We start from the raw sequence: 57,671 nt of genomic DNA, 5'->3' as shown, positions 1-57,671 counted from the left end.
GTGTCATAGAGCAGGCGGCCCACGAAGGTGGACTTGCCGTCATCGACGGAACCGGCGGTGCACAGGCGCAGGGTATCGCGCTGCTTGAGCGCGCCGACATTCGGCGCAAGGGTGGTGGTCGTCATCAGAAGTAGCCTTCCTTCTTGCGGTCCTCCATGGCGGACTCGGACAATTTGTCATCGGCGCGGGTGGCACCGCGCTCGGACAGGGTGGAAATGGAGATTTCCGCGAGCACCTCATCAGGCGAGGCGGCGGTGGATTCCACGGCACCGGTGCAGGACATATCGCCCACGGTGCGGTAGCGCACGGTGCGAGTCTCCAGCGGCTCATCCTCGCGCGGGCCGCCCCATTCGCCCGGGGTCAGCCACATGCCGTTGCGGTTAAATACCTCGCGCTGGTGCGAATAGTAGATGGAGGGAAGCTGCAGGTTGCGCGCGCCGATGTATTCCCAAATATCGGACTCAGTCCAGTTAGAAATGGGGAAGACGCGAACGTTTTCGCCGGCCATCTTGCCGCCGTTGTAGAGGTCCCACAGCTCCGGGCGCTGGCGGCGCGGGTCCCAGCCGCCGAAGGAATCGCGGATGGAGAAGATGCGCTCCTTGGCGCGGGCGCGTTCCTCGTCGCGACGCGCGCCGCCCAGGACGGCGTCGTAACCGCGCTCGGCGATGGTCTCCACCAGCGGCACGGACTGCAGCGGGTTGCGGGTACCGTCGGGGCGCTCTTGGAGGTCGCCGCGGTCGATCCAATCCTGGACGTGGGCGACGTGCAGGCGCGCGCCGGTCTCGGCGACGAGTTGATCGCGGAAGTCGATGACCTCGGGGAAGTTGTGGCCGGTATCCACGTGGATGAGCTCGAAGGGCACGGTAGCGGGCGCAAAGGCGCGGCGGGCGAGCTCGAAGACGACGACGGAGTCCTTGCCGCCGGAAAAGAGCAGGCCTACCTTGTCGAATTGCCCGGCGACTTCGCGCAGGATGTGGAGGGATTCGTTCTCTAAATCTTTAAGGTGTGGTGAAAGAGTCATTATTCGTGTAACCCGCATTCTGTCTTGCCGTCAGCGAAAATACGCCCGGAGCGCGCATCCTCACCCTCGCCTACCGGGAAGGTCAACGGCGCGCAGCCGATGGAGCGGTAACCCTGCAGGGTGAGGGGGTGGATGATGAGATCGTGAGCCTTGATATAAGCGTCGGTGTCGTCGAGGTCCCAGGTAATAATCGGGGAAATCTTCAGCCGGCCCGTGCGGTCCAGGCTCAGTGCCGGGGCACTCGCGCGGTGCTCGGAATCAGCACGGCGCAGGCCGGTAACCCACCCGACGTACGGGTCCATGGCCATGTTGAGCGGCTCCACCTTGCGCATGCGGTTATACGCCGCAACGTCGCGCGCATACAGGCGCGGGCCATAAATCTTGTCCTGCTCCTCGGGGCTCAGCAGCGGGCGCACGGTCACCAGCGGCAGATCCGCATAGCGCTTGGCGACGTCCCCCGCTACCTCCAACGTCTCCGGAAAGTGCCAGCCGGTATCGATAAAGAGCAGGTCGGCGTCGAGGTGCGCTTGGTGCGCAAGCTCGGCCAGCACGGTGTTTTCCATGGACATCGTGACGGCGAGGCGGCCGGGTGCGTGCTCGGCGGCCCAGGCGGTAATCGTGTCGGCGGAGGCATCGTGGAGCTTATCGGCCCACTCGTCGACGAGTTCCTGGTTGCGCTGGGCCACGGCAGGTTCCAGCGGCGCGGTGTCGCGGGTGCCTTCGGGGCTAATGCTGGGGTCGCGGTAGTCGCCGCGGTCCAGCAGGTTGATCGGTTCGGTCATGACTCCTCACATTAAAGGGAGCTGGGCGTGCGTGCAGCCCCACAGAGGGGTGCGAGGGCTGTGAGCTTGGGTACTAGGAAGAATAAAAATTAGCCAGAATGAACCGAGCGGACTAGATTTACAGACTAGACAGTCTACTTCTAACGAACTGAAGGGGTTCTCATGCAGCGTGTTGCCATCGTCGGGGACGGCCCCGCAGCGCTCTCCACCGCCGAACGGCTCATCAGGGCCGGGCTGTGCGTGGACCTCTACTGCGAGCGCCCCGCGCCGTTTGGTTTGCTGCGCCGTTTCGCGGGACTGTCCGGCGCGGAATCCGCCGCCTCGCCGTGCCCGAAGGGGACAACGCCGCGCCTGCGGCTCATCGGCAACGTGAGCGTGGGCTCTGGCCCGGACGCGGACATCAACCACACGGACCTCAACCAGCTCTCCGCCTCCGGCGACCGCCACCTAGTTTTGCTGGAGCTCATGGCCCGCGGCGTGGCCATCACCACGTGGGAAGGCCTCTGCCAGCTCACCGACGACGTCGAGGATTGGGCCGCCGTCACGGCACAGGCGCAGCGCGCGCCGGTCTGCTTCTAGCGCGCGGGCGCGCGAGCGCGCGAGCTAGTCGCTCGCGCAGCCATAAGGGAAGCCTGCTGCCGATACCCACGCTAGACGCGCTCGCGTCTAGCGGGATAGACTTGCGCGGTCAATGCTCTCCAGCGGCCCGGCGCGGCCGCCAACACGCACGAAACGCTGGCACATGGAACTCGTTCGCATCCTTTTATCCCGCTCCAAGCCGTACACCGGCTACGTCATCGCGGTGCTGCTCCTCCAGGCGCTATCCACCGCGGCAACGCTTTACCTGCCTTCGCTCAACGCGAAGATCATCGACCGGGGCGTGGCCCAAGTAGACATCGACTACATCTGGCGCACCGGCGGCATCATGCTCATCGTGGCCTTCGTCCAAGTCCTCACCGCCATCGCCGCCATCTGGTTCGGCTCCCGCACCGCCATGGGCCTCGGCCGCGACCTGCGCTCCGACATCTTCCGCCGCGTCACCCGCTATTCCGCCGAGGACATGAGCAACTTCGGCACCGCCACCCTCATCACCCGCGGCACCAACGACGTCCAGCAGATCCAGATGGTCTACATGATGATGCTCAACTTCATGGTCACCGCGCCGATCATGTCCATCGGCGGCGTCATCATGGCCATCCGCGAAGACGCCGGGATGTCCTGGCTCGTCGCGGTTTCCGTCATCGTGCTGCTGGCCGCCATCTCCCTCATCATCGTCCGGCTCATGCCGCTCTTCCGCGCCTGGCAAGGCAAGCTCGACGTCATGAACGGCACCCTGCGCGAACAAATCGCCGGCATCCGCGTCGTCCGCGCCTTCACCCGCGAGGAGCACGAATCCGAGCGCTTCCGCACCGCCAACCGCGACCTGACCAATCTCTCCCTCAAGGTCGGCCAGCTGTTCATCCTCATGTTCCCCATCATCACCGTCATTCTCAACGTGGCCACCGGCGCGGTTCTCTGGTTCGGCGGCCACCGCGTGGACGAAGGCCTCGTGGAGGTCGGCTCACTGACCGCCTTCCTGCAGTACCTTCTGCAGATCCTCGCCGCGGTCATGATGGGCACCTTCATGGCGATGATCCTCCCACGCGCCGTCATCTGTGCGCGCCGCATCACCGACGTCCTCGAGCACGAGCCCTCCATCACCGAGCCGACCCACCCCCGCACCCCGGAGCGCTCCGCGGGCGTCGTCGAGTTCGACGACGTCACCTTCCAGTACGCCGGCGCCGAAGCGCCCGTGCTTCACGACGTCTCCTTCACCGCCACCCCCGGCACCACCACCGCGCTCATCGGCGCGACCGGTTCCGGCAAGACCACCGCGCTCTCCCTCATCCCGCGCCTCTACCTCCCGACGAAGGGACGCGTGCTTCTCGACGGCACCGATATCGCCGACATGGCGCGGAAGGACGTCGTCAAGCGTGTAGGACTCGTCCCGCAGAAGCCCTACCTGTTTAGCGGCACCGTGGCCTCCAACCTGCGCCTGGGTGCGCCGGAGGCCACCGACGAAGAGCTGTGGAACGCACTGCGCGTGGCGCAAGCTGACTTCGTTGAGGACCTCGACATGCACATCGCGCAGGGCGGCACCAACGTCTCGGGTGGTCAGCGCCAGCGCCTGTCCATCGCGCGCATGCTCGTCGCCCGCCCGTTGGTGTATCTCTTTGATGATTCCTTCTCCGCACTCGACGTGCTGACGGATGCCGCCGTGCGCTCCGGAATGCGCGAGTACACCGCGGAGGCGACGACCATCATCGTGGCGCAGCGCGTGAGCTCGATTGTGGATGCCGACCAGATTGTGGTCATGGACGCTGGGCGCGTCGTGGCCCGCGGCACGCACGAGGAGTTGCTCGAGTCCTCCGAGACGTACCGCGAGATTGTGGAATCCCAGAAGACCTCGGAGGTGGCATAAATGGCTGAGCAGGACAACGCTACGTTGAGTGAAGACACCACAATCGAGGAAAAGACCGGCGAGAACGCCCCGCGCAAGGCCAAGAATTTCTGGCCGTCTGCCAAGCGCCTCTTTGGTCTGCTCGCGCCGTTTAAGGTGCAGCTTTTTGCGATTGCGGCGATGAACATCATCTGCGTGTTCCTCGCCGTGGCCGCGCCGAAGGTGATGGGCAAGGCCACCGACGTCATCTTCTCCGGAGTCATCTCCCGCCAGCTGCCGGCTGGGGTGACCAAGGAGCAGGCCATCGCGGCGCTGCGCGCGGGCGGGCAGGATAAATTCGCCGACATGGCTTCCGCCATGGACTTGAACCCTGGCTTCGGCATCGACTTCTCCACGTTGGGCACGATTATCGGCATCGTAATTGCGATGTACGTGGTGTCTTCGCTCTTCCAGTGGTGGCAGGGCTACTTGCTCAACTCCATGGTCATGAAGATCGTCTTCGACCTGCGCGAGAGCATCGAGGCCAAGCTCAATGCGCTGCCGCTGAACTACTTCGATACGCAGTCGCGCGGCGACCTCCTCTCGCGCACCACCAACGACGCCGACAACATCCAGTCCGCCCTGCAGCAGGCCATTTCGCAGCTGTTCTACAACCTGCTCATGGTCATCGGGATCACGGTCATGATGTTCACCGTGTCCTGGCAGCTGGCCCTCGTCGCGCTGCTGGCGCTGCCGCTGACGGCGGTGGTCATCGCGGTGATTGGCTCGCGCGCGCAGAAGCAATTCAAGGCGCAGTGGAAGGCCACCGGTGACCTCAACGGGCAGGTGGAGGAAGCCTTCTCGGGCCACGACCTGGCGACCGTCTTCGGGCGCATCGATTCCATGACGGAGGACTTTGATAAGCGCAACGAGGAGCTGTTCCGTTCCGCCTCGCTGGCGCAGTTCCTGGCTGGAATGATGATGCCGATCATGCAGTTCATCTCCTACCTGTCCTACGTGGTCATCGCGGTGCTGGGTGCGTTGAAGGTGGCCTCCGGCTCGCTGACGTTGGGCGGCGCGCAGGCCTTCATCCAGTACTCGCGCGAATTCAACCAGCCGCTGGGCCAGCTCGGCGGCATGATGCAGCAGGTGCAGTCGGGCGTGGCCTCGGCAGAGCGCGTCTTTGAGTTCCTCGACGCCGAGGAAGAACCCGCCGAGGAATCCACCTCCCGCTTGGGTGGGCGCGCGAAGGGGCTCGTGGAGTTCGACGACGTCGACTTCTCCTATGACCCCGACAAGCCGCTCATCCAGGACCTCAACCTGCGCGTGGAGCCCGGCCAGACCGCGGCCATCGTCGGCCCCACGGGCGCTGGCAAGACCACGCTGGTCAACCTCATCATGCGTTTCTACGACATCGATTCGGGCAGCATCCGCCTCGATGGCGTCGACACCGCGCAGATCTCACGCCGCGAACTGCGCTCCCAGGTAGGTATGGTGCTGCAGGACGCCATGGTCTTCGACGGCACCATCATGGACAACATTCGCTACGGCCGCCTCGACGCCACCGACGAAGAGGTCATCGCTGCGGCGAAGGCCACCTACGTCGACCGCTTCGTCCATTCCCTCCCCGAGGGCTATGACACCAAGATTGACCAGGATGGCGGCGCGATTTCCGCCGGCGAGCGCCAGCTCATCACCATCGCGCGCGCCTTCCTCGCGCAGCCGGCGCTGCTCATCCTCGATGAAGCCACCTCGTCAGTGGATACCCGCACCGAGGTGCTCGTTCAGCAGGCCATGAATGCGCTGCGCGCGGACCGCACGTCCTTCATCATCGCGCACCGCCTGTCCACGATTCGCGACGCCGACCTCATCATCGTCATGGAAGAGGGCCGCATCGTCGAACAAGGCACCCACGCCGAGCTTCTCGACGCCCACGGCGCCTACTGGCGCCTCCACCAGTCCCAGTTCCGCGAGGACTAACGCTAGTCGACCGTCACGGACATTATCGGGGCCGAGAACGTGTCACCCGTGAGGTTTGCTAACTCGAGGGTGACGTCGGTGAGGGAGAGGTGTTCCATGAGGGCGTCGGGAAGCTCGGCGTCTGGGACAGGATTCGGCTGGGGTATACCGAGCTGGTCGAGGACGGCATTAATGTCACCGCCGGTGAGGTCTGCCGTGACGGGCACGGTGCGCGCGCCTTCGACGGTGGGCGTGGCGGTCAGCGAGGTCGCCACGATGCGCGCGGGCTCCACCGTCGTTATGGCCCCGCCGGTGGTGAGCAGCCCATCACCGGCGTTGCCCGGCAGCGTGATGGCAAGGTTGCGCACGGCAAGGCGCTCGCCGGTGAGCTCGATAACGCGCACCTCGCCGTCGCGGGTGGGCATCGTACCCAATGTGGCTTTCACGTTCCCCATCAGAGTCACCTCGTCCGCTCGCACGGTGGAAAAATAAGGCTGCGCTGGGGCAACCTGCGCCCCGACTGGTCCCGCGCTGCTCACCAGGATCTGCGCGCTGAGCACGGCTACCCCGACCTTCACGCGCGCCGGTCGGGCAGCTTCGCGCCTCGAAGCGTTAACCATCGCTGGGCTCCCAGGCCAAGGTCAGCGCGCCGCCGATGATGCCGAGTAGCGAACCGATGAGAAAGCCTCCCAAGTTGGAGGTGGGAAGCGCGATGACCGCCACGATGATGCCCAGTACCCCCAGATACGTCGCAGTGGTGGGACGGAACCACGCGCCAAGGCCAAACATGACCAGCAACGCCCCGATAAGCAGGGTGGACACACCCGACACGGTAGAAATCATGACGAGCAGGTCCGAGATCTGCACCGTGAAGTAGGCCGGCATAGCGATGACGATGCCCGAAAGAATGAGCAGCAGCCCCGGAATAAACGGCCGCCCGGCGCGCCACGTCTTAAACCGCCCCCACGCCCCGCCTGTGGCTGCCGCGGGAGCTACAGCCTGGTCAACATCGAGAGAATCCGGCGCTTCTGCTCCATGCAGTGCTGCGTCGGAATCCCTAGCGTGATCAGCAGACATTGCCGCGGCCCCGCTCCACAGATACGCCCACATTCTTTGCGGATAGCGTCTTCGCGCCTATGGAGGTGGCGCGCACGTCGTCGGCAGTCAGCGAAACCTGCTTGGCATAGAGGCCCCACGTTCCCGGGTCGGCGGACTGGGACAGCTGGCTGGCGTCGATGCCCACGTTCGCGTCCTGCATGACCAGCGAGCCCTCGATATTCGACGCACCAACGAGGAGACCAGTGGCCTCCACACTGTTATCGCCCTTCGCCTTGAGCGCGAGCGTGGACTCCCCCACCGCAGGCAGGTCAGTGGTGACATAAAGACACAAATCCGAGGCCACGGCGTGTTCCATCTTCAGCCGCGCGGTGGGAACATCCTCCTCGCCCTTCTTGTCGCTATCCACAAACAAGGAAAAGCCATCGCCTTCCAAGTGACGAATGTTGACGTTGAAGAACGTACCCGAGAGCGCCAGATTCGCCGTCAGACCGCCCTGCGCAACCGCAACTCCGGCCACTCCGAATGCTGCGAAGCCCGCAACGAGGCCCACCGCGGCCTTCGGAACATTGATTCTGCCCACAACGCCTCCTGAATTCTTAGCCCTCAAGATGATAGCTGAATGCTGACTCACTGATTTGGGGCCGGGGGATTTAAGGTAGGAGGCACGCACAGCAGCAATTAAAGGAGCGCGCATGTTCGGCTGGGTTGCCATCGCCGCATCGATCCCGGTGTGGCTGTACTTTTTCTACCGCCTCACGGCGCTGTTTCGGTTCATCCGCTCCGGCGGGCCCACGCAGCTGAACCGTACCGACCGGCCCCTGGCGCGCCTTGGCCGCGTGCTCATCGAAGTCTTCGGCCATACCCACTTCAAAGGCCGGCCGCTGGTCAACGCCGCGCACTGGCTCGTCATGGTGGGCTTCCTCTTCGGCGCCATCGTGTGGTTCGAGGCCTATATCCAAACCTTCGCGCCCGATAAGGGCTGGCCGTGGCTCAGCGACTGGCCGGTGTACCACTTCATCGAAGAGGTCCTCGCCATCGGCACCGTGCTCGGCATCTGCTTCCTCATTGGCGTGCGCCTGAAGCTCGGCCACACCGATCGCGGCAGCCGCTTTTACAACTCACAAGTCTTCCCCGCACGCCTGGTGGAGGCCATCGTCTTCCTCGAAGGCCTCGGTATGCTCGCCGTCAAGGCCGCCGCCATCGCCACCTACGGCGGTGGGTCGCCGTGGGCTGATTTCTTGACGATGCATGTGGCGGGGATGATGCAGGCGTCGCCAAGCATGGTGCAATTCTTTGCCCTGGTGAAGCTGCTGACGGGCCTGGTGTTCATCGCGTGCATCGCCCACTACTTCCAATGGGGCGTGATGTGGCACCGCTTCCTGGCGTTCTTCAACATCTTCTTCCAACGCAACGCGGACGGTGAGAAGGCGCTCGGCGCGCTACCCACGCCGGACTTGGAGGACCTCGAGCCGGGGAGCTGGAAAATGCTTCTCGACGCCTCCTCCTGCACCGAATGCGGCCGCTGCCAAGACCTGTGCCCCGCGTGGAACACCGAGAAGCCGCTGAGCCCGAAGAAGCTCATGATGGACCTGCGCCAGGGCGCGCTGGATAATTACAACCCGCATGAGGGGCTCAACGTGCTGGCGATGGCGGGCACGATTGATGATGACGTCCTGTGGTCCTGCACCAACTGCGGTGCTTGCGTTGACCAGTGCCCGGTGGATATCGAACACATCGACCACGTGGCGGACCTGCGTCGCTTCAAGGTGCTGGCGGAGTCCGACTTCCCGTCGGAGCTGACCGGGCTGTTTAAGAACATGGAGACGAAGGGCAACCCGTGGGGGCGCAACGCTTCGGAGCGCCGCGCGTGGATCGATGAGGCGCGTTCCGACGGCATCGAGGTGCCGATCATCGGCGAGGACGCTGCGGATTTTTCGGACCTGGAGTACCTGTTCTGGGTCGGTTGCGCGGGTGCCTACGACGACAAGGGCCGCGCCACAACGCGCGCGGTGGTGGACATGCTGCACACTGCGGGCGTGAAGTTCGGTGTGTTGGCTACGGGCGAGACCTGTACCGGTGACCCGGCGCGCCGTGCCGGCAATGAGTTCCTGTTCCAGGTGATGGCGGAGCAGAACGTTGCCACGCTTAACGACGCCTTCGCCGGCGTCCCCAAAGGCCAACGCAAAATCATCACGACGTGCCCGCACTGCTTCAACACGATTCGCAACGAGTACCCGGACTTCGACGGCCATTTCGATGTGCTGCACCACACGCAGCTGCTCAACCGTTTGGTGCGGGAGAAGCTGCTCGTGCCCGTGCCACGGTCGCCGGAGAACCGCCGACCCGTTACGTATCACGACCCGTGCTTCCTGGGCCGCCACAACAAGGTCTTCGACCCGCCGCGTGAACTCGTCGAGGCGACCGGCGCAACGCTGGCGGAGATGGACCACAACCGCGACGAGGCCTTCTGCTGCGGTGCCGGTGGCGCGCGCATGTTCATGGAAGAAAACCAGGGCAAGCGAGTTAACGAGTTCCGCTCGGAGCAGGCCGTGGCGACCGGTGCCGAGCAGATTGCGACGGGCTGCCCGTTCTGCAATGTCATGCTGACGGGTGGCGTGAAGTCCATCGCGCCGCAGACACAGGTCAGCGATGTGGCGCTCATGCTTCGCGACGCCATTGCCCCCTCCGGCGACCTTCCCGCCCCGCGCGAGAAGGCCTTCCTCGACACTCCCCGCCGCCTGCCCGTGGAAGATTCCACCGCGCCTTCCCCGGAAACACTCGCTGCGGAATCTGCCCCAACAAGCTCTCCGCAGGCCCCCACCGCTGCACCAAGTACGTCTGCGGCGCCGACACCTCCGACTGCCCCCAGCGCGCCCGCAGCTCCGTCTGCGCCGAGCGCACCGCAAGCGCCCGCCGCGCCCAGCGCACCACAGGCAATGCCAACGCCTCCTGCCGCGCCGAGCGCACCTACGGCGCCATCCGCTGCACCGCAGGCACCATCAACGCCGGCTGCCCCCAGCGCGCCGAACACGCCTGCAGCACCCTCGACTCCATCTGCGCCACAAGCGCCCTCTGCTCCCAGTGCACCACAGAGTCCATCTGCTCCAACGGTGCCCAGTGCACCGCAGGCACCAGCTGCGCCGCATGTCGCAGGAGCTCCAACCGCTCCTACAGCGCCGAGTGCTCCCAAAGCACCTACGGCACCGTCCGCGCCAGACGCACCCGCAGCTCCATCTGCACACACTCCGGCACCGAACGCAGCCTCTGTACCGCAGGCACCAGCCGCGCCCCAGGCGCCCGGTGCACCATCGTCGCCAAACGCTGCAGCTGTACCGACTGCACCGGCGGCACCCAAGGCTGCAACAACGCCAAGCGCTCCCGGTGCACCGGCGGCCCCAGCGTCAAACGTTCTCGGTGCTCCCGCTGCACCAAACGCACCGCAAGCGCCCGCAGCACCAAGCGTTCCCGCCGCCCCGAGCACGCCAACGACGCCTCAGGCACCAGCCGCCCCTTCAGCACCGCCTACGCCCAGCGCTCCAGCGGCGCCGAGTGCGCCAAACACGGGGTCCGTACCGCAGGCCCCGTCCGCGCCAACTACCCCGCCGAAGGCTCCGGGGGCGTCGGAAAGCGAGGACTAGTGCGACGTCCGCCACACCACCGCCGCGCAGGGTAGGCGAGCTTTATATCGCACAGGTACGCTCTACTCCATGCAATCTGACGTGACCTACGTCCTCGCCTCGGGCGAGACCAACTACACCAACTCGCTGGTGTCCTTCGCATGGATTATGGCGGTGGCGCTGCTGGCGCCGTTGGTGTCTCATGCCCTGGGCAAGAAGATGCCGGCCGTGGCGCTGCTGATTTTCTTCGGCATGCTCATCGGCCCATCGATGTTGGACCTAGCAAATGAGGACCCCGGCATCGGGATGCTCAAGGAACTCGGCGTTGGCGCGCTGTTCCTGCTTGCGGGCTTTGAAATTGACCTCGCCACCCTGAAGTCGAAAGAAGCCGCGACGGGGCTCTCCACCTGGCTCATCTGCATGGTGGTGTGTGGTGTTGGTGCCTACTTCCTCATGGACGACATCCCCGGCGCCATCGTCATGGCAATTGCTTTGACGTCGACGGCCCTGGGCACCATCACGCCGATGCTCAAACAGGACAAGCTGCTTGGCACGCGGGTAGGCGATTCCGTGGTCATCCACGGCGCCATCGGTGAGGTCGCGCCGATTACCGCGATGGCGCTCCTTTTGGGAACGCGCTCCACCTGGGCAACGATGCTGATTCTTCTCGCTTTCATCGCGATTGCCGTGGCTGTCGCTGTCATGCCTTTTGCCATAACCACCCTCATGCCGTGGTTCAAGGAAGCATTCATCTCCGGGGCGGGCTCCACTAACCAAACCATCATGCGCCTCATCATTTTGATTCTGGCGATTCTCATGGCGGTCACGGCGGTCTTTGAGCTCGATATCGTGCTGGGTGCCTTCGCGGCGGGCATCATCTTGAACCGCATCGTGCCCGACGAGTTTCATAAGGGCTTGGAGAACCGCCTCGACGTGGTGTTTTATTCCATGCTCATCCCCGTCTTCTTCGTGGTCTCTGGCATGGCGATTGACTGGAAAGTCATCGTGGACGAACCCCTCAAGGTCCTCGGCATTCCGCTGCTCATCTTGGTCACCCGCGGCCTGCCGGTGTTCCTGCGCGAGAACATCCACCAGACCGGCTCCGACGTCGAAACCACCCGCGAGCGCATCCAGGTGGCCCTTTACGCGGCGACCGGCCTGCCCATCATCGTGGCGGTGATGACGCTTGCGGTGGGTTCGGGCATCGTCGATACAGAAATGGCCTCGATCTTCATCGCCGGCGGTGCCCTCACCGTCGCAATCTTCCCGTTCCTCTCCGGCCTCGTGCGCGAAAAGGCGGAAGAAAAGGGCTGATAGAATATAGGGCGTGACTAATCCCTTCAGCATGCGGCTTTCCGACGCCGAACGGACCGACGCCGTCAACGACCTCGCCCAGGCGCTGGGTGAAGGCCGTCTGACCATGGATGAGTTTGAGGACCGCACCGACGCCGTCATGCGCGCCACCACCCGCCGCGAGCTGGCAGAAGTCTTCATGGACATTCCCACCAAGGCCAGCAGCGAGCTGAAGATTTACTCCCAGGGCGACGTCGCGCGCGCCTACCAGTCAACCCGGAAACCCCGCTTGGCCACCGCATTGGTTGGCTCCCTCGGGCTACTGTTCGGAGCGATCGCATCCTTCGCCACCCTGTCCGGGGCCACCGCCGCACTCACCGGCACCGGCCTGCTTTTCCTCATCCCCGCGTTGTGGATCATGCTGTACGTGGCCAAGGTGGGCCCGGAATCCTGGCATCGCCCGTCGCCGCGCCAGATCGAGCGCCAGCGCATGCGCGAGCTCAAGGCCGCGGGCGCGGAGGAACGCGCGCAGATGCGGGCGTTGGAGCAGGCGCAGTGGGCGGAGAGGCGTCGTCAAGCAAGCGAAATCACCGGCGATGCGATGAATCTGGCCAAACGCAAGCTGGAGCAGTGGAACCAGAAGTAACATATCCGGCATGACACACAACCGGATTTTTGATCAATCCACCAAACTACAAGGCGTTGCCTACGATATTCGCGGCGAGGTTTCCACGGAAGCCGAGCGCATGGAGCTCGACGGGCACAGCATTCTGAAGCTCAACACCGGCAACCCGGCGGTGTTTGGTTTCGATGCGCCGGATGTCATCATGCGCGACATGATTGCGGCGCTGCCGACCTCGCAGGGCTACTCCACGTCGAAGGGTATTATCCCGGCGCGGCGCGCGATTGTGACCCGCTATGAGCTGGAGGATTTCCCCAGCTTCGACGTCAATGACGTGTACTTGGGCAACGGCGTCTCCGAGCTGATTTCGATGGTGACACAGGCGCTGCTTGACGACGGCGACGAGGTTCTCATCCCCGCCCCTGACTACCCCCTATGGACGGCGGCGACGTCGCTGGCGGGTGGCACACCTGTGCACTATTTGTGTGATGAGGAGGATGATTGGAATCCGTCCATTGAAGATATTCGCGCGAAAGTAACGGAGAAGACCAAGGCCATTGTGGTCATTAATCCGAATAACCCGACGGGTGCTGTGTACTCGCGTGAAACGCTGCAGAAAATCGTTGAGGTAGCACGCGAATACAATCTGCTGATTCTGGCGGATGAGATTTATGACCGCATTCTTTATGACGGCGCGAAGCACATTTCGATTGCCTCCCTGGCGCCGGACTTGCTGACGATCACGTTTAATGGCCTGTCGAAGGCCTACCGCGTGGCCGGCTACCGCGCCGGCTGGATGGTGCTGACGGGCCCGAAGTCCCATGCCCGCGGTTTCATTGAGGGTCTGGATTTGCTGGCGGGCACGCGCCTATGCCCGAATGTGCCGGCGCAGCACGCAATTCAGGTCGCGCTTGGTGGGCGGCAGTCGATTTATGAGCTCACCGGTGAGGGCGGGCGCTTGCTCAAGCAGCGCAACATTGCCTACGAGAAGCTCAATGAGATTCCGGGCGTGTCCGTAACGAAGCCGATGGGCGCGCTGTATTGCTTCCCGCGCCTGGACCCGGAGGTGTATGAGATTCACGATGACGCGAAGCTCATGCTCGACATCCTGCGCGCCGAGAAGATCCTCATGGTGCAGGGCACCGGCTTCAACTGGCCTACGCCGGATCACTTCCGCGTGGTCACGCTGCCGTGGGCTTCGCAGCTGGAGAACGCGATTGAGCGGCTCGGCAACTTCCTGGTGAGCTACCGCCAGTAGCACTGCACACTACTGACAACTAGGCTTCCCACAATCGGGCAGGAGCAAAGAGGCGCGCTCGGTTCAAAAGCGTGCGCGCCCCCTTGCCTCAAGCACTAGCGGTCGGGCGGAGCGGGGCTTCCCGGCTCGGAACGTGTCGGCGGCGTGGCGGGTTTGCGGGGAGGGGCGAATCCATGGCCCGTGCCGGCTGTCTCGTGTTCGCGGATGCGCTGGGCGCGCGGCGCGCGATGCGGGTGGGCCGGTTCCCGCGGATCGCGGGGGCCGGCCGGTACCCATTTAATCTTGCCGTTTTCGCGCACAATGCGGCCGCGACCCGGCAAGCCGTTGATGGCGTTGTGGTATTTGCACAGCGGAGTGAGGTTCTCGGGGTTCGTTTCGCCGCCGTGTCTCCATTCTGTGATGTGGTGTATCTGGGAATAATCGGCGCCGCACAGGCAGCGATCCCAGGCGCAGGTGGGTTGCTCACCGCAGGCCATGATGCGCTGCTTCTCCGAGGCGACGCGCTGGGTGCGGTGGAGTTCCACGGGGCCTTTGACGCGGTCAACAATCATGACGAGGCCTTCTTCGGCGAGCTCGCGCTCGATGAGCTCTTTGCCCGTGATCTTGGCGCCGTTGGATAGCTGAATCACTATATCCCCGAGGTCTGGGGCTGCGTTGTCCTGAGACTCGTCGGCGCAGCTACTGATAGTGGGCTGGTCCGAAGGAGAATTTGGGGCTATTGGAGCGGCGGAAGCAGGATCCGCGGAATCGGGGCGCGGGGTGGACGGGTCGCCCAAGCGTCCCAAGATTGTGGCGTACTCGGGAAGCTCCATGACGGCGAGGGTCTGGGCAACGGGGCGGGCGAGGCGGCCCTCGCGAAACGCGGCCGTGAAGGAACCCACAGGATCCTCCTCATCGATATTGGGCCGCAGGTCCTCGATGAGTGCAGCCGGAGCCGTGAGCGTGAGCTTGGATAGCTCCTTTCCCCGGCGAATTGTCACTCCCGGCTTCGGCGCGGGCGGCGGGCTGAGCTCGCGAATGCGCTTGCGCGCATAGCGGGCCACGGCCTTCTCATCGCCAGCGATTCCGCACAGCTCAATGCGCAGATCCCACGCCTGGTGCTGTTTCTTCAGCCTTCCTGCGAAGCGCTCAATGAGCAACAGCGTGGGCAGGTCGTGCCCATTGGCACGGGCGGCCGAAACGGCACGCGCCTGTTTGCGGGTGAAGGAGGTGGAGGCAAAGTAGACGTCGAAAAGCGCCAGCAGAGAGCGTGCCGCAGACTCCGGACCCCACACCCGAAGCTGCTCGAAGCTGAGCCCCGCAACGCCGGCGACGAGCTCGATGCCCGCCGCCTGGCTGCGAAGATGCGCTTCCACAAGGTTCATGCCAGCAACGCTAAACGCCCCACCCGCACCGCACAACGGCGCCGCCGCCAGCCTGTGGATAACTTGTTGATCGTGTCATCATTAGTTTTCTTTTTAATGAAACTCATTCACAATGATAGGCATGACTAACCTGAATCCGTGGCGTACTGGGCTCATCAGTTTTCTTAGCCTCTCCGCCCTGATAACGCTTGCGGGTTTGTTTCTACTACGCCCCACCACCCCGCCATCCGAGCACACCAGCGCCGATTTCTTCGCTACCTATGCGCTCAATCAGCCACAGGTGACCGGAACCGTCGACCGCATCGATCATCATCTTTGCAGCGATCCCCATGCCGGCCGGGCTTTCGACGAAGCCCCGCTCATCCCCGCCGAGGGCGACGACACCTCCTGCTCCCGCGCCCTCATTGACCTGACCTCCGGCGCAGACGCAGGCCGCAAGACGCAGCTCGTATTCTATGGCGTGGCCAGTGACCCGACCCTCCACCCCGGTGACGAGGTAATTCTGACAGTTTCCAGCGACGGCACCTATGCCTTCGCTGATTTTCAGCGCAATGGAAACCTTGCGTTGTGGGCTATCATCGCGGCCCTTGTCATCGTCGGCTTCGCCGCTTGGCACGGACTGCGCGCATTGGTGGGTCTTGTAATCAGCTTGGCAATCGTCTTCTTCTACCTCATCCCCTCTCTCATTGAGGGCCATTCGGCGCTGCCACTAGCGCTCGTGACCTGCGCGGCCATCCTTTTCCTCGCCGTTCCTCTCGTGCACGGCGTGAACTGGAAATCAGCCTCCGCCCTGGGAGGCGCATTGGTGGCGCTAGCGTTGTCGGGGGCGTTGGGGTGGGCGTCGATAAGCAGCACGGCGCTAACAGGCTCGAGCTCGGAAGATAACCTCAAGTTACTGCTCTACATGCCAGGGGTTTCCGTCGTGGGAGTGTTGCTGTGCGGGTTCATCATTGGTGCGCTCGGCAGCCTCAACGATATCGCGGTGGCGCAGGCCTCCACCGTGCGCGAGCTCCACGCCGCCGACCCCGCAGCCGGGCCCGGCGCGCTTTTCATGTCAGCCATGAAGGTGGGCCGCGACCATATCGCTTCCATGGTGTATACCATCGTGCTGACCTATACCGGCGCGGCCCTGCCCCTGCTCATGCTCATCACGGCGGCGCAGCGCCCAGCCCTGCAGATCCTCTCCAGTGACCTCGTCGCCACGGAGGTTCTGCGCTCCCTGCTGGGCGCGATGGCCTTGACACTTGCGGTACCGCTGACCACCGCGATTGCGGCGTTTACTGTGCCGGAAGGACGCGACCAAGCGCCTCGACGGTCCAGCCAGCCTCGCGCCAAGCATCGACGCTGAGCACGTTGCGCCCATCGATGATGTGGCGGCGGGCCACGAGCTCGCCGGCCTCAGCCGGGTCGAGGTCGCGGAATTCCTGCCACTCAGTAGCGAGGATGACCAGCTCGGTGTCCTTGAGCGCCTCGCTTGCCGACGCCACGTAGTTCAACGTCGGGAACACCTTCTTAGCGTTCTCCATACCTTGCGGGTCATAGACCGTCACGGCGGCTCCTGCTAGGGAAAGCGAACCGGCCACGGAGAGTGCTGGCGAATCGCGGACGTCGTCCGAGTTGGGCTTGAAAGCGCAGCCCAACACGGTAACGCGGTGGCCCAAAAGGGAACCATCGAAAGCCTGCTTGGCCAGGTCCACCACCCGGTCGCGGCGGCGCATATTGATGGCGTCGACCTCGCGCAGGAAGGTCAGGGCCTGGTCCGCACCCAGCTCGCCGGCACGCGCCATGAAGGCGCGGATATCCTTGGGCAGGCAACCACCGCCGAAGCCCAGGCCAGCGCCGAGGAACTTGCGGCCGATGCGCTCGTCGTAGCCGATGGCGTCGGCAAGCTTGACCACGTCCGCCCCTGCAATCTCGCAGATTTCAGACACGGCGTTGATGAAGGAAATCTTGGTGGCCAAAAAGGCGTTAGCGGAGACCTTGACCAGCTCGGCGGTCTGCAAGTCGGTCACGATGAACGGGGTGTTCTGTGCCAGCGGCTGGGCATAGACCTCGCGGGCGATTTCTTCGGCTCGACTTTCGGCGAGTTCGCCAACGCCGAGGACGATGCGGTCCGGGGTGATGGTGTCCTTGACGGCGTAGCCCTCACGCAAGAACTCCGGGTTCCAGGCAATCTCCACGCTGGTGCCCTCTGGGGCCAGTTCATCGGCCATCTCCTGCAACCGCGCCGCGGTGCCTACCGGGACGGTGGATTTGCCGAAGATGATGTGCTCGCCCTTGAGACGCGGCACGAGCTCCGTGATGACGGACTCCACGTAGGTGAGATCCGCGGCATAGGAGCCGTGGGCCTGCGGGGTGCCGACACCGAGGAAATGCACGTTGGCGAATTCCGCGGCGTCATCATAGCTGGTGGAAAAATCCAAACGGCCGGCCTCGATGTTGCGCTCGAGTACCTCCGGCAGGCCAGGCTCGTAGAACGGCACGCGGCCGCCCTTTAAGGCTTCAATTTTCTTTTCATCAACATCTACACCGAGTACCTCGTGGCCGAGCTCCGCCATACAGGCGGCGTGTGTCGCACCTAGGTAGCCGGTACCAATAACAGTCATACGCATAACCGGCTATTTTAGGCGCTCCTGTGCCGGCTTGCCCGACGAGGTGCAGAATGTTTAGCGGAAGTTCAGATAGGACTTCGACGGTGTTGGCCCGCGCTGGCCTTGGTACTTCGAGCCCAGAGCGCCGGAGCCGTACGGCGCCTCCGCCGGCGAGGACATCTTAAAGATTGCCAACTGGCCCACCTTCATCCCCGGCCACAGTGAAATGGGCAGGTTCGCGGTGTTAGACAGCTCGAGCGTGATGTGCCCGGAGAAGCCCGGATCGATGAAGCCCGCCGTGGAGTGCGTCAGCAGACCCAGGCGCCCCAGGGAAGACTTGCCCTCCAAGCGGCCTGCGAGGTTGGCCGGCAAAGTGAACTTCTCCAGCGTGGCACCCAGCACGAACTCGCCTGGGTGCAGGACGAAGGCATCGCCCTCGGCCACCTCCACCTCGCTGGTGAGGTCCGGCATTTCCCGCTTGGGGTCGATATGCGTGTAGCGCGAGTTATTGAACACGCGGAAGAACTTGTCCAAGCGCACATCGATGGAGGAAGGCTGGACCATCTCGGCGTCGAAAGGCTCGATGCTCAAACGCTCGGGAGCATCAGCGGCGATGGCGGCACGGATATCACGATCAGAAAGAAGCACGGCTCATAGTCTACCTCCCCACTGGGCCTTTTATGGCCTCGGACGGCGGCGGTGCTAAGCTTTACAGCGATGCACAATCTGCATTGCGCCGACGTAGTTTAATGGTAGAACTGCAGCTTCCCAAGCTGCTGGCGCGGGTTCGATTCCCGTCGTCGGCTCCACTTATCTTTCCAGCTCATGGACTAATTTCATACCTGCAGGATGGACCATGACAGCCCCTATCTTCACGCCGAAAACCACAGCGGAGCTTCGCTCTGAGCGTGAGCATATACTTCAAGATCTTGCGCCCCGCACAATCGATGAACTCCGCGAACTTCGTGCGATAGATCAAATCCTAACTATCGATGAGGCCATTCTGAATCAGTATGAAGCTCTGTGTTTCGTTATCGGCGACTAGGAACAGATATGGTTTCTCTCAGGACTGCACCTTCCCTAGTCTGAGCTTCTAAAAATCTCTTCAAGCGCCCCACGTCAACTCAAGGGTGCGCGGCAACAGACTCCACACAGGCAGGACACAATGGGCAAGAACGAACCAGCGGGAATCACCGACGCACCCAAGAAAAAAGGCACCAACCACAACGCCATCATCGCGTTGATCCTGATTCTCGTCGGCCTTGGCGTCCTGCTCTACCCCGTCGTAGCCACGCAATGGAACAACTACAACCAGTCCCGCGCCGCGGAAGAGTACGCGAAGCTCGAAAAACAAGCCCCGCCTGAGGTTCTGCACACCGCGTGGGAGGAAGCACAAGCCTACAACGCCGGGTTGGGCCAGATCAGCATCGACGACGCTTGGACCACCACCGATGACGAAGACTCCCCCGAGTACCAGCGATACCGCCAGTACCTGTCGGTATTGTCTGAGACCGATGCCATGGGCCGCATCGTCATCCCTTCCATCGATTCTGATCTGCCTATTTATCACGGCACGTCGGAGAAGGCACTCTCCCGCGGTGCGGGCCACCTCTACGGCACGGACCTACCCGTCGGCGGAATAGGCGACGGCGAGGGCCGGCACGCAGCACTCTCTGCCCACACAGGTCTACAGAACGCCACGCTGTGGGACAATCTCACCAAGGTCAAGAAGGGTGATGCTTTCTACATCGCCGCCGGCGGCGAGAAGCTCAAGTACGAGGTGCACGATATTCGGGTCGTCGAGCCAGCAGACACCAGCTCGCTCCACCGCGTACCGGGCCAAGACATCGTTACGCTCATTACTTGTACCCCCTACGGGGTTAACACCCACCGCTTGCTCGTCACCGGCCACCGAGTGCCGATGGATCCGAAAGACGAGGCCGCATTCAACAGCTCGGGTGTGCACTGGCAGTGGTGGATGTGGGCCATTCTGGCTGCCGCAGCCATCATCATGCTTCTACTCATCTACTGGTGGCGCAAATATGTCAGCAACGCTAAGGACGCCGTGCTTGACGACGACCCGCAGGACTCCTAACCGACAATGAATATGCAATAAGGCCCGCCCTTCCCTGGTTGTTGGAAGAGCGGGCCTTTTCTAAAAGTAGCTGCAAGCGCTGGTTCTATGCCGGGCGACGTCGCAAGGCAAGGCACCCTGCCGCGATAATCGCGGCCCCAGCGAGAGCCCACAGGCCTACGCCCTCACCACCGGTCTTGGGCAGTGTGCCCTTGGTGGTGTCAGCGACCTGAAGGATGCCGACCTTCTTCACGCAGTTCGCGGCAGTGTCGGACTCAGCGCAGCTGTTACCGGTGATCGCGGGACCACCGGAGAGCACCTTAATGACTGCATTGCCATCCTTATCCCATTCCGTCGAGAACTTGATCGGCGCGGGCAGCAGGTTAAAGCCATCCGGCGCCTTAGTCTCGATGAGGTAGTACACGCCAGGGGCGTCCAAGCCTTCGAGCTTGACGCGACCTCTGGTGGTGGTCGTGGACTGCTTCACTACGGGGTTAGCATCAGTATTGACGGTGCCATCCGCGTTGAGCTTCAAGTTGCCGTCAGCGTCACCGCGGTGGACGGTGAACTGCGCGTCGTCGAGCAACTCGTCGGTTTGGATCTCCTTCGGCTTGTCCGGGTTGTAACTTACCTTTTCAAGCAGGACATCCATCTGTTTGCTCTCCAGCGGGATACAGCCGGTATCCTTCCAGCCACCCATTTCCGCCTCGTTCATGAGGCCAAAGTTGGGCTCATAAAGGCCACCCTTGGTGTAGCAGCGGGAGTTACCGGCAGGCTGGCTCGGGTATCCATCCGGCACGGAGGTGCTATCCAGCTTTGTACGGTCCAGCTTGAAGCGCACCGTCACTTCGTAGACGTGCTGCCTGGTGCCCTCGGGCTTAATGATCTTCGGAGTCTCATTTTTATTGAGTTCGTACGGACCGGCACCCTGATAGGACTGCGGCTCGCTGGTCTTGTTGAACTCGTCCTTGAAGACCACAGAGGCTCCAGTAACCGAGGCTGCGCCAACGAACTTCGGGGTGTCCGTCAGCTTCCCGTAGATCACGTCGTTGGTGTCGAAACCAGGTGCGTCCGGTGCCTCCACCACGACGTTGTACTTCGCGGTGTATTCGTTCGACTCACCCGGGACCGGCTGCGGTGCACTGTCGACGGCAACCTTGCTGAAGCAGGCTTCAGTAGCGACGTTGTCATCTTCAGCCGGGCTCGACTCCCCGTCCGTGGCCTGGAAAGCCACCTTGTTCGGACTACACACCGTCTTAAGATTGCCGTTCTCATCTTTGCGTACAGGCGCCGAGACGACATACTCTACCTTTGCGCGTCCGGGAAGAGTACCAACGTAGCCCATCATGTACGGCGACTCACCAGCTGTAGCTGACGGCAGGGTCATTCCGGCATAGATACCAGTCCCCGAACCAATCTCTTTGGGACCTGGCGGACGTTCGTTGACGAGTGTGGAACCCGGCCCGAAGCCTTCAAACTTAGCAGTAGGATCCGAAGCGTTCACACCATAGTGGGTATCCGTCGGCAGGTACTCCCAAAACGTACCACCTGAGCTTGGGTTGTTTGTTGTATTTTCCACGGAGATGGTCCAGAAAGTACGCACCTCTCCGTCTACTACTTTGGTTTCAGAGCGTTGCTTCTTCACCGCAATGTTTGATTGCAGCGCTGGCGGCGGCGGAACTAGGTCGGAGGCCGCGTCCGTGTTAAATGAAGCAGGCAGGTTGTTCATTATGTTGACCAACTCGAACGTCGGACTATCGAGATCCGGGTTAGTGATTTTCAACTCAAAGCCCAGCTGATTCGCATTCGCACTACCCGAGCCAAAACCCAGGTTTCCATTGGAATAGGTCCACGCCTTACCCCAGGAAGCAGAAGGGTTAGAGATCGTACGCCCATCCAACGTCTTGATACCGGTGAGATCCCAAGTCGTGATTTCGCCGGTCTGTGTGTCAATGCGTTCAAGGATAAGCTTGTCGCCTGCCTTAGACTTACTCTGGAAACCCCACATATACTTCTGGGCTTGCGGGAGCACCGCCCAGTCCTCCGAAAAAGACTGCTGGTTTCCGAACACACGTTTAGCAGTGGCCTTACCGACATCGTTGACGTTACCGACATCGATTCTATAAAGGTGCCGAGTACCAGAGGTAGATGTGTTGCCCACGAAGAAACCCTCGCTGGTATACACGCCCGCGTTAAGCACATCCCGGTCGCCGCTCGTTTCGAACGGGGTACCGGTACTTCCGGCCGCAAGGATAGGCCCAAGGTTATGTACCTTACCGGTCGCCGGATTAATCTGCAGGAGATTTCCTGCCGGATAGCAAGGATCACCATTTAGGCCGCGAATCTGACTCACCGCATAGAGCCAGTTATCGCTCGAGTTGAAGGCCAAAGAGTTATAGACCCATGGTGTCTTCTCGCCGACTTGCTGATAGTCACGCCCTTGGTCGATCTGGCGGCGCAGGACAGAGGTATCTCGATTCAGGCCGAGGGGCTCACTGGTCACCACGTAGATGGGGCTGCCGTCGGCAAATTCAGCTGGGGTAAGTTCACGCTTTGGTTGTCTGCTTGTTACCGGATCCTTGCATTCTTCCTTCGCAGGAACAGTAAAAGAAGCGGTAAACACTGTATTGGCCGGCCCGCGATGAACGCCTTTGAATTGTATCTGTGCATTACCGCCAATAGTGATCTGTGGAAGGGTGACCTGGTACTCTTTAGCGCTAATCTTTTTGTAGGTCACCTTCGCCTCGTACCAACTTCCGTTGGCACCTGTGTAATAGATCGTCAGGTCCTCATCGTTGGTCGATAAATAACTGTTAACACTGGATTTGAGGGTAACCACCGTGCCTTGTGGAATGGACAGCTGGCCGCCAAAAAGCTCACCGGACGGAATCTTAAAGTTCGGGATATAGCGGCTTCCCTTAAGCACGTATCCATCGTTTTGCATCGTGATGGTTCGGTCGCCTGCAGCGTACGGGGTAATGTTCGGTGCTGCCATCAGGCGAGCTGGAGCCTCGTCTACGTCAGCAATTTCCAGCGGCTCAGTCACTTCCGAAGGAGCTTCTGAGGTTTCGCTGGATTCCGTTGAAGACGTGCTGGTAGTCTCCTCGGCTACTCCACGCGCATCGACGGATATCCCGCTCAGTTCGGAATCTTCTGCGACCGCTGGGATCTTCAATGAGAAAGCTGCTCCCTCTGGCACGTCAGTAGAAAGGCCAGTGATGCGGAAAGTCACTGAAGAGCTGGTCGAATTTACAACGAGGTTGTCTCCTTCGCGGACAGGGATCTCTTCGCCGTCGAAAGTCAGCGTGTAGGCCGAGCCTTCGAACTCCAGTCCTGCAGTCTCAACAGTGAACTCCAACTCCTCCACGGTTCCGGCGTCAACAAAGTGGCCTTCAAATGTTGCGGAGTCGCCAGCAGTCAGGCTTTGCTGGTCGGCAGAATCGAGCTCGGTGCGCAGGGCCGTGGTTTGTGCTTCGGCGACAGCACCAATGATGCCGGGCAGAGCAGCCGGTGCAGCAACGCTAAAAATGAGGGCCAGCGCCGCAATGAACGCCGCTAAAACCCGCCAGCGGTACACTACCCGCTCGGCCGGGTGAGTATCTGTCCAGGACATTAGCGTCCCTCGCTTTCTGAATTCTTCCTGCGGCTAGAGGCAATCATCACAAAACCAGTGGCTATCAACGCCAGCGCTGCGGCTACCACACCAAGTACTTCTGCGCCGGTCATTGCCAATAAGCCGCCATCCCCTTGCGAACGGTTCGGGGAATCTGGAGTTGTGGTTGTACCAGATTCCGGGTTGTTAGGTGGCGTTGCCCCAGGCTCGTGCGGTGCCTCTCCTGGCTTCGTCGGTGGTACCGGGGGAATCAACGGAGGGAACACCGGTGGAAACTTCGGCGTTGTCCGCGGGGTACTCGGGGTTGTCGATGGAGTATTCGAGGTTGTCGGTGAAGTTGTCGGGGCCGTTGGAGTCGTCGGCGGCGTCGGCGTTTCACCCGGTTTGTGGGTCTTAGCCACGATTACTCCTGGTACCGGATTCGGGTTATCTACCACCGTGTGGAATGGAACCGCTACCACAAACGGGTTGATCTCCCGATAGGAATCATCCGGGGCCGAAGATGTCACCACATAGAAGCCATGAGCTAGACCATCAAACGTCACCTCTCCGTTGACGTTGGTGATCTGCTCTACGTGCACATCGGTGCGCCAATCACGAACCTCGTCGAGATTCGCGTTCCGTACGCGAGCTGCGTCGTCAGCGTTGGTCGGGTCCAAACCGGCAAGCCGGGCCAGATGAATCGTGACTCCCTGAATCTTTCCCGAAGGTGCCTGACCATCATCACTCGGATTGCCTTGCGTAAGCCGAACCGTCACCGTATCCGTAGCCATAGTGCGCTCCGCACCAGTGGACTGCTGCCCGGCAACCTGTACCGCTTCTGCAGCAACCATGCCCGGCCCTGCGAACGCAATCGCACACGCTACTCCCACGGCAGCTACTCGGGCCGACCACGCATTTGTCAACCTCTTCATCGCCTTACTCCCGCACGCTACTTTCCTCATTAATAACTTCTTGTGCTCCAGCAACCGTCTTCTGGCGTCGAAGCCACCACACCAGCCAGCAACCAATGACAATCACCGCAGCCAACAGTGCGTACATCCACCACTGCCAGCCCGGTCCGTGGGAGGCGTCGAACACCGACTCCTCTCCCGGCTCCAAAGGAACCTGATGACCGCGCACCAACAAGCGGTGCGTATTGATCCCGTACGGGGTGCACGTAATCAGCGTGACGTAGTCCTGATCGGCGACTGGACGCAGACTATCCACTTCACTTGGCAGCACCACTTGGATGTCGTCTACGACGTATTTCAATTTGTGGCCAGCCACCTGGATGTAGAAAACATCCCCCTCAGAAGCAGAGTCGAGATGATCAAACATCGTCGAATTCGCCAGGCCGGTGTGCCCTGTAATGACGGAATGGGTTCCTAGTCCACCTACCGGCAAATCAGAGCCATACAAATGCCCCAGGCCCCGCTGCAGTGTCTTATCCGCGGTGCCATGAAACACCGGCAGATCGACGTCTATTGCTGGGAATACAAGGCGGGCCATCGCTTCGGTCTCACCCAACTGATTCAGATAAGCCTCATAATCGGGATTATCTACCCCGATACGGTTCAGCCACGGATCCAGAATCGGACCCGAAGTCTGCTCCTCGTTGTACGCATGCGCAGCATCCCATACGGAGTCTTGCACCTGCGCCGGTGTCTCTTTATCCAGTCTCGCATATTCCTGCGCTATCCGTGAGGCATTCCAGTTGTTCCAGGCAGTCGAGACCACTGGGTACAGCATCACCAACAACCCGACGACAACGACTATCACCGGAAGGACTAGACCTCCACGGCGCCTGTGCCGCCGGCTCGAATCTTGGTCTAACACCGAAGTCAACGACCCGCACCACCCAAATCAATGCCCCACGCGCAAACACCGCGCGACCGGGATAACAACGAGAGAGAAAGAAGGGAACTGCAATCTATTCCTAGCCCAGTCCCCTTACTGGGTCGAGCACCCTACGTTGGTTACCCGACCCGCAGTGCAGACCATCATGGATGGTCTGCACCACCGGAACTACGCCCGGTTATTAGTTGCGCGCGGTACGACGAGCGAACCAAGCACCAGCAGCAACAATCGCTGCGCCAATAGCAGCCAGGATGCCCACACCGGCACCACCGGTCATCGGCAGGTTCGGGGTGTCGCGCTTGATGTTTTCAATTTCAGAAACAAGGGTGACGGCGTCGTCACCCTCGAGCTCACCAGTCTTCGCGATGTTCTCGCGGGTGAACTCAATCTCGGTAACAGGGTTTTCCGGCAGTGCGTAGCCCGCCGGAGCCTTGGTTTCCTTCAGACAGAACTTCTTGATGTCGGTGACCGGTGCGTTATCTGCGAAGTCGGTGACGTGCAGTCCGTCGATGGTGATGGTGCCGTCCTCACCAGTGGTCCACTTGCTTGCACCGTTAATGGTCAGCGGGCTCTCGCCCAAATCGGAAGCCTTGGTGCACTGGTAGAGCTCGAACTCCGCGCCCTGCAGGACCTTACCGGCCTCCTTGCCGTCCTTCTTCACAACCTTCAGCTTGCCGTGGTAGGTCACGACCTCGTTGGTCTTGTTCTTGACCTCGTTGCCGGTATTCGGGTTGTTGAAGATGACATCAGCCTGGTTCTTCAGCTCAGTGGTGTCGCCCACTTCCTTGCGCTTGACCTCGAAGGTCAGGGACATCTTGTCACCGGACTTAACCTTGCCAAGGCCCTGCTCGGTCAGCTTAACGACGAGCTTGTTTCCGTTCTCAGTCGGATTGTTGACCTCGTAGTCACCGGCGCCCAGAGCGGTGTTACCAGCCTTAACCTCGGTAACCTTCTGGAAGTCCAAACGCTGGTCCAGCTGATCCTCAAAGCGGAAGGCAGTCGGGCTCTTGCCCTCGCCCCAGGTCGGAGCGTCGGCGTTAATGGTGTAGGTGTATGCGTCCTGGATGTGCTTGTCGGCGTCCTTGACGGTCTTCTCGGTCTTGGTCTCAGTGTTCTTCGGGTACGCAACGACATCGTAGTTCCACGCATTGGAATCCTGGTTGACCATTGGTACCGACACGATGAACGGAGCTCCTGTAACGATGCCGGCCGGAGCATCGGTCTCCTCAACGAGGTAGATACCCAAGTCCAGTTTCTCGAAGGCAACCTTGCCGTCGGCACCGGTGGTACGCTCGAACGTCTTATCGGTCTCGTGGCCTGCGGCGTCGGCAGCGGTCTTCGGGAACTTCGACCAGTCACCATTCTGCAGGTCGTAATCCAGCTTGGTGATCTTGTAGGTCACGCCAGCTAGCGCCTTGCCTGGGACGTCTGCCATTTCCCCACCGGTAGCCGGCGTGGTGGACTCAGCACCCTTCTTCTTGTAGAGAGTGATCGAGCCCTTCTTGGAGAAATCGATGTTTGCCTTGTTTACGGCACCCGACTCAGCAGCAGGCTGCTCAGCGACAGTACCGTCTTGCGCCAGGGCCCCCGGAGCGGAGATACCCATAGAGAGGCCAATGACGGCAGCGAAAGTAACCGAACGAGCGGTACGAGAGATCTTGTTCACGGAAACTGGTCCTTTACACGAGTTCTGAAATGAGACACCGCGCCTCATTGACTATGCGCAATCCACTCCGCACTGTTCACAGATCGCAGCCCGACGCATCGCTAAGAATCTTTCGCCCGTTGAGAGAAACAATTCTGAGAGCAAGAGGTATCTACGCAGGCCTCCAGCTTTGACTAACGGCAGCCTGTGGATTACATAGCTAGATCTTATACTCAGAGGCGAAAACAAAATACCCGGCAAATACTTGCCCCCTATAAAACCAGCTAGCCCCCCCTGATAATCCCCAACGTCCATTCTTGTACAAGAGATCATTTTCGCAGTTAAACTACAGTTTTCGCAGCCACCACCCCGCCGTAGAGTGAGAGCTACCACACCACCCCCTCAAGGGGGTAAATCCACCCAACTTTACGCCCGTCACATGCGGAAAAGTCAATACGCAGACTAAGCCTTCCGAGCAGAGTGTCGCGCAATAGCAGAGAACTTGACCATTAGCCCCGCCAATATTGGCAGGGAGCCAAAACCTTTGACGCGCAAACAAAAAGGAAGCGTCAAGGGGACAGCTTAGGCACGCTCGAAACAGTTTATATTCTCAGTTTCTAACAGAGCACACGACCAAGCGTTGATAGCATTAAGATTCCTTGCAAGCGCTCGCTAAGAACCGTCAGTGTCAGCTGCAGCACGAAGGAGCGCGGCGTACGCGCCGTCGCGTGCGAGGAGATCGTCGTGGGTGCCGCGCTCGACCACGCGGCCGGCGTCGAGGACGACGATTTGGTCGGCATCGCGGATGGTGGACAAACGGTGCGCAATAACCAGGCGGGTGGCGTCCGCGCCAAGCACTGCGTCCTGGATGGCGCGCTCCGTTTCGTTGTCGAGGGCCGAGGTGGCCTCATCCAGGATGAGCACTTGGGGTTGGCGCAGCAGCGTGCGGGCCAACGAGAGGCGCTGCTGCTCACCGCCGGAGAAGCGGTAGCCGCGCGATCCCACGAGAGTATCCAACCCGTCGGGAAGCGCGGCGATGACCTCGTCCACGCGCGCGGCGTTAAGCGCCGCCCACATCTGTTCCTCACTGGCATCCGGCTGTGCGAAGAGGAGGTTCTCCCGCACCGTGCCGTGAATCAGGTAGGTCTCCTGGGAGACCACGCCGATGACTGCCGAGCGTTGCTCGGCAGGAATGTCACGCAGGTCTACCCCACCTAAGAGCACGGCCCCTTCCGTTGGGTCGGCCAAGCGCACCAGAAGGGAAGCCACCGTGGATTTGCCGGAACCGGTATGCCCCACCAGGGCGGTAGTGGTGTGGGCGGGGATGGAAAGGGAGACGTCGGAAAGCGCGTCTGTGTCAGTGCCGGGGTAGCGGTAGGAGACGTGGTGGAGGGTGAGGGAGGAGTCGGCAAGCTGGGCGGGCTGGGTGGCCTCGGTGAGATCGGGATCTAGGTCGAGGTACTCGAAGATGCGGCTGAACAGCGCCATCGACGCCACCCACTGCGCGCCCACGTTAAGCAGGCCGGTAATCGGGCGGAAAATCTGGGTCTGCAGGGTACTAAACGCGATAAGCGTGCCAATCGTAATCCCCGGGCGCAGGCCGGCCACCAGGTAGATCAGCGCCGGCATGACCCCGAAAACGATTTGGGTCAGCGCCATGCGCCAGCGCCCGGCCAGCTGCGATTCCAGCTCCAAGCGGATGAGGGAGCGCGAGGTCTTCTCAAACGCGCCATAGACCCGCTCCTGCGCGCCCAGCGTGGCCGCCAGTCGCATGCCGGAGACCGACAGGTTCTCCGAAATGGTCTGCTGCAGCGTCGCCTGCGCGCGGCTGTTTTTCTCCATGAGGCTGCGGCGCAGCACGGCGGCGCGGCGGGTGAGCCACACTGCAGGCGGCAGCACCAGCAAGGACAGCAGCGACAGGGTTGGCGAGAGCGCCACCATTGCCACCAACGTGGCCACCGTCATGGTGAGGTTGCTGGCCACGGACGTCGCCGTGGTAGTCACCATGCCACGCATCGCCGCGATGTCATTGGTCAGGCGCGACTGAATCTCACCGCCGCGGTTGTTGGTAAAGAACTGCAGCGACTGGCGCTGGAGGTTGGCAAAGACCTGCGTGCGCAGCTCGTGCATGATGGTGTGCCCCACCCGCGCGGACAAGAAAGACTGGATAACGCCGATGGCCTGGGAGACCACGGTGATGGCCAGCATGCCGCCGACGAGCCACAGCAGCAGCGCGGTGTCGTGTTCAGGAATGGCCTCGTCCACGGTGCGGCGCACGAGGAAAGGCTGCGCCACAGTCAGCCCAGACGTCGCCACGATGAGTGCTACCACCAGCAGCAGCGTGCCGCGGTGCGCGGCGAACAGGCCGGCGACGCGAGCAAACTTCACCGGGTGCTGGGCCAGCTGATCGACGTCCGCTGGGTCCTTCACCGCGGTATGCATCGGCCGCGTCATAGTTTAACCGCAGGTGACGATGGGCTGCGGGTCATAAACCGTGGTGGTGGTCTCCCGAGAGATTTCCTTGCCGGAGAGGTCCTTAATCACGCGGGTATCGGACGTCGTGAAGCCCGGCGCGCCAGACGACGGCGAGCAGTCCTCGCTCACCGACTTGCGCTGCGGCTCGGTCTTGGCCCAGCGGCCGTTGTTGATGGACTCGACCTCAACCGTCTTCACTCCCTTGAAGCGCACGGTGATGTCGCTACCAAAGCTGGTTTCGATGCGCACCGGATGGTTAGAGGTATTCGTGAACTGCAGGTCAATCGCACCTTCGTACACGGTGGCCTCGCGGCCGGCCGGGTAGCGGGAAATGTAATAGGAGTGCGGGGTGTGCGCGGTATCCTCCATGCCGGCGAAGTACGCGGCGTTGTAGAGGGTGGTGGCGAACTGGGAAATGCCACCACCCACGGCCTTGCCCGCGTGGCCGTCGATGATGATGCCGGATTCCACGTAGCCCTGCGCGGTGCCGCGCGGGCCGGTGTAGCCGTTGAGGGAGAAGGTCTCGCCTGGGTTGACCACGGCACCGTTGACCTGCTGGGCCACCAGCCGGATGTTAGTGCCGGAGGCCCCGGAGAAGCCACCGGTGGAGAACTCCGATACGGTGTCATCGAAGGTGGCCTTCTCCGCCATCTCGGTGGTGAAATCCGCGGGGTCCGGCTTGTAGTCGGCATCCCACTCGCGGTTATCTTCGCTGCTCACGCGGTCTTCGAAACCGTCGAGGGTCTTCTCCCAATCGATGACGGAGCCATCCACTGAGGGCGTAATCTGTTTGTCGTTGCCGCTGAAGGAAATCTTGGCGTTGGTGCCGGGCACCTCGGAGCCTTGCATGCGCTCTTGGAAGAGCTCGCGCGCGCGGTCTTTATCCACCTTGAGGCGCAGCTCGCCGTCTTCGGCGGCGATGGAGACAAATTGGGAAATCTCCGGCTTGCGCAGGGTCCCGGCAGTGTTGTTCTCGCCCTTCAGGGTGAGCGGGTTATCCAGCGCGCGGGCGGCATCCCCGGTGCGCATGGCCTCAATCGCTTCATCATTAATCTGTGGCTCCACCACCATCGGCTCAACCTCAACGCCCTCGGGGTCGAGCCAGTGCTTGACGACGCCCTCGTGCAACTCCCCTTCTTCCACCGCCTGGCCGAGCTTGGGCTTGGTCTCTTTGAGGGAGCCGTCGATAAGCTCTAGGTTTCCATCCTCCGGTTCGATCTTCAGATCATTGCTCACGCGCTCGAGCTGGCCGGAGAGCTGGCCTTCATCGATGTCCACGGCGACAGGGATTTCCTGGGTGGGCTTGATGAAGCTGTACAGGCGCGAGAAGGGGTTCAGGGAGGCGTCAGGAATGCCGTCGACGGCCTTCTGATAATTCAGGCTCAGGCCAGCATCTTGAGGGATAAGCTGCGAGCTTTTCTCCCCGGCGCGGATATCCACGGGCTGGGCCGCGACATCCCCGAGTTCCTGCTCCAGCTTCTCCACCGCAGCGGTGCGCTCCATGCGGGAGATGTCCACGCCGCCGACCGACGTCGCGCGCGGAACCTTGTGCTGGTTGGCCATGACGTCCCACGCGTAGGCGATGCCGGCGATGAGTAGGAGGCCGACGAGCACACCAAGGGTCACATGGAGCCCCTTGCGTCGCTGCTGCCTATGTCCGATTGCCTTTTTCACGTGTACGAGATTAACGGCTGCCAGCTGGTTTTTACTAGTCGCCCTCGTGCTGGGCCACCACGTCGGCGGCCGCGTCGATGACCGCGTTGATGTCATCGTCGGTGGACCACAGCGGCATATCGGCACCTGCGGCAAGGGCTGCGGCCACGGCCTCCGGCACGCTGAAATTCTCCGAGATGGAAGCCATACCTCCCAGGTCATCGGTGTAAATCGTGCCCTCGAAGCCCAGCTCCTCGCGGGCTAGCTGGTAGGCCCGCGGGTTGAGGGAGGCCGGCTCCTCGCCCAGCCCAGGAACCACGAGGTGGCCCATCATGAGCGCTGCTTCCGGAGCTTGCGGGATTGCCGTGTGGAATGGCACGAACTCGCGGTCATACAGGTCTTCCAGGGGCGGGGTAACGGCCTCACCCAGGTGCGTGTCCCCGGAGGCGCGCCCGTGGCCGGGGAAGTGCTTGAACACGGCCTTCACGCCGGCAGCCTGCAGCCCGCGGGCAAAGGCCGCGCCATACTCGCCGGCGGCCTGTGGGTCGGTGGAGAAGGCGCGGTCGCCGACGACCTCCAGGTCTCCCCCATCCACGTCGAGCACCGGGGCGAAGTCCACCGTCACGCCGTGGGCGCGCAGGCTGTGCCCGATTTCCGTGGCTAGGGCCTCGACCTCTTCTGGGCTATGGCCCTCCGCCATGGCCTGCGGGGAGGGGTAGTCGCCCAAGATTTCGGAAAAGCGCTGCACGCGCCCGCCCTCGAAGTCGATGGAGACCTCGAAGTCGCGGCCCATTTCCTCGCGCAAAGCGTTCACTCCCCGCGGGCCATCGCTGAGCAGCTCGGGGTCGGCCCAGCTCGGGATGAAGAGCCCACCTACACCGGCTTCCAGCTTCGCCCGGGCATCCTCGTAGTTCAGTGCCGGCGGCATGAGCTTGGCGGCGGCGCGGGCGCGAACATCCTCGGGCGCGGCTTCCTGTGGTGTCGAGTCCCCCGACGCGGCGCTAGTGGGCGCGGCGCTGGTTTCGCTGGGCGGGGCGTCGGAAAGCACGGGCTCCTCGCTACACGCGCTCAGCGCACAGCTAGCACTCAACAAGAGGGCGGGCATTGCTTTTCTCATGCCCACCAGTGTGCCTGAAGCACCCGCGCGGGCAACACCTGGTTGTTAGGATGGCCACATGAATAACGGAGAGACCATGCTCATTGCCTATGACGGCTCCGACCGCGCCGACCGCGCCCTCGAGTACGCCGCGCGGCTTCTACGCCCCACCGACGTCGAAATCCTCACCGCCTGGGAGCCCTCTGCGCGCCAAGCCGCCCGCGCGGTCAGCCGGACTGGGCTGCACCAGTCCACGGTCTCGCCGGACAGCGTAGAAGATGATCCGGCCTATGAGGAGGCCTTGGCTATCTGCCGCCAGGGAATCGCCAAGGCGGAGACCTTGGGTTTGCGGGGCCATGCCCACCTGGTGGAATCCGTAACGACGATTCAGAGCGCGATTGTCGACGCCGCCCACGAACTCGACATCGACGTCATCGTCACCGGCACCCGCGCGCTCACCGGCTTCCGCTCGCTGTGGACCAATTCCACGGCGGAGTACATCGTGCGCAATGCGGGCCTGCCGGTCTTCATCGTGCCGCCGGAGAACGATGAAGAGGACGACGCGGAAGAAAGCGACTCCTAAAGGCAGCTTTTAGCTGCTAGAATCTGGCGCCATGGCATTCGACAGCGATTCCCTCAACAAGCGCACCCTGGGCCCGGCCCTGGGCAGCGCGGTCGTCGGCGTGGCGCTGGGAGTCGTAACCATCCTGGGCATTGCCCAATTCTCGCAGGCAGATGCCGTACCGAACGATAACTCCGTCAAGGCCTCCGACGCCGTGATGGGCGGGCCGGAGTACGGCTCCCGCGAGTAGCGTGCGCGCACGCATCGGGGGGCTTTTCTTTTTAGCCCTCGTGGTTCTGGTGCAGCCGTGGGGGCTGACCGCCGCCGATACCAAGCACGATCTGGTGGCCAACCCGGCTGGGTTTTTGGCCGGCGCGCTGCATGCTTATACCGATACTTTCACGCTGGGCCAGCTACAGAACCAGGCCTATGGCTATCTCTTCCCGCAGGGCTTGTTCTTCTTGCTGGCGGATCCACTTCCGGATTGGATAGCGCAGCGCGCCTGGTGGTTCTTAGTCCTGGCGGTGGGCTTTCTGGGTTTCTTCCGCGTGGTCCGCACAGTACTTCCCGCCGCGCCGGGCTATGCCGCGCTGATGGGCAGCCTCCTCTACGCGCTCTCCCCGCGCACGCTGACCACGCTGGGCGCGATTTCCTCGGAGACCTGGCCGGTCATGCTAGCACCCTGGGTGCTGCTGCCCTTCCTGCGGCCGGGCACACTGGGCTGGCGGGATGCCGCGCCCTCGGTCGTCGCAGTGGCGTACATGGGCGCGGTCAACGCCACGGCCACGCTGGCTGCCTGCTTGCCGGCGGGTGTGATTCTGTTGTGGCGGCGCGCGGGCAAGACTGGCCTGGCCTGGTTGGCCGGTTGCGCGGCGGTATCCGCGTGGTGGATTATCCCGCTGCTCATCTTGGGCCGCTATGCCCCGCCCTTTACGGAATTCATCGAGTCCGCCGGCGTAACCACTCGCTGGCTTAACCTGGCAGAAATCCTGCGCGGCACCACCAGCTGGGCGCCGTTTGTGGATACCGAGCGCGTCGCCGGCAATGAGCTGGCCACCGAGCCGGTCTTCGTGCTCGTCACCGTGAGCGTTGCCACCTTAGGCCTGGTGGGCCTGTCCCGCCTGCCGCGACTCTGGTCTGCGATGTTGCTCGTGGGCGTGGCCGTACTGGGCACGCATGCCGCCTGGTACCTCGACGCGCTCGACGGCCCGCTGGCCGCGCTGCGCAACGTGCACAAGTTCGACCCGCTGGTGCGCCTCCCGCTGCTGCTCGGCGTGGCCGCGATTGCCGCCCGGGTGAGGTTGCCGCGGACGTTGTCCCCGGGGCGTCGTGAAGCAGCGGGCCTTCTGGTGTGCCTCGTGGTGGTGGGCGCGACCGCCCCCGCCTGGGCAGGCCGGCTGCTGCCGAAGGGCGCCTACGAGGAGGTTCCCGCCTATTGGCACGAAGCCGCCTCTTTCATGAACTCGCTGGATACGCGCGTGCTCATCTACCCCCCGGCCTCCTTTGCGCGGCAGGACTGGGGCTGGACGCGTGACGAGCCGGCGCAGCCGCTTCTCGACGTCCCCTGGGCCGTCCGCGACGCCGTTCCCCTCATCCCGCCCGAGGCTATCCGTGGCCTGGACGGTGCGATGGCGCAGATTTCCCGTGATCCCGCGTCCGCGCCTTATGTGTTGCAGCGCCTGGGCATCGGGGCCGTCGCGGTACGCCACGACCTGATTTCTGGTTCTTCGGTCCATATTCCAGGCGAGGTCCACACCTTCGGGGAGGTCGATGTCGTTGTCTTCGACCGCGACCTCTCCATGAACCTGGCGCCTGCGGATCCGCCACGCGTGGCGGGCGGTGGGGAATCGCTCGCGCTCCTCTCCGGTCCCCATGAACTCGTCTCCGCCAACGCCGACATCGTGACCGACACACCCACCTTGCGCGACCGCAACTACGGCACGCTTACCGGCCCGGTCTCCGCGCCGCTAGCCCCTGATGACCCCTCCACCGTGCGCAATCGCCTGCGCGATTACCCCTCCGCCGGCCCTCTGACCCAAGTGGTGGAGCACGATGGTCGCGTCACCGCGTCCTCGTCTTCCGCGGATGCCTCTTCCTTCGGCGGGGCGAACCCGGCGCGCGCTCTCACCGCGGCCGTTGACGGCGAGAACTCCACCGCGTGGTGGCCAGCGCCCGGCGATTCCGGCTGGTTGGAGCTGCACTCCGACTCCACGTGGACCTCGCCCACGCTGCGTCTAATGACCACCGGCACGACTGAGGTGACCATCCACAACGGCGATTCCAAGGTGACGGTCACCATGGAGGCCTACCGCGCCCGCGATATTCGCGTGCCCGGCGCGAAGGCCTCCACCATCCGCATCGAGCCGCAGCGCCGCACCGGGATTGCGGAGGCGTCCATCGTGGACCAGCCCACCCCGCGGCGCCTCATCACCGTGCCCGATACCTCGCCCGATGCCGAGCAGTTCCTCTTCCAGCAAGACAACGAGCACATCCTCATCCGCTCCTTTACTACCCCGCGCGACATGACAGTGCGGGTCTCCGGTGAGAAGACAGTGCTTATCGACGGCTCCCCCCACGCCCCCAACTCCACCCTCAATCTGTCCGCCGGGCAGCACCTCCTGCGCACCACCGGCGACTGGGCGGCCCTGACCGATACCGCGTCCTCCCTGCCCGATCCCCTCCCCGCCTCCTCGCGTGCAGCTTCCGAGGACAAAACCGGTTCCTCCGCGGACCCGGCCGCCGCCGCTGCCGACCCATCCGACACCGGCTATACCCCGCTCGCTTCCGGCGAGCCCATCGAGCCCGCCGACCACGACCGCCTCCTTATCACCGGCCGCGCCTTCAACGAGGGCCTGCGCGGCGAGCTGCGCTCCCGCAGCACAGCCGCGGTCTCGACGTCAGGTTCGGCACAAGACTCAGCGCCGGACTCAACGCCGGCCTCCAGCTCGGAACCGCAGGCCCTCGAACCGCGCTCCATCGATGCCGACACGCAAGCCTTCCTCATCCCCGCCGGCGCTAGCGGGACCTTCCACATGTCCTTCGTGGCTGACCGCGCCTACCGCGTGGGCCTCGGCCTCGGCGGCGCGCTCGCCGCGCTGACCACCGCACTGTGCCTGCTCGTCATGGCCCGTCGCCCCCGCCATTCCGCTACCTCTGTCGCGGCTGCGTCTTACGCAGCTCACGACGCAGCCTCGACCAGCCCAGCCAGCTCCACCACTTCCGTTGCTTCTCGTACGCTCTCCCCTGGCCGTGTTTCTCCCTCGGCTTCGCTCCTACTTATCGTGCTCATTGTCTTAACCATGACACTCGTCGCGGGGTTGCCCGGTGTGGCCGCCGCTGCCGCGGCGTGGGGCGTTACCCGCTGGACCACGCTGCGCCCCGACTACTTAGCGGGCGCGCTCACCTTGGCCGCGGGCGCGATGCTCGCCCGCGCCCCCTGGCCCGCGGAGGGCTACGCCGGCGATTCGCTGCTCGTGCAACTGCTGTGCGTCGCGGCTATCACGTGTGCCTGCCTCCCGCCCCGCCGCACGTCCTAGATACGCGGCCCCGCCCCAGATGGTTCCCCTCAAAAGGCATTAGTCAGAAGGTGTCTTTGGGGTCAAGGAAACCATCTGCGGCGATGTAAAAGGTTTGTTTGGGGGCAAGGAAACCGTTTGACTAATGCCTTCTGGAAAATGCCATGTGTGAAGTGGCGTCTACGACCCCACCGAACCGGCGGAATCAGTCGAGCCAGCGGCGCTGGCGAGGGATCCGGAGCCCACGGTAGCGGAATGGGATCCGGAACTGGCAGAGCTCGCAGAAGCGGAGCCGGCAGGGCTATCTGCCTGGCGCGGTAACGAACGCGGGACGGCGATGCGGCCGCGAGTAAAGGCGAGAGAGCGGATGAGGTCGCGGCCGGGGACCTCCACAAGCACGTAGGTCGCAGCGGACAGCACACAGCTGACCACCACCGTAAAGACCAGTACCACCGCGAAATCCCAGGCAGCACCCGAGAAGGCAGACACGCCCAACAGCGGGAAAGCGATGGCCAGCACCGCCACATGCCACATGAAAACCCCATAAGACCAGCGGCCCAGCGCCCGCATCACAGCGGAGGAGAGCCAGCTTTCGCGCGGTGCCAGCGCTACCGGCACCACGATGCAAGCCCCGCACACCGCCCCCGCCGCAATGCGCCGCGCAAACTCACCCGGTTCTGGATGCACCAAGCCCTGCGGGCCGAACCACTCGCGGCTGGCCAGCCACACGCAGCCCGCGGCCACCACCCAACAAGCGAGCCGCACAATGCGCCCAGCGCGCAGGCGCACCCCAGCCGCCTCAGCCTCCGCGGCCAACATTCCCACCGCGAACCACGAAAAGTACGCCGGCGGCCAAATCTGCGTGTTGATATCGCCGGATTCATAACCGGCGACAAAGGGTAGGAAGCCCCACAACAGACTCAGCACGCTAGCAACCGCAATGAGCACAACCCGCCAACGCACAGAAAACCTATCCAATCCCCACGCCAACAGCGGCAACACCGCATAGAAGGCGAACTCCACGCACAGCGACCACAATTGCGTAAGCCCGGGAACCAGGCCATCGGCAATATAGAGCTGCGTACCAGTCAGGTTGGTGATGACTTGCGGGAGGGTTAAGGGGGAGGCGTCGGGAAGCAAGGCGAGTGCCGCCACCACGCACACCACATACAGCGGTGCCAAGCGCGCCACGCGGGAAAGAAGATACTGCCCCGCCGTGTGCGCGTGCCGCCGGCGCCACAGCAAGAAACCACTGAGCACGAAGAAGACCGCCACCCCATAATCCAGCCTCTCAGCCCAGGCCCAGCCGGTTGCCGTCTGGAAAGACACGTGCGTGATCACGACCGCCAACGCTGCCAGCGCACGCACGCCTTCGAGCTCAGGGAGAAAGCGCATGGCCCACTACGATACTATTTCTGCAGTGAATCCCTCGACCGATCGGAGCTGACGTGTTCCTTCGCTCCCGCCTAGCGCAGGTGACGATTGCCGCCGCGGTGTTCCTCATACTCGGGTCCATCCTTCCGCCGCTGTATAACAACCAGGCCCGCCCGCTGCCCAGGGACCTCGACATCACGGTCCGCGCGGAACAGGACGGGGTCGAGTTCACCCGCCACACCACGACTGCCTCTGCGGAGAAGGATTCCGTGGCCCGCGCACAATCCACCACCACGCTCACCTTGGACAGCGACACCGTCGTGCACATCACCGAGGAATCCCTGCTCAACCGCGAGTCCACCTACCCGGTGGCGGGCCCGAACACGACGCAGAATATCGAGCTTCCCGCCCTTGACCTGCAGGTGGAAGACCAGGTCGAGCGCGACGGCATCAGCTACTTCTTCCCCGCCGGGGCGGAACAGCGCTCCTACCCTTTCTTCGACCCACTCACCCAGGACGCGGAGCCCATCGACTTTCTGCGCGACGAGAAGCTCGACGGCATCCCCACCTACGTCTTCCGCCAGGATGTCGCGCCGGTTTCGCTCGCGGAGGTCTTCGACCTCGATGCTCGTCGCTCCGGCCCGGCGGGTGATTTCTACTCGCCCGAATCCCTGGAACGCTACAACCTCAAGCCGAAATCGCACGTCATCCTCGAGCCCTTCTACGCGGTGAGCCGCACCGTGTGGGTCGAACCCACGACCGGCACCATCGTCAACGAGGAGGAACACCCGCGCATCTTCTGGGCCACGGATGCGAGCCAGGCCCAGGCCATGGTCGACGCCGATGACACACAAGAACGCGCGCTTCTCGACGTCCCCCTCTCCTGGTCCGATTCCACCCGCACCGAACGCCTCGACTCGGTTCGCAGGGTCATCGATACGGTCAAGGTCTTGAGCCTCGTCGGCTGGCTGGGCAAGGCCATCGGCGTGGCATTGTTGGCGGTGGCGGCCGCGATGTTCATGCGCCGTCATGCCGCCCAGAGCGCGTAGGCGCCCGTGACTACCTCCCTTGCGACGCGCGCCGCCCTCGGCGCGTGGGGCGTGGTGCTCGTGCTCGCGGTGTGCTGGCCTTTTGTGCTGCCCGGCGAGTTCCTGTGGCGCGACATGGTGCTGATTGATAACCCAGCTCTGAGCGCCTCTGCCTTCGGCGCCGGCGACCTGCCCGCACGCAATGCTCCGCAAGACGGGGTGCTGGCCCTGTTCGGCGGGGCGTGGCTGGCCCGGGTTTTTATCCTTGCTGCTGCGAGTGCCTCGGCGTGGGTGGCGGGTCGATGGGCGTGCCAGCGCACACAGTTCAGCCCGTGGGCAGCAGCCGCGGCGATGGCGTGCGCGGTGGCCAATCCTTTCGTCATCGAGCGCCTCTTGCAGGGCCAGTGGTCGCTGGCGGTCGCGGCCTGGCTGGCGCCCGTGATCGCATGGGGTTGCCTCGCTGCGCACCCGCGCGTGGCGTGGCTAGCGCTGTGGGCCGCGTCCTTGACGCCCACCGGCGGGCTCTTCGGGGGCCTCATCGCGGTTGTCTGTGAGCGCGAGGGGCGAAGAAGGTGGCTCTTCGCTGGCGGCTCAGTCTTGCTGTGGTTGCCGTGGCTGGTTCCAAGCCTCGTGGGCGGTGTTCTCACCGCCCCTGCCGCTCCCGGCGACCCCGCCGCCCAAGCCGCGGCCTTCGCCCCGCGCGCGGAGGCCTACGTGGGAACGGTCGGTTCGCTTCTCGGTTTCGGCGGCATCTGGAATGCTGCAGCCGTGCCGGCGTCCCGCGAGCAGGGCTTCGCCCTAGCGGGACTTGCCGTCGCCGCGCTCGCCATTCTTGGCGCCACCCGCCTTCCCCGGCGCGAGCTGCGCCCGCTGGCAGTCCTGGCGGTTCTTGGCATGGGCCTGGCCATCCTCGGCGCACTCGCCCCCGGTCTCATCGCCTTCGCCGTCGAGCACATCCCAGGCGCGGGCCTGGTGCGTGATTCCTCCAAGCTCACCTTTCTCGCCCTGCCGCTGGCCGTCGCGGGAATCGGAGCCCTGCACCAGCTTCCCGCAGCGCTCGCCCTGTGCGCCTGCTTGCTCCAGGCACCCGATGCACCGCGGGAACTCGCCGTGTTACGCCCACGCGAAACGGGCATCGACCGCAAGCTCGTCGAAGACCTCGACGGGCGCCTCACCTTCTTCGCCGACCGCCCCGCCATGGTGCCGCTTGACGGCGGCATCGCCCTCGACCCCTACTCCAAAGCCGCCAACAAACTCGACTCCGGCGAGCTCACCGTCGACGGTGTGACAGTGGATGAGCCATCGCCGCGTTACCTCGCAGCCGCCGAGGCCTGGACCAACCGCGACCTCGACCGGCTGGAAGAGCTCGGTGTGGGCGCGGTCGTCGAGGACGGCCGCATCGCCGCCACCACTAACGCGCAACCGGCATCCGCCCCGTGGGGGCTTAGCGCCGCTTGGTGCGCACTTCCGCTTCTAGTAATTCTTCGAAGCGCGCGCCGGTCTTCTCCCACGAAAAAGTAGCCGCCAATTCGCGGGCAGCCTGGCCGAGGCGGGTGCGGAGGAGGGGGTCGTCGACAAGCATGCGCACCGCCGGAGCGAACTCGGACTCGTGGTGGACCAGCACGCCCGTCTTGCCGTCGATGACGCTGTCTTGCAGGCCAAATGCATAACCCACCGTGGGAACTCCATGTTGGGCCGCCTCCATGACTGCCAACCCCCAGCCTTCCTTGCGAGACGGCATGAGGTGAACGTCGGCCCGGGCGAGCAGTGCATGTTTATAGTCCTCGGTGACCTGGCCGCGGAAGCGCACGCGGTCCTCCACCCCGTGGGCGCGCGCATACTCGCGCAGGTGGGATTCCCACCAGCCGGAACCGATGACGTCGAGAAGCGCGCCCGGAATCCGCGCCACGGTGTCCATCGCGTGCTCAATCTGCTTATGCGGCACCAGGCGTGACAGCGTCACCAGGTGGATGTCAGCCTCGCGCTCCAAGGTGGGCACGTGAGACGGCAGGGGGTCCACGCCGTTCTCAATGATGTGCGCGCCGTGAATCCCCAACTTCTCCAAGTCGCGCTTCGAGGCCTCCGAGACCGTCACCCACGTGTTGCGGCGATACAGCGCGGGCACCACGCGGGATTCCAGGAACCACCCCAGCCGCGCCAGCACGGGCCCGGCCACCGGCCACTGCTCGCGGTGGCAGTGATGCGTCAGGATCACCACGGGCGCGCGGGTGGCCAGGCGCGCGAAGAAGGGAATGCCGTTGTGGGTATCCACCACGACGTCAGCGCCGCGCGCACCAAACAGCATCCACAACAACGCACGCGGATACACGCTGAACTTGGCCCCGGCGCGCGAATAAAGCACGCCGTTGCGGCGCTCGCGCTTGGCGGCGTTCATGTGGCGCGCGCTGCGGAAGACCACCTCGTGGCCCTGAGCAGCGAGGTATTCCCCGACGCGCTCGAGGTAGCGCTCGGAACCGCCACCTTGCGGGTGGGTGGAATCGCGCCAGCACAAAAGAAGGATTTTCATGACGATGCTTTAGCCTAGTGGGTTATGAAACGCACTCGTGCCTTGGCCACACTGCGCCGCTCCTGGCGGCTGCTGCGCTCCTTCCGCTTTGAGCAGTCAGCGCCTGCGGTCTTTTACGGCGGCTTAGCCCAAGACACCGCCGCGCTTGTCGACGCCCTCTCCCGCGACCATTCCCTCTCCCTCACCGGCGCGCGCGTGCTCGACGTCGGGGGCGGGCCCGGGTATTTCGCTTCGGCCTTTGCCCAGCGCGGGGCCAGCTATGTGGGGCTGGAGCCGGACGTGGGTGAGATGGCCGCCGCCGGCATCGAAGTGGCCCAGGCCGTGCGCGGCGATGGCACGTGCCTGCCTTTTGCGGATAGCACCTTCGACATCACGTATTCCTCCAACGTGGCCGAGCACATCCCCAACCCGTGGGACATGGGCGAGGAAATGCTGCGCGTGACCAAGCCCGGCGGACTGGTTATCCTCAGCTACACGGTGTGGCTGGGACCCTTCGGCGGGCACGAGACCGGCCTGTGGGAGCACTACGTGGGCGGCGAGTTCGCCCGGGACCGCTATACCCGCCGCCATGGGCACCCACCGAAGAACGTCTTTGGCTCCTCGCTCTTTGCGCTTTCCGCACGCGAAGGCCTGGACTGGGCGCGCGGCGTGACGTCGCAAGGCTCGCAGCTCCTCGCGGCCTTTCCTCGCTACCACCCTGCCTGGGCCTGGTGGGTGACCAAGGTGCCGGTGCTGCGGGAGCTTGTGACCTCCAACCTGGTCATCGTCCTGCGCGCCTGATGGCTGAGTCAGACTTAGTCGAGGCGCCTGCGCAGAGAAGCCAGCCAGAGCGCCACGCCCACGGCCGCGAAGTACACCAGCGCCCCGTCACGGCCCCAAGGCGGGAATAGCGCCACGTCCTGGCCGGTAGCGAAGACGCCGTTGAGGAAGGGCAGCCAGCCGGTGAGGCGCGCGCCGCCGGGGATGAGCCACAGCGCGTTTTCTACCAAGAGCGCCCAGACCGTCAGCGCCGCGATGCTCAACGCCGGGGAGCGTAGCAGCCGGCCCAGCGCCACACCGTAGCCCACCGCCAACCACGCGTACACCGGGCCGAGAGCCACCATGCGCAGGCCCGCGAAGAAGTTCACCTGCCCATAGAGCACCGGGAAGAACGTGGGCAGGAGCAGCAGGCACAGGCTGACGCTGAGCAGTGTCGCGGCCGCCGCGAGCGCGCCCAGGAAGCACCAGCGGGCCAGCTGATCCAGCCCTGACCACGGCGCCGCCGCACGCAAGGCCCGCGATCCGGCGGTGGCCTGCGCCCACGCCCCCAATGCCGCAAACACGATGCTGCCCAGGTAGATGGGCCAATACGCCGCATTAGTAGTGTCCACGGACTGCGCCTGAAGGATGCCTCCCGCGGACTGGACGTGCTCCGCCACCGCTGCCACCCCGAAGGTCACCGCCAGCGGCAGCGCAAACCCCAGCGGCACGGCGACCCGCACCAGCGGGCCGCGCGCCCCGCCCAGGCGCACAGACTCGGCGCGCAGGCTTATCCGCCAGCGTTGCCACGCCTTCATGCCCGTGCCCCTAGCTCCGGGATCAGCGCCGCCACGGCGGATTCGAGGTCGGGGGCGCCGGTGGAGGCGATGACGTCCTCAAGGGAGCCGTGGGCAAGAGCCGTGCCCTGGCTGAGGATGGTTACCGAGGCGTCGGCAACCTCGGTCGTGGCCTCCACCTCGCGCAGATGATGCGAGGCCACGATCACGCAGCGACCCTCCTCCGCCCACGCGGCAAGCAACTCACGCAGCCACCACACGCCCTGGATATCTAGGCCGTTGAGCGGCTCATCCAGCACAATGTTGCGCGGGTTTCCCGCCAAGACGCTGGCGATCCCCAGGCGCTGGCGCATGCCCAACGAGTAACCTCCGATGGGGCGCCGCGAGGCCTCCTCGAGCCCGACGGCCCGCACCAGCGCCTCCGCCTTTTCCACCGGCGCGCCTGCGAGGGCGCACATCCACTGCAGGTGGCGCAGGCCGGTGTGCTGCGGTGAGAAATCTTCTGCGCTCAAGTAGCTGCCCACGTGGCGCAACGGATAGTCGGTACCGCGCAGCTCCCGCCCGTCCACCAGGACCCTGCCGCCGCGCGGGCGCAAGCTTCCGGAAAGGCAGCCGAGGAGCGTCGACTTTCCGGTGCCGTTAAGCCCCACGACGTAATTGATGCGGCCATCAGCGAAGGTGCAAGAAAGGTCGCGCACAGGCGCGGCTGTGCGGCGCGAGCCATACCAGTGGCTCAGGTTGTCAACGTCAATCACGCCGCCGCCTTAAAACGCGCCCGCGATGGGCAGGCCCACCGCATCGATGCCGTTGCGCAGCGAGTTCGTGGCCAGCTTCCAGCGCCCGTCGAGGTAGCGGAACTCCACCCGCAACGAGAGCGTGGGACGCCCGGCCGAGCTCGCGTTGAGCGTGGCACTCGCGGTGTTCCCCTCCACCGTCAGTGGCCCGCTAATCCGCTTCCAGCCCAGCGGCGGACGGAATATCCCCAGGTTGTAAATGGTTCTCGGCACCACCGTCCCCGGCAGACCAGCCTCGAGGTTGTGTGCCTTGTCCGCATCGGATCCCGGCGTGGCCACGAGCGCGTGCAGGACGCCGTTAAGGTCATCGAGCGTCGGCTCCGGGTTAGTAGCCGCAAAGCTCGCGCTGAAATCCCCACTGGGGTACCAGCCGGTGTTGGGGTCCTCCACCGTCTCATCCACCGCCTGCTCTGGCGCTGGGTCTGCCGCTTGATTCTCCTGCGGTGCCGGTTCCAACGCCACAGCGGGGGCGTCCTGCGCAACGCTTGGCGACGCCGCGGACGCCGCCGTTGTTGGTGCCGTTGTTGCCGCAGCCGCCGGCGCTGCGGAGTCGCTGCTCACGGGCACGCTCGGTTCGGCTGGCTGCGTCATCGCGGCACCCTGGGCTGCCGCCTGTTCCCACTTGCCTTGGCTGAGCTGCACGCCGAAACCCAAGACCAGCGCAGCGGCGACGCAACTGCTCACCACAGATACGCCAACCGTGGGCCAGCTGATCCCACGTGGGCGGGCCTCCATCACGCCGTCCGGCACGCCGCCGGCAACGTCACCGCTCTCACCGAAACTCATTGAGCAGCCGCGGCCGGCTTGGTCAGCACCACGCCGATGGCCTGCAGGTTGTCGCTGTATTTGTTGAACACCGAACGCATCGCGAAAACGCGGCGGCGGGCGTCGGGCATGCGCAAGACGTTAAAGGCGATACGCGCCACGCCCAGCACACCCTCGTCCTGCAAGTTGCGCTTGGCGCGCAGCAGCGCCATATCTGCATAGTGGCGCTCAGTCACCTCGAAGCCAGCCTCCCGTGCCACGCCGTCCCATTCCTTTGTGGTCAGCGGGCGGGCGTTGACGCGGATGGACGTGGCCAGCGCGCGGCGGATCTCGAGCTTCTGGGCGTCGTCAAGCGTGTCCGGCTCCAGGCACAGCTCATGGATGACATACCTGCCGCCCGGGCGCAGGATACGGAACGCCTCCGCCATGATCGCGGCCTTCCCCTTCTCGCCGTGCATGGTGAGCATGGCTTCGCCAAAGACGACATCCGTGCTGTTATCCGGCAAACCCGTGGCCTTGGCGTCATTGACCACCACGGTAGCCGAGGAAGCGCCGGCGAGGCTGGCCTTCGTGCGCGCCACGGCATCAGGATCCTCGTCCACACCGGTGTAGCTGCGCGGGCCTTCCGCCACGATCTGGCGGGCAGTGAGCCCGAGTCCAGGGGCCAGCTCCACCACGTCCTTGTTTTTCAGCTCGGCGGCGTCGATTAGCGTGGTGGTCATCTCCAGCCCGCCGGGGCGCAACACCTTCTTTCCCAGGCGGGCGAGGAGCCAGTGTCCACCAACCTCGGAGTCGGGACGATCGTGCATGGGCAAAGAAGAAGTTGTCATACAGCCAGAATATGCGAGACTTTCTCCATTTAAAAGGTTACCCTAACCTTATTGTGGCCAACCTAACATGCCAGAACGCGGCGACGCCCCGCCACCGCTGGGTGGAGGGGCGTCGGAAAGCAGCGGCGCGGAAAGCGGCGTTAGGAGGCAGCCTCAACGCGCTCCTTGAGGGCCTTGAACTGGTCCCACACCTCAGACGGCACGCGGGAGCCCAGGAAGGTCAGGTACTCCTTGTTGTCTTCCATGTCGCCAGCCCAATCGGCCGGGTTCACGGCAAGTGCCTCGCGGACGTCTTCAATGTCGAAGTCCAGGCCGGTGAGGTCGATATCCTCCGGGCGGGCGGTGTGGCCCACGACGGTCTCAACAGCGTCGACGTTGCCCTCGATGCGGTCCACAATCCACTTGAGAACGCGGGAGTTCTCGCCGAAGCCCGGCCACAGGAAGCGGCGGTCCTCACCACGGCGGAACCAGTTGACCAGGAAGATCTCCGGCATGCGGTCGCCGCCCTTTTCGCCCATATCTACCCAGTGCTGCAGGTAGTCACCGGCGTTGTAGCCCATGAACGGCAGCATGGCCATCGGGTCATGGCGCAGGGCGCCGACCTTGCCCTCAGCGGCAGCGGTCTGGCCAGAGGAGAGCAGGGCGCCGATCATGGTGCCGTGGTTCCAGTCGAAGGCCTGGGTCACCAGCGGGACGGTATCCGCGCGGCGGCCACCGAAGAGGATGGCGTCAATCTTGACGCCCTTCCAGTCATCAAACTCCGGAGCAGCAGACGGGCACTGCGTAATCGGCACGCAGTAGCGGGAGTTCGGGTGCGCCGCCTTGGTGGTGGAAGCCGGGGTCCAATCGTTGCCGCGCCAATCGATGAGGTGCTCCGGGGCCTCGCCCATTTCCTCCCACCAGACATCGCCGTCGTCGGTCAGCGCGACGTTGGTGAACAGGGTGTTGCCCGGCTCCATCGTCTTCATGGCAATCGGGTTGGAGTCGTAGTTGGTGCCCGGCGCCACACCGAAGAAGCCGTTCTCCGGGTTGACTGCGTACAGGCCGTCCTCGCGCAGCTTCATCCAGGCGATGTCATCGCCCACAACCTCAGCCTTCCAGCCCGGGATGGTCGGGGCGATCATGGCCAGGTTGGTCTTACCGCAGGCAGACGGGAAGGCGGCCGCGATGTGGTACTTCTTACCCTCCGGGTTGGTGAGCTTGAGGATGAGCATGTGCTCTGCCATCCAGCCCTCTTCCTTCGCCATGACGGAAGCGATACGCAGCGCGTAGCACTTCTTGGCCAGGATGGCATTGCCGCCGTAGCCGGAGCCGTAGGACCAAATCTCCTTGGTCGCCGGGAACTGCGTGATGTACTTCTTCTCGTTGCACGGCCACGCGACATCCTCCTGGCCCGGCTCCAGCGGAGCACCAACGGAGTGCAGGGCGTGGACAAAATCGCCGTTCTCACCAATCTTGTCCAGAGCCTGCTGACCCATGCGGGTCATGATGCGCATGGAGAGCACGACATAAGCGGAATCAGTAAGCTGCACGCCGAGCTTCGGGTCCGGGTCGCTGATGGGGCCCATGCAGAAAGGCACCACATACATGGTGCGGCCCTTCATGGAGCCACGGAAGGCCTCGGTCATCTCTTCCTTCATGGCTGCCGGCGGGGCCCAGTTATTGGTCGGGCCGGCGTCCTCGGCGGTCTCGGTGCAGATGAAGGTGCGGGACTCCACGCGCGCGACATCCGACGGGTTCGAGCGCGCCAGGTAGGAGTTCGGGCGCTTCTCCTCGTTGAGCTTAATCAGGGTGCCCTTCTCCACGAGCTCAGCGGCGAGACGGTCAGCCTCCTCCTGGGAGCCATCTACGAAGACGACCTCTTCCGGCTGGAAGAGCTCGACGCTCTCACTGATCCACGAAATAAGCTTCTCGTTCTTCGTGGGCAGTTCACCTACAAGGCCCTTAATGGTTGCGGTCATCTCACATTCTCCTGTGGTCGGTGTGGCCAGGGTGCTTTATATCGCCGAAGGTTTCCCCTATCGACGTTTCACCAACCAGAGTACGGATACTGGCGATAACAGAATGTGTAATACAGCCCACCCCGGTTATATCCACCCTGGTTAACCCGACTAACCCAAGGACAACGAAGTGTGAAATAGGGCACGCAACCACCAAAGATACCCCCGCACAGGGGTGGATTTTCTTTGGGTTGTCCATCCCGTACGCCCGTCCCGCTACCCCCACGGCGTCCTGTGTGGCCTCCACCTGGACGCCCCTCCGCCCTCCACGGCGCGGCACGTTGCCCCTCACCCCTGCTTAAGGGAACAATGTCAACTGATGAATAGTGCAGACTCCTCCCAGAATCCCGCCGCGCAGATGCCTCACGGCCGCGGCCTCCAGACGGATTTCAACGCCGAGTTCAACAATGATTTGGACTACCCGCGCCTCGGCAACGTGACCTTCCGTCGCGGTACCCTCACCGACAACCAGAACGCCCTCTTCGAGGAGCACTGGCCTCAGTTGGGACGCCTGCTTGCCGACGAACCCCTCGACATCCCCGCCTGGTTCGGCCGCGAGGGCGCCAAGACCATCGTGGAGATCGGCTCCGGCACTGGAACCTCCACTGCCGCGATGGCCCCGTTGGAAAAGGACACCAACATTGTTGCCGTCGAGCTCTACAAGCCGGGCCTAGCCAAGCTGCTGGGCTCCATCATCCGCAACGATATCGAGAACATCCGCATGGTCCGCGGCGATGGCATCGAAGTTCTCATGCGCATGTTCGCGCCTGAGTCCCTCGACGGCATCCGCATCTTCTTCCCGGATCCGTGGCCCAAGGCCCGCCACCACAAGCGCCGCATCATCCAATCCGGCACGCTCAACCTCTTCGCTTCCCGCCTCAAGCCGGGCGGCGTGCTCCACGTGGCCACTGACCACGCCGGCTACGCCGAGTGGATCGACGAGCTCGTAGAGGTCGAGCCCTCCCTCGATTACAAGGGCTGGCCCTGGCCGGAATGCCCCATCCTCACCGACCGCCAGGTCATCACCAAGTTCGAGGGCAAGGGCCTGGATAAGGAACACGTCATCACCGAGTACCTCTGGGAGAAGAAGTAATGGCCGGCACCTACCTTCTGGTGTGGGATGCGCCCAACATGGACATGGGGCTTGGCGCCATCCTCGGTGGGCGCCCCACCGCCGCCTACCGCCCGCGTTTTGATGCCATCGGCCGCTGGCTGGTGGAGCTGGCCTTTGATAACGACGCCACTCCCGAGGCCGCCGTCTTCACCAACGTCACTCCCGGCGGCGCCGACGTCATCCGCCCCTGGGTCGAGGCCATCCGCAACGTCGGCTTCGCCGTCTTTGCCAAGCCAAAACTGCACGAGGACGATGACGTCGACCCCGACATGGTCGAGTACATCAAGGCCAACCGCGAGAACCTCTCCGGTGTCATCGTGGCCTCGGCTGATGGCCAGAACTTCCAGCACCTGCTGGAACAGCTCTCTGCTTCCGGCCTGCCCACCTGCGTCCTCGGTTTCCACGAGCACGCTTCGTGGGCGCTGACTCACCCCGACATCGAATTCGTCGACCTCGAAGACATCGAGGGCGTTTTCCGCGAACCGCTGCCGCGCGTTAACCTGGATAATCTGCCTCCAGGCGGCGCCTGGCTGCAGCCTTTCCGCCCGCTGTCCGCGCTGCTGCCGGACCGCGCGCCCGAGCACAATTAGGAGCCGCATGTTTTATTCTTGGGGCCGTTTTTCCTACGCCCAACGCAAGGTCATCCCGCTCCTCATCGTCGGGCTCATCCTGGGCCTCTTCTTTGGCTTCGGCACGCGCCTGGAGGAGCGCATGAGCCAGGAGGGCTGGGAGGACCCGGGGGCGGCGTCGACAAGCGCGGCACAGATCGAGTTGGAGACCTTCGGCCGCGACAATTCCGGCGACGTCATCCTGCTTTTCGACGACCCCGATGCCCACGCCGCCGAGGCCAAGGCCTTCCTGGATGAGCTCCAGACCCAGTATCCGGAGCAGATCGACTCCGTCACCAGCTACTTTGATAAGCGCAACCCGAACCTCATCACGCAGGATCACTCCACGGCCTTCGCCGCCATCGGGCTCAAGGGTGACGGCGAGCAAACGCTCAAGGACTTCCGCGCCATCGAGGATTCCCTGCACTCCAGCGGGCTGCCCGTGCAGGTAGCGGGTGCCACTGCCGTGGCCGATGCGCTGGACGAGGGTATGGCCAAGGACATCTCCCGCGCGGAGAAGGCCGCCCTGCCGCTTGTCGGCCTGCTGCTCCTCGTGGTCTTCGGCTCCGTCGTCGCGGCCTTCATGCCGCTCGTCGTGGGCGGGCTGTCCATCCTGGGCTCGCTGGGAATCCTCTCAATCCTGGCCGGCTTCCAGCAGGTCAACGTGTTCGCGCAGGCCGTCGTGACGCTGCTGGGCTTGGGCCTGGCCATCGACTACGGCCTGTTCATGGTCTCCCGCTTCCGCGAGGAACTGGACAAGGGCCGCAGTACCCAAGAGGCCGTGGCGATCACCACCGCCACCGCGGGGCAGACCGTGGTCTTTTCCGCCGCGATGGTGGCCGTATCCCTCTCCGGGCTTTTCCTCTTCCCACAGGCCTTCCTCAAATCCGTGGCCTACGGCTCCATCTCCGCCGTCGGCCTCGCCGCACTCCTGTCGGTGATGGTGCTGCCGTCGTTGTTTGGCATGCTGGGCCACAACATCGACAAGTGGACCGTACGCAAGACCTCGCGCCGCGGACGCCGCATCGAGGACACGTGGTGGTACCGGATGCCGCGCTGGGCCATGGGCCGCGCGGGTCTGATGACCACCGCTATCTGCGCGCTGCTCATCGCGCTGACCCTGCCGGTGCTGGGCGTGAAATTCGGCGGCATCAACGAGACCTACCTGCCGCCCAACCAGGACGCGCGCGTGGCGCAAGACCAGTTCAACGAGCAGTTCCCTTCCTTCCGCACCGAACCGGTCAAGCTCGTGGTGAAGAATGCGACTAATGAGCAGCTTGTCGACGTCGTCATGCAAGCCCGATCCATCCAGGGTCTGACCGAGCCGATGGGCCCGAAGACCGCGACCGTCGACGGCACCACCGTCCTCGGCGCCGGCATCCAAGACCGCGAGGACTACGCGCGGATCGTCCACGAGCTCGAAAACATCGAGGCGCCGGAAGGCGTGGAGCTTTATGTCGGCGGCACCCCGGCCATGGAGGTCGAGTCCCTCGACGCGCTCTTCGACACGCTGCCCTGGATGGCCCTCTACGTGGTGCTGGCCACCTTCATCCTCATGGCGCTGGTGTTCGGCTCGTTCATCCTGCCGCTGAAGGCCATCATCATGACGCTGCTTTCCTTGGGTGCCACGCTGGGCATTTTGACGCTCATGTTCGTCGATGGCCTCGGTTCCGGCCTGCTCAACTTCACCGCCGGTCCGCTCATGAGCCCGATTCTGGTGCTCATCATCGCCATCGTCTTTGGCCTGTCCACGGACTATGAGGTCTTTCTGGTCTCGCGCATGGTGGAAGCCCGCCGCCGGGGTGCGTCCACGGACGAGGCCATTGCAGCAGGCACCGCGCACACCGGCGGCATCATTACGGCGGCTGCGCTCATCATGATTGTGGTCGCAGGGGCCTTCGGCTTCTCCGATATCGTCATGATGAAGTACATCGCCTTCGGCATGATTTTTGCCCTGCTTATCGACGCCACCATCGTCCGCATGCTCCTCGTCCCCGCCGTCATGCACCTGCTGCGCGAAGATAACTGGTGGGCGCCGCGCTTCCTCACGCGCCTGACCCACCGCCTCGGCGGCGACTCCCCCGAGCCCGCCGCTGCGCAGCATCCTGCTATGGCCGCAGCCCCGGCCCCCGCGGCCAGCCAGGTACTCGCGGAGGAGGGGGCGTCGGCAAGCACCGCGAACGAAGCCGCCGTACGCGGTGACCGCAGTGCCGATACTGACGAGGAGCTCATCCCCTTCTCCGAGCTGGTCAAGCGCCTCAATTCCACGGATGCTCGATGAAGAAGAACTGGCTGACCTGGATAATCTCCCTGCTGATTCTGGCCGCGCTGGCGTGGTTCTTCCGCGACCAGCTGGACTTCATCTCCGAGGGATTGCGCCGCCTGCGCCACGCCGAACCATTCCCCGTGGTGCTGGTGGTGTTCTTCGCGCTGCTGTCCATCGCGGGCATGGCGGAAGTGATGAAGCGGCTCATCGGTGCGGGCGGCGTTGAGGTCCCGCTGCGCGAGACCTACGCCATTACGCTCGCCTCGAATGCGTGGTCCACGACTCTGCCGGCGGGCCCTGCTTTTTCGGCCGTGCTCACCTTCCAGGTGCAGCGCCGCTGGGGCGCGTCGGTGGCGCTGTGCAGCTACTTCCTGTTTTTATCCTCGATTATTAGCTCGATGTTCCTCGCGCTCATTGGGCTCGGCGGAGTGTTTTTCCTCAACGCCGACATGGCTTTGGGCTCGTTGATCACAACTATTGTCCTCATGCTCGCGGCGCTCGGCGGCATCTTCTGGCTGACCTCGCACCCGGTGACCCTTGAGCGCTGGCTGCGCAAGCTGCGGCCCGGCCCCAAGCGGGACCGCGCGATCCAGGAGGTGCGCAACCTCGGCGAGGTCCACCTTTCGCGTGGCCCCTTCGCTGTGGTTGCCGGGGCCTCCCTTGTGCACCGCCTGGCCGATATGGCCGCCCTGTGGGCTTCGGTGTGGGCGGTAACCGGCGAGATTCCGTGGCTGCGTGCCGGCGCCGATCACACCACCCTGGCGGGCGTCGCACTGGCCTTCCTGGCGGCGAAGCTGGCTGGCTCCGCGCAGGTCACCCCGGGTGGCGTGGGCACGGTGGAGGCCGCCCTTATCGCTCCACTAGTGGCCACGGGCCTGACCGTGGTGCACGCCACCTCCGCGGCCATCATCTACCGGCTTATTTCCTTTGCGCTCATCACTATCATTGGATGGGTCATCTACTTCGCTCACTACGCCCGCGATGGCTTTTCTTACGCGGCGTTGAACCGGAAGGAATCCTAAATGCGCGTTGCCCCGCTTATCGACGTCCTCGCCCTCGCCCTCTTCGCCATCCTCGCCCGCCTGGCGCATGGTGGCCTGAGCTTTAGCTCCTGGGTTGATGCCTTCTGGCCGTGGACCGTGGGCGCGCTCGTGGGCTGGGTCATCATCATGGCCACGAAGCTAAGCGGCCTGTGGAAGGAGGGCGCCGTCGTGTGGCTCAGCGCCGTCATCGGCGGCATGGCTTTGTGGATGCTGGTCAACGGGCGCCTGCCGCACTGGTCCTTCCTCATCGTGGCCACCGTGATGTCGGCGCTATTCTTCTTTGGCTGGCGCGCCATCGCGGCCTTTGCGTCCCAGCGTTCCTAATCGCTCACGGTAATCCGCAACTTACCCATTGCGCGATCCAGAATATCTTCCGGATCTTCTCCACCGCAGGCATGCGCTACGAGGCAACCAAGTCGCTCTGTTGAAGAGCTCGCAGTCTCCACCCTTACACCAGGTTCCGCTGTGCAATAGCCGGCAAGGATTCCTGGCTCCGATAGCGCTTCATCGACCCCACTAACGGCTGTGATAGTTCCAGGAGGGACTTGGATATAGCGGACAGCGCTACTGTGACCATCGCGCCGTTGAGGAAAGACAAATCCATCGTTAAGAGCGTTTTTTCTACCGTGCTGGCGCACAGCATCTGCAATGAGAGGATCAAAAATGTTTGCACCATGTACAGAACTGACAAGTAGGTGAATGAAGTCGCCGCCTGGGCGCACATGCCCTTCACCTAAGACCACCCCCTGGCCGTCCACCCACCAGCCCTCGACATGAAAGAGCCCCGCGCTCAGTCCCCATGCGTTTAGGGCAGAAACGACAGATGCGGCTATCTCTTCTTCATGATCGGAGAGAAGGACGCTAGGGTAACGGTGGCCGATTTCCACCACGCCCTCAAGCCTCTTATCAGTGATACCAACCACGACAGGTTCGGAAGCATAGAAAAATCCCTCCGCTGAAAACTCAGTGCCTTGGACGAATGTTTCGACGAAGCCGTCCGACAGTGTTCGGAGTGCCTCCCTCGCACTCTCGAGATCAGTGTGAACACTCACTCCAGCGCTGCCTGACCCACTGCGTGGCTTCACGACCCAAGGACCTGGTATATCTCGCGGTTCCTCTGCCGTCGCAGGTTGTTCGAAGCCAGCATCACGCAAGCATTGACGAGCCTCATCCTTCCGCTTCAATCTAGCTACATACTCTGGAGCGTTGCCACAATCGTCGAGAAGAGCGGTCTGATATGTGTAGTCTTCGCGGAAGCATACGTAACCTTCACAGTCACTGTATCCAGTTGATTCCTTCCGAGCGAGCGCTTCGTCGAGATTCTTCCCGTCTAATTCGATGAGCTCTACACCTTGGCGAGCAGCGGCATCTCGAAACATGCCTAGCTGATGATGACCGTGCGGCATCCGTGGGAATGCCCCGACCAAGCCTATTCGTTGCTTATTCAACGACTACCTCCACTTCCCGAAGCCTCGATTCAAAAGCTTCAATCTCTCTCCGGGACGCCGCAACTACTACAACTTCCGCAAGGATTGAACTCAAGGTGTCAGCAGGGGGTTGCCTAATCACATCGCCGACATGCACGTGTTGTTGGGATTCTACGACAATAGGAGCAGTAGGAAGCTGACCCATAGATTTAAGCACTCCCTCTTTTTCAGTATGTAGCTTGAATGTTGCCGCCACATAGCCATCGCGGGGCACCGCAAATGAAGGTCTCTGCCCCGTTGCAATGCGTACCAAATCGCGAGCGAAGGATACACCGGTTACCTGCGGTACCAAGTGGGAGGCAATGTAGTCTCCACCTGGTCGAGCAGCAATCTCGACCAATTTAACTGTTGATGTTCTAGCGTCAAAGAAGAATTCCATGTGGAACGCACAATTATTGATTCCGAGGGCTTTAATTGTCGCCTGTAGAAGCGGCTTCACCGCATCCTGAATTCCCTCTACGGCCGATGGAAAAACCTGTCCAATTTCCAATCGAAACTCAGGTGTAGTCGTTTTATCTGTCACGCCTATGAGATGAACTTCCCCTTCGTACACATATCCCTCAGCGCTGTGTTCACTTCCGGTCAGTAACTCCTCCACTACCATCGGGCCGCCCCATCGGGACACTGCAGCCGAAACTTCCTCCGCCGTATGACACAGGGAAAACCCTCGAGATCCAGAAGCATCCACTGGCTTAACCACACACGGGACCGTGATTCCTGCACCCTCCATTACCGATTGCGCATCATCCCCCGGCTCAATAAACGAAAATGAAGGAATCATCTGCGGTGCGATACTCTGTACGGCCTTTCGCATCTCAAACTTGTTCCGTGCCTTCAGAGCAGCGGCCTGCGATGGTGCAGGAAGGCCGAGTTTATCGGCAAGCAAGGACACCGTCTCTACATCACGGTCGCTGAAAGTGACAACTCCACGGATGTCGTAGCGGGATGACAATTCATCCACTGCTGCAATGACAGCATCTTGGTCATTGGTATCGAGCTGCACTGTCTCTACGATGCCGGCAGGTCGAACTTCCTTGTCAGTGAGAAGCACCGCACCATCAGATGCTTCGAACGCTGGTGTCCATTCCGCGGCAGTCCTCCGGTGGTTGAGATAGAGAACTACATCGTTGGCCATCTTGAAACGAACCTGCGATGCGCGGCGAACTGCTTCCGCATGCGTATCAGCTTCCACGAAACCTACTCTGTCCCACGAACATGCTAGTTCGGAGACCCAGGTATTCGGTTCAACTGTGATAACGCAATGTCCCGTTGGATCTTCAATGCTCCGTACCAAACCCCGCGGCGCATGAATGAAGCGAATAGCTGCTGAAGAACTAGGTTGTTGTGGCACTGAAACCGCATATTGGCACATAGCACGTGCCCACTGCTCATAGAGATTTACTCCCCACGCCCGATCAATGAGAAGCATGATTCGGTCGCCTGGTGGGCGGCCTGCGCATTCGATGGGTGTGGTGCCCTTGAATTCGGCATGCAGTAGAGCGGTCTGCACCCCCAACTTCGACACCAAGTCCCGCATGGCCTCCTCCACCCCAGGATTGTGCTGTCCTACTTCGTGTCCTAATTCCACGGCACCGCTAGTCTCTTTGCTCGTAATGTTCAGAAACACCACATCACCATCGACTACGAGGCATTCGGCCGACGTCTCTTCTCCCTCTATCAAGCTCTCGCAAATGTAGCGAGTATCCCATGGTCGGCCCGCTTCCTGGCGAGGTTCGCGTGCGGTCGACGTATGAGTCCACGCCGACGAAATTTCTTCTGATGAACGAATGATTGAGACACCAAGTGAGGCTTGACGGTTCGCTGGCTTAATCACACAGGGAGGCTCGAAGATGTCGCTTTCGCTCTTAACCTCAGTCCATTGAACTCCGCCCACACAGCGGCGGAACGCAATTTTATCTCGCAAGGGAGCATCTTCCCCTGCATGCGGCAGGCCGACGGCGCGAGCTGCAGCATTAGCGGCGCCCACGGCATACTCCAAGCCCGGGACGACGCCATCGACATGCGTATCCTTTAGAATCTCACGGATACACTCGATGGCTGCAGGAGAATTGTTCTGGTATTCGCACCACTCCCACCGCGAAAGAACAGATCGAATTCGAGGATCAGCAGATCGCTTTTCGAGTCCCTTCTTTTCATACAGTGAACGCTCCTCCACCACGATGACGAAGAATTCTGTGTCTGCCTCGGCAAGAGCGCAAAGGGCCTCGTGATTATAGCCAAACATCACTAGCGTCAGCGTTCGAGGAGAACTGCCGGAACCATCTGCAAAGCGTTCGTTCAATTTCATATTCATCGCCTTTTCATTGATCTGTTTGTTGGTTTGTCAGTTTCAGTGTCAATAGCCGCGCTCTCAATGCTTAGCCGAGGATGGAACCTTGTCGCATTGTTTAGCGTCATGTTCTCCGCTCATTAAGGAGCGCACAACAAAGCAGCAGACAATAAGCACGGCAGCAGAAAGCGCAATCCATTGAGGAGCAATAATGACACCGAGCCCCAGTCCGATTCCTTCCCCAGTGGCAACCACTAACTGTCGCGCCTGAACCGCTTCTAAAGAACCAGTCATTGGTAACGAAAGAAGCGCTGCATCCACTAGCGGAATAAAAAGAGTCTCCGCGAAAGAAAAAATGATGATCCCAAGAAATGGATTAATTTTCACCGCGACCAGGGCAATTACAAAAACTAAAGGAGAAACCAGCACCAACGTCTGATTCGATAGTCCGCTATCTCGTGCTTTCTTAATCAATCGCGTACCCAGAGGCTGAAGCAGTACCACCGAAAGGGCATTTACCGCAAATACCGCTCCTCGGATGACCGGCGACGTGTAATGCGCACTGACCGCTACTGCTATGGAAGAAAAGAGCTGACTATAAAGCATGTACCCAACCACCACGCCGAGAACAACCCAACGCACAGGTGCCTTACCTAGCGGCTGAATTACCCTAAGTGCAAAGGAACCTCGGACATCAGCTTTCCGAGGTCTGATCTTGTACGACAGTGCCAACGCAGGGACAACTGCGGCTGCCAAGTAACACGCAGCAGTATAAAAAAAGATCACATTCGACGTCGATGAGAACAAGACATTGCCGATGACTGGCCCAACCGCTGCCGAGACGTTCACCGCAATATTGATCGATCCAAAAATCTCTAACTTAGTCGTCTCAGAAGCTTCGGATTCAACAAGGTAGTGCCGAATACTCGATCCATTCATGTTTATCCCTGCTCCGGCCAAGAGCAAGGCAACGACCAGCAGTGGCGCATTAGGTTGGAGACCGATAACAAAGAAAGAAACCGACGCCGCAACTAGGCCGATCTGCATGGCCGCAGCGAAGGGAAGCAACCGTAGGAGTCTCCCCATCACCAAGGTTGATGCTCTTACCGAAATACCAAAGGCAGCCATCGCACAACCAGCGATGAACGGAGAAACCTTATCGGGAAGCCAGAGCGCCAGAATCGGCATCACAGCGAAGTATCCGAGATGCGACAGAAAATAGTCAAACACAAAACTATATCGAGCCAGCCGCGTCACACGTGCGTCAACAACCATTTGTTATCCGATCGCCCAAGGATTCAGGTAGCCGACAACTATCAGCGGAAAGCCCAGCCACAGATGATTGCTTCAACAGTGCGCTGACTTTTGATGCTAACGCCATAAGGCATTCTCCCCAGCTCACTCATCTAATCTTCAATAGTGAGATACCTTACAGTGCATTACTGTCAGTGTCTTCCATTACGCGAGATTTTCTTTATTTATTTCGAGCAAACCACGGATTAAGCTTCTCTAAGAGGCAAACAGGCCCTTCCGGTTTTAGAGTGCGTTGATTT

Annotated in this window: 46 protein-coding genes and 1 tRNA gene (1 of these 47 running past the window's edge); 21 read left to right on the top strand and 26 right to left on the bottom strand. The window is 62.6% G+C overall.

The window, feature by feature from the left end; genetic code table 11:
• The 3 genes in view from HMPREF2635_RS01180 to HMPREF2635_RS01170 are tightly spaced (each overlapping or abutting the next) and all read right to left on the bottom strand, a layout consistent with a single transcriptional unit that may run on beyond the window.
• Nucleotides 1-125, bottom strand: partial view of a sulfate adenylyltransferase subunit 1 gene (locus tag HMPREF2635_RS01180; protein ID WP_070821129.1) — the 5' end (the start) only. The gene continues 1,171 nt to the left of window position 1, outside the view; the window shows 125 of its 1,296 coding nt (coding positions 1-125); its start codon is at nucleotides 123-125; its stop codon lies beyond the left edge, outside the window.
• On the bottom strand, nucleotides 125-1,021 hold the full coding sequence (gene cysD / locus HMPREF2635_RS01175) for a sulfate adenylyltransferase subunit CysD (RefSeq protein WP_010188641.1): 897 nt from the start codon (nucleotides 1,019-1,021) through the stop codon (nucleotides 125-127). The genes HMPREF2635_RS01180 and cysD overlap by 1 nt, the downstream gene beginning before the upstream one ends.
• Nucleotides 1,021-1,803, bottom strand: coding sequence for a phosphoadenylyl-sulfate reductase (locus HMPREF2635_RS01170; RefSeq protein WP_070821128.1), 783 nt, complete (start codon nucleotides 1,801-1,803; stop codon nucleotides 1,021-1,023). The genes cysD and HMPREF2635_RS01170 overlap by 1 nt, the downstream gene beginning before the upstream one ends.
• Nucleotides 1,804-1,965: 162 nt before the next feature.
• Here HMPREF2635_RS01170 and HMPREF2635_RS01165 point away from each other — a divergent pair, with 162 nt between their 5' ends.
• From HMPREF2635_RS01165 to HMPREF2635_RS01155, 3 genes are all read left to right on the top strand, one after another.
• Nucleotides 1,966-2,382 (top strand): methylenetetrahydrofolate--tRNA-(uracil-5-)-methyltransferase, encoded by a 417-nt coding sequence (locus HMPREF2635_RS01165; protein WP_046647128.1) that lies wholly within the window; start codon nucleotides 1,966-1,968, stop codon nucleotides 2,380-2,382.
• A gap of 163 nt (nucleotides 2,383-2,545) precedes the next feature.
• On the top strand, nucleotides 2,546-4,264 hold the full coding sequence (locus tag HMPREF2635_RS01160; RefSeq protein WP_070821127.1) for an ABC transporter ATP-binding protein: 1,719 nt from the start codon (nucleotides 2,546-2,548) through the stop codon (nucleotides 4,262-4,264).
• Entirely contained in the window at nucleotides 4,265-6,202 is a 1,938-nt protein-coding gene (locus HMPREF2635_RS01155; protein WP_070821126.1) for an ABC transporter ATP-binding protein, read from the top strand.
• A gap of 2 nt (nucleotides 6,203-6,204) precedes the next feature.
• Here the strand turns inward: HMPREF2635_RS01155 and HMPREF2635_RS01150 are convergent, their stop codons facing one another.
• The 3 genes from HMPREF2635_RS01150 to HMPREF2635_RS01140 are packed head-to-tail and all read right to left on the bottom strand — an operon-like array spanning nucleotide 6,205 to nucleotide 7,820.
• A complete protein-coding gene (locus HMPREF2635_RS01150) occupies nucleotides 6,205-6,801 on the bottom strand; it encodes a hypothetical protein (protein ID WP_070682342.1) in 597 nt (198 codons plus the stop codon).
• Nucleotides 6,794-7,258: a DUF6114 domain-containing protein gene (locus HMPREF2635_RS01145; RefSeq protein ID WP_232745439.1), complete on the bottom strand. Its 465-nt coding sequence runs from the start codon at nucleotides 7,256-7,258 to the stop codon at nucleotides 6,794-6,796. The genes HMPREF2635_RS01150 and HMPREF2635_RS01145 overlap by 8 nt, the downstream gene beginning before the upstream one ends.
• A complete protein-coding gene (locus HMPREF2635_RS01140) occupies nucleotides 7,248-7,820 on the bottom strand; it encodes a DUF6230 family protein (protein ID WP_049154769.1) in 573 nt (190 codons plus the stop codon). The genes HMPREF2635_RS01145 and HMPREF2635_RS01140 overlap by 11 nt, the downstream gene beginning before the upstream one ends.
• Before the next feature lie 112 nt (nucleotides 7,821-7,932).
• Between HMPREF2635_RS01140 and HMPREF2635_RS01135 the strand changes: the two genes are divergently transcribed.
• The 4 genes from HMPREF2635_RS01135 to HMPREF2635_RS01120 all read left to right on the top strand — a co-directional run bounded on the left by HMPREF2635_RS01135 (nucleotide 7,933) and on the right by HMPREF2635_RS01120 (nucleotide 14,030).
• Entirely contained in the window at nucleotides 7,933-10,878 is a 2,946-nt protein-coding gene (locus HMPREF2635_RS01135) for a (Fe-S)-binding protein (protein ID WP_070821125.1), read from the top strand.
• 69 nt (nucleotides 10,879-10,947) lie between these two features.
• Complete coding sequence (locus HMPREF2635_RS01130) at nucleotides 10,948-12,171, top strand: cation:proton antiporter (protein WP_070510984.1); 1,224 nt, start codon at nucleotides 10,948-10,950, stop codon at nucleotides 12,169-12,171.
• A 13-nt stretch (nucleotides 12,172-12,184) separates the two neighbouring features.
• On the top strand, nucleotides 12,185-12,796 hold the full coding sequence (locus HMPREF2635_RS01125; protein WP_371326307.1) for a DUF1707 SHOCT-like domain-containing protein: 612 nt from the start codon (nucleotides 12,185-12,187) through the stop codon (nucleotides 12,794-12,796).
• A gap of 10 nt (nucleotides 12,797-12,806) precedes the next feature.
• Nucleotides 12,807-14,030, top strand: coding sequence for a pyridoxal phosphate-dependent aminotransferase (locus HMPREF2635_RS01120; protein WP_070596989.1), 1,224 nt, complete (start codon nucleotides 12,807-12,809; stop codon nucleotides 14,028-14,030).
• 95 nt (nucleotides 14,031-14,125) lie between these two features.
• Here HMPREF2635_RS01120 and HMPREF2635_RS01115 read toward each other — a convergent pair whose 3' ends face one another.
• Entirely contained in the window at nucleotides 14,126-15,394 is a 1,269-nt protein-coding gene (locus HMPREF2635_RS01115; RefSeq protein WP_070682330.1) for an HNH endonuclease signature motif containing protein, read from the bottom strand.
• Nucleotides 15,395-15,515: 121 nt separating this feature from the next.
• On the opposite strand from HMPREF2635_RS01115, the gene HMPREF2635_RS01110 reads away from it, so the two are divergent.
• The gene (locus HMPREF2635_RS01110) at nucleotides 15,516-16,742 is read left to right on the top strand and encodes a YibE/F family protein (RefSeq protein ID WP_070821123.1); all 1,227 of its coding nucleotides are present in this window, start codon (nucleotides 15,516-15,518) and stop codon (nucleotides 16,740-16,742) included.
• Here the strand turns inward: HMPREF2635_RS01110 and HMPREF2635_RS01105 are convergent.
• Nucleotides 16,672-18,006 carry a UDP-glucose dehydrogenase family protein gene (locus HMPREF2635_RS01105; protein ID WP_070821122.1) on the bottom strand — a complete coding sequence of 445 codons (1,335 nt, stop codon included), beginning with the start codon at nucleotides 18,004-18,006 and terminating at the stop codon, nucleotides 16,672-16,674. The genes HMPREF2635_RS01110 and HMPREF2635_RS01105 overlap by 71 nt on opposite strands.
• 54 nt (nucleotides 18,007-18,060) lie before the next feature.
• Nucleotides 18,061-18,633, bottom strand: coding sequence for a dCTP deaminase (dcd, locus tag HMPREF2635_RS01100; RefSeq protein WP_070821121.1), 573 nt, complete (start codon nucleotides 18,631-18,633; stop codon nucleotides 18,061-18,063).
• Nucleotides 18,634-18,720: 87 nt separating this feature from the next.
• Here dcd and HMPREF2635_RS01095 point away from each other — a divergent pair.
• Nucleotides 18,721-18,794 (top strand) — tRNA-Gly (locus HMPREF2635_RS01095).
• A 356-nt stretch (nucleotides 18,795-19,150) separates the two neighbouring features.
• Nucleotides 19,151-20,080, top strand: a complete 930-nt coding sequence (locus HMPREF2635_RS01085) for a class C sortase (RefSeq protein WP_070517706.1) — start codon at nucleotides 19,151-19,153, stop codon at nucleotides 20,078-20,080.
• A gap of 85 nt (nucleotides 20,081-20,165) precedes the next feature.
• Here HMPREF2635_RS01085 and HMPREF2635_RS01080 read toward each other — a convergent pair whose 3' ends face one another.
• The 7 genes from HMPREF2635_RS01080 to HMPREF2635_RS01055 form a co-directional block, all read right to left on the bottom strand.
• Nucleotides 20,166-23,672, bottom strand: coding sequence for a prealbumin-like fold domain-containing protein (locus tag HMPREF2635_RS01080; protein WP_070821120.1), 3,507 nt, complete (start codon nucleotides 23,670-23,672; stop codon nucleotides 20,166-20,168).
• Nucleotides 23,672-24,586: an isopeptide-forming domain-containing protein gene (locus tag HMPREF2635_RS12815; RefSeq protein WP_083321268.1), complete on the bottom strand. Its 915-nt coding sequence runs from the start codon at nucleotides 24,584-24,586 to the stop codon at nucleotides 23,672-23,674. Before HMPREF2635_RS12815 ends, HMPREF2635_RS01080 begins: the two co-directional genes overlap by 1 nt.
• A gap of 4 nt (nucleotides 24,587-24,590) precedes the next feature.
• Nucleotides 24,591-25,499 (bottom strand): class C sortase, encoded by a 909-nt coding sequence (locus HMPREF2635_RS01075; protein ID WP_070821119.1) that lies wholly within the window; start codon nucleotides 25,497-25,499, stop codon nucleotides 24,591-24,593.
• A gap of 193 nt (nucleotides 25,500-25,692) precedes the next feature.
• Nucleotides 25,693-27,177, bottom strand: a complete 1,485-nt coding sequence (locus HMPREF2635_RS01070) for a SpaH/EbpB family LPXTG-anchored major pilin (RefSeq protein ID WP_070821118.1) — start codon at nucleotides 27,175-27,177, stop codon at nucleotides 25,693-25,695.
• Nucleotides 27,178-27,828: 651 nt separating this feature from the next.
• Complete coding sequence (locus tag HMPREF2635_RS01065) at nucleotides 27,829-29,610, bottom strand: ABC transporter ATP-binding protein (RefSeq protein ID WP_070821117.1); 1,782 nt, start codon at nucleotides 29,608-29,610, stop codon at nucleotides 27,829-27,831.
• A 3-nt stretch (nucleotides 29,611-29,613) separates the two neighbouring features.
• Entirely contained in the window at nucleotides 29,614-31,305 is a 1,692-nt protein-coding gene (locus HMPREF2635_RS01060) for a VanW family protein (RefSeq protein WP_210401580.1), read from the bottom strand.
• 34 nt (nucleotides 31,306-31,339) lie between these two features.
• Entirely contained in the window at nucleotides 31,340-32,401 is a 1,062-nt protein-coding gene (locus HMPREF2635_RS01055; protein ID WP_070821115.1) for a glycoside hydrolase family 3 N-terminal domain-containing protein, read from the bottom strand.
• A 58-nt stretch (nucleotides 32,402-32,459) separates the two neighbouring features.
• Here HMPREF2635_RS01055 and HMPREF2635_RS01050 point away from each other — a divergent pair, with 58 nt between their 5' ends.
• From HMPREF2635_RS01050 to HMPREF2635_RS13780, 3 genes are read left to right on the top strand one after another with little or no spacing between them, the layout of a single operon-like run.
• Complete coding sequence (locus HMPREF2635_RS01050; RefSeq protein ID WP_070821114.1) at nucleotides 32,460-32,963, top strand: universal stress protein; 504 nt, start codon at nucleotides 32,460-32,462, stop codon at nucleotides 32,961-32,963.
• A gap of 31 nt (nucleotides 32,964-32,994) precedes the next feature.
• Nucleotides 32,995-33,192: a DUF2613 domain-containing protein gene (locus HMPREF2635_RS01045; protein ID WP_010188604.1), complete on the top strand. Its 198-nt coding sequence runs from the start codon at nucleotides 32,995-32,997 to the stop codon at nucleotides 33,190-33,192.
• 1 nt (nucleotide 33,193) lies between these two features.
• A complete protein-coding gene (locus tag HMPREF2635_RS13780; RefSeq protein ID WP_070510954.1) occupies nucleotides 33,194-36,478 on the top strand; it encodes an alpha-(1->3)-arabinofuranosyltransferase domain-containing protein in 3,285 nt (1,094 codons plus the stop codon).
• Nucleotides 36,479-36,637: 159 nt separating this feature from the next.
• Here the strand turns inward: HMPREF2635_RS13780 and HMPREF2635_RS01035 are convergent, their stop codons facing one another.
• Entirely contained in the window at nucleotides 36,638-37,852 is a 1,215-nt protein-coding gene (locus HMPREF2635_RS01035; protein WP_070821113.1) for an acyltransferase family protein, read from the bottom strand.
• Between the two features lie 53 nt (nucleotides 37,853-37,905).
• Between HMPREF2635_RS01035 and HMPREF2635_RS01030 the strand changes: the two genes are divergently transcribed.
• Together HMPREF2635_RS01030 and HMPREF2635_RS01025 are read left to right on the top strand one after the other, a co-directional pair.
• The gene (locus tag HMPREF2635_RS01030) at nucleotides 37,906-38,880 is read left to right on the top strand and encodes a PorA family protein (RefSeq protein WP_049156963.1); all 975 of its coding nucleotides are present in this window, start codon (nucleotides 37,906-37,908) and stop codon (nucleotides 38,878-38,880) included.
• A gap of 6 nt (nucleotides 38,881-38,886) precedes the next feature.
• Nucleotides 38,887-40,380 carry an MmpA family trehalose lipid delivery protein gene (locus HMPREF2635_RS01025; protein ID WP_070821112.1) on the top strand — a complete coding sequence of 498 codons (1,494 nt, stop codon included), beginning with the start codon at nucleotides 38,887-38,889 and terminating at the stop codon, nucleotides 40,378-40,380.
• On the opposite strand, the gene HMPREF2635_RS01020 is transcribed toward HMPREF2635_RS01025, so the two are convergent.
• Entirely contained in the window at nucleotides 40,304-41,386 is a 1,083-nt protein-coding gene (locus tag HMPREF2635_RS01020; RefSeq protein ID WP_070821111.1) for a glycosyltransferase family 4 protein, read from the bottom strand. The two genes, HMPREF2635_RS01025 and HMPREF2635_RS01020, sit on opposite strands and share 77 nt — an antisense overlap.
• Before the next feature lie 24 nt (nucleotides 41,387-41,410).
• Here HMPREF2635_RS01020 and HMPREF2635_RS01015 point away from each other — a divergent pair, with 24 nt between their 5' ends.
• Nucleotides 41,411-42,166, top strand: a complete 756-nt coding sequence (locus HMPREF2635_RS01015; RefSeq protein WP_070821110.1) for a class I SAM-dependent methyltransferase — start codon at nucleotides 41,411-41,413, stop codon at nucleotides 42,164-42,166.
• A 14-nt stretch (nucleotides 42,167-42,180) separates the two neighbouring features.
• Here HMPREF2635_RS01015 and HMPREF2635_RS01010 read toward each other — a convergent pair whose 3' ends face one another.
• The 5 genes from HMPREF2635_RS01010 to HMPREF2635_RS00990 all read right to left on the bottom strand — a co-directional run bounded on the left by HMPREF2635_RS01010 (nucleotide 42,181) and on the right by HMPREF2635_RS00990 (nucleotide 47,271).
• On the bottom strand, nucleotides 42,181-42,942 hold the full coding sequence (locus HMPREF2635_RS01010) for a hypothetical protein (protein ID WP_049156979.1): 762 nt from the start codon (nucleotides 42,940-42,942) through the stop codon (nucleotides 42,181-42,183).
• On the bottom strand, nucleotides 42,939-43,676 hold the full coding sequence (locus tag HMPREF2635_RS01005; protein WP_049156956.1) for an ABC transporter ATP-binding protein: 738 nt from the start codon (nucleotides 43,674-43,676) through the stop codon (nucleotides 42,939-42,941). The genes HMPREF2635_RS01010 and HMPREF2635_RS01005 overlap by 4 nt, the downstream gene beginning before the upstream one ends.
• A gap of 9 nt (nucleotides 43,677-43,685) precedes the next feature.
• Nucleotides 43,686-44,501: an MTB12 C-terminal domain-containing protein gene (locus tag HMPREF2635_RS01000; RefSeq protein WP_053089094.1), complete on the bottom strand. Its 816-nt coding sequence runs from the start codon at nucleotides 44,499-44,501 to the stop codon at nucleotides 43,686-43,688.
• Nucleotides 44,498-45,310, bottom strand: a complete 813-nt coding sequence (locus HMPREF2635_RS00995; RefSeq protein WP_049156954.1) for a class I SAM-dependent methyltransferase — start codon at nucleotides 45,308-45,310, stop codon at nucleotides 44,498-44,500. The genes HMPREF2635_RS01000 and HMPREF2635_RS00995 overlap by 4 nt, the downstream gene beginning before the upstream one ends.
• Nucleotides 45,311-45,450: 140 nt before the next feature.
• Nucleotides 45,451-47,271: a phosphoenolpyruvate carboxykinase (GTP) gene (locus HMPREF2635_RS00990; RefSeq protein ID WP_070545164.1), complete on the bottom strand. Its 1,821-nt coding sequence runs from the start codon at nucleotides 47,269-47,271 to the stop codon at nucleotides 45,451-45,453.
• A 358-nt stretch (nucleotides 47,272-47,629) separates the two neighbouring features.
• Between HMPREF2635_RS00990 and trmB the strand changes: the two genes are divergently transcribed.
• The 5 genes from trmB to HMPREF2635_RS00960 are packed head-to-tail and all read left to right on the top strand — an operon-like array spanning nucleotide 47,630 to nucleotide 52,665.
• Nucleotides 47,630-48,403: a tRNA (guanosine(46)-N7)-methyltransferase TrmB gene (gene trmB / locus HMPREF2635_RS00980; protein ID WP_070821109.1), complete on the top strand. Its 774-nt coding sequence runs from the start codon at nucleotides 47,630-47,632 to the stop codon at nucleotides 48,401-48,403.
• Nucleotides 48,403-49,014, top strand: a complete 612-nt coding sequence (locus HMPREF2635_RS00975) for an NYN domain-containing protein (protein WP_070821108.1) — start codon at nucleotides 48,403-48,405, stop codon at nucleotides 49,012-49,014. The genes trmB and HMPREF2635_RS00975 overlap by 1 nt, the downstream gene beginning before the upstream one ends.
• Before the next feature lie 7 nt (nucleotides 49,015-49,021).
• Nucleotides 49,022-51,313, top strand: a complete 2,292-nt coding sequence (locus HMPREF2635_RS00970; RefSeq protein WP_070821107.1) for an MMPL family transporter — start codon at nucleotides 49,022-49,024, stop codon at nucleotides 51,311-51,313.
• Nucleotides 51,310-52,320, top strand: coding sequence for a lysylphosphatidylglycerol synthase transmembrane domain-containing protein (locus HMPREF2635_RS00965; RefSeq protein ID WP_070821106.1), 1,011 nt, complete (start codon nucleotides 51,310-51,312; stop codon nucleotides 52,318-52,320). The genes HMPREF2635_RS00970 and HMPREF2635_RS00965 overlap by 4 nt, the downstream gene beginning before the upstream one ends.
• On the top strand, nucleotides 52,321-52,665 hold the full coding sequence (locus HMPREF2635_RS00960; RefSeq protein ID WP_070821105.1) for a DUF3054 domain-containing protein: 345 nt from the start codon (nucleotides 52,321-52,323) through the stop codon (nucleotides 52,663-52,665).
• Here the strand turns inward: HMPREF2635_RS00960 and HMPREF2635_RS12810 are convergent.
• The 3 genes from HMPREF2635_RS12810 to HMPREF2635_RS00945 form a co-directional block, all read right to left on the bottom strand.
• The gene (locus tag HMPREF2635_RS12810; RefSeq protein ID WP_168167648.1) at nucleotides 52,662-53,720 is read right to left on the bottom strand and encodes an ATP-grasp domain-containing protein; all 1,059 of its coding nucleotides are present in this window, start codon (nucleotides 53,718-53,720) and stop codon (nucleotides 52,662-52,664) included. The genes HMPREF2635_RS00960 and HMPREF2635_RS12810 overlap by 4 nt on opposite strands.
• A 61-nt stretch (nucleotides 53,721-53,781) precedes the next feature.
• Entirely contained in the window at nucleotides 53,782-56,136 is a 2,355-nt protein-coding gene (locus HMPREF2635_RS12805) for an ATP-grasp domain-containing protein (RefSeq protein ID WP_168167647.1), read from the bottom strand.
• A 63-nt stretch (nucleotides 56,137-56,199) separates the two neighbouring features.
• Nucleotides 56,200-57,393, bottom strand: coding sequence for an MFS transporter (locus tag HMPREF2635_RS00945; protein ID WP_070821103.1), 1,194 nt, complete (start codon nucleotides 57,391-57,393; stop codon nucleotides 56,200-56,202).
• Nucleotides 57,394-57,671 lie beyond the last annotated feature (278 nt).

The organism is Corynebacterium sp. HMSC035E02 (assembly GCF_001836065.1).
Classification (GTDB): domain Bacteria; phylum Actinomycetota; class Actinomycetes; order Mycobacteriales; family Mycobacteriaceae; genus Corynebacterium; species Corynebacterium hiratae.
This window is presented reverse-complemented; position numbering and strand designations above follow the sequence as displayed.

Coding starts and splice junctions, on each gene's coding strand:
- cysD (WP_010188641.1), bottom strand. CDS start 1,021: ATGACTCTTTCACCACACCTTAAAGATTTAGAGAACGAATCCCTCCAC.
- HMPREF2635_RS01170 (WP_070821128.1), bottom strand. CDS start 1,803: ATGACCGAACCGATCAACCTGCTGGACCGCGGCGACTACCGCGACCCC.
- HMPREF2635_RS01165 (WP_046647128.1), top strand. CDS start 1,966: ATGCAGCGTGTTGCCATCGTCGGGGACGGCCCCGCAGCGCTCTCCACC.
- HMPREF2635_RS01160 (WP_070821127.1), top strand. CDS start 2,546: ATGGAACTCGTTCGCATCCTTTTATCCCGCTCCAAGCCGTACACCGGC.
- HMPREF2635_RS01155 (WP_070821126.1), top strand. CDS start 4,265: ATGGCTGAGCAGGACAACGCTACGTTGAGTGAAGACACCACAATCGAG.
- HMPREF2635_RS01150 (WP_070682342.1), bottom strand. CDS start 6,801: ATGGTTAACGCTTCGAGGCGCGAAGCTGCCCGACCGGCGCGCGTGAAG.
- HMPREF2635_RS01145 (WP_232745439.1), bottom strand. CDS start 7,258: ATGTCTGCTGATCACGCTAGGGATTCCGACGCAGCACTGCATGGAGCA.
- HMPREF2635_RS01135 (WP_070821125.1), top strand. CDS start 7,933: ATGTTCGGCTGGGTTGCCATCGCCGCATCGATCCCGGTGTGGCTGTAC.
- HMPREF2635_RS01130 (WP_070510984.1), top strand. CDS start 10,948: ATGCAATCTGACGTGACCTACGTCCTCGCCTCGGGCGAGACCAACTAC.
- HMPREF2635_RS01120 (WP_070596989.1), top strand. CDS start 12,807: ATGACACACAACCGGATTTTTGATCAATCCACCAAACTACAAGGCGTT.
- HMPREF2635_RS01115 (WP_070682330.1), bottom strand. CDS start 15,394: ATGAACCTTGTGGAAGCGCATCTTCGCAGCCAGGCGGCGGGCATCGAG.
- HMPREF2635_RS01110 (WP_070821123.1), top strand. CDS start 15,516: ATGACTAACCTGAATCCGTGGCGTACTGGGCTCATCAGTTTTCTTAGC.
- HMPREF2635_RS01105 (WP_070821122.1), bottom strand. CDS start 18,006: ATGCGTATGACTGTTATTGGTACCGGCTACCTAGGTGCGACACACGCC.
- HMPREF2635_RS01085 (WP_070517706.1), top strand. CDS start 19,151: ATGGGCAAGAACGAACCAGCGGGAATCACCGACGCACCCAAGAAAAAA.
- HMPREF2635_RS01080 (WP_070821120.1), bottom strand. CDS start 23,672: ATGTCCTGGACAGATACTCACCCGGCCGAGCGGGTAGTGTACCGCTGG.
- HMPREF2635_RS12815 (WP_083321268.1), bottom strand. CDS start 24,586: ATGAAGAGGTTGACAAATGCGTGGTCGGCCCGAGTAGCTGCCGTGGGA.
- HMPREF2635_RS01065 (WP_070821117.1), bottom strand. CDS start 29,610: ATGACGCGGCCGATGCATACCGCGGTGAAGGACCCAGCGGACGTCGAT.
- HMPREF2635_RS01055 (WP_070821115.1), bottom strand. CDS start 32,401: ATGAGAAAAGCAATGCCCGCCCTCTTGTTGAGTGCTAGCTGTGCGCTG.
- HMPREF2635_RS01050 (WP_070821114.1), top strand. CDS start 32,460: ATGAATAACGGAGAGACCATGCTCATTGCCTATGACGGCTCCGACCGC.
- HMPREF2635_RS01045 (WP_010188604.1), top strand. CDS start 32,995: ATGGCATTCGACAGCGATTCCCTCAACAAGCGCACCCTGGGCCCGGCC.
- HMPREF2635_RS01035 (WP_070821113.1), bottom strand. CDS start 37,852: ATGCGCTTTCTCCCTGAGCTCGAAGGCGTGCGTGCGCTGGCAGCGTTG.
- HMPREF2635_RS01020 (WP_070821111.1), bottom strand. CDS start 41,386: ATGAAAATCCTTCTTTTGTGCTGGCGCGATTCCACCCACCCGCAAGGT.
- HMPREF2635_RS01015 (WP_070821110.1), top strand. CDS start 41,411: ATGAAACGCACTCGTGCCTTGGCCACACTGCGCCGCTCCTGGCGGCTG.
- HMPREF2635_RS01010 (WP_049156979.1), bottom strand. CDS start 42,942: ATGAAGGCGTGGCAACGCTGGCGGATAAGCCTGCGCGCCGAGTCTGTG.
- HMPREF2635_RS01000 (WP_053089094.1), bottom strand. CDS start 44,501: ATGAGTTTCGGTGAGAGCGGTGACGTTGCCGGCGGCGTGCCGGACGGC.
- HMPREF2635_RS00995 (WP_049156954.1), bottom strand. CDS start 45,310: ATGACAACTTCTTCTTTGCCCATGCACGATCGTCCCGACTCCGAGGTT.
- HMPREF2635_RS00990 (WP_070545164.1), bottom strand. CDS start 47,271: ATGACCGCAACCATTAAGGGCCTTGTAGGTGAACTGCCCACGAAGAAC.
- trmB (WP_070821109.1), top strand. CDS start 47,630: ATGAATAGTGCAGACTCCTCCCAGAATCCCGCCGCGCAGATGCCTCAC.
- HMPREF2635_RS00975 (WP_070821108.1), top strand. CDS start 48,403: ATGGCCGGCACCTACCTTCTGGTGTGGGATGCGCCCAACATGGACATG.
- HMPREF2635_RS00970 (WP_070821107.1), top strand. CDS start 49,022: ATGTTTTATTCTTGGGGCCGTTTTTCCTACGCCCAACGCAAGGTCATC.
- HMPREF2635_RS00965 (WP_070821106.1), top strand. CDS start 51,310: ATGAAGAAGAACTGGCTGACCTGGATAATCTCCCTGCTGATTCTGGCC.
- HMPREF2635_RS00960 (WP_070821105.1), top strand. CDS start 52,321: ATGCGCGTTGCCCCGCTTATCGACGTCCTCGCCCTCGCCCTCTTCGCC.
- HMPREF2635_RS12810 (WP_168167648.1), bottom strand. CDS start 53,720: ATGTTTCGAGATGCCGCTGCTCGCCAAGGTGTAGAGCTCATCGAATTA.
- HMPREF2635_RS12805 (WP_168167647.1), bottom strand. CDS start 56,136: ATGAAATTGAACGAACGCTTTGCAGATGGTTCCGGCAGTTCTCCTCGA.
- HMPREF2635_RS00945 (WP_070821103.1), bottom strand. CDS start 57,393: ATGGTTGTTGACGCACGTGTGACGCGGCTGGCTCGATATAGTTTTGTG.